This window comes from Galenea microaerophila, from assembly GCF_054657255.1.
On sequence record NZ_BAAHWZ010000001.1, the window covers coordinates 691256 to 748926 of the forward strand.

Consider the following 57671-nt stretch of genomic DNA (forward strand, 5'->3'; position numbering starts at 1 on the left):
TACACTTCATCAAAGCCTTTGGACAATAAAATTTGTTGTGCTATATGGGAACGTTGTCCTGAACGACAAAAAACAATCACAGGACGACTGTCGTCCAACTCAGCATCAGCGACCGCATCAATATCTTGCAAAGGAATATTGACCGCGCCAGGCAATTTGCTCATGGCGTACTCTTCTGGGGTGCGCACATCCACTAACTGCGCATTTTTTGTTTTGATTAAATTTTTTGCTTCTTCGCAAGAGATAAACATCCAAAACTCCTAGTTATTGAAAATGTTATTGAAAATAATAGGTCATTTTACCCGATTTCACTCAAATAAAAAAAATAGATGACACAACCCAAATAATGCCTATGGAATAGAGCGCAGCCAAAAGGTCATCTAGCATAATTCCAAAGCCTCCGTCGACTTTGGCATCCACCTGTTTAATCGGCCAAGGTTTCCAAATATCAAACAGACGAAATAACCCAAAGGCCAACAGCCAATAGAGTAAATTTTGCTGAGGAAGAAAAAGTAACACCCACCAAATGGCAACAAATTCATCCCAAACAATGCCGCCATGATCATGCACGCCAACCATTTCCGCCGAACGACCACAGATCCAACTGCCAAACACCGTCCCTAAAATGGCAAGTCCCCAAGCTAAGGTAGGGGCGGTTAACAGTACCGGTAGAAACAGCAATCCGCCGACTAAAGTACCCCAGGTTCCTGGTCCTTTTGGCAGAAGACCTGATCCCAGACCAAAGCCAAAAAACAGCACCGGATAATGAAAAAGCGCCCGAAATGTGGGCGCTTGTTTAGACGTTAAGGCTTCAGCGGGCAGCTCCGGCTTCACTTCAGGTCACGCCCTTTTTTCGCTTCAATGCGTAAACGCAGGGCGTTCAATTTAATAAAGCCTTCCGCATCTTTATGGTTATAGGCGCCATTGTCTTCTTCAAAAGTAGCAATCGCTTCATCGAACAAACTGTAATCTGACCAACGACCCACCACCATCACGGTGCCTTTATACAATTTCACACGCACGGTACCCGTGACAAATTTTTGTGACTCATCGATTAACGCCTGCAGCATTTTACGTTCTGGTGAGAACCAAAAACCGTTATAGATCATTTCTGCATAACGCGGCATTAAATCATCTTTAAGGTGAGCGGCATTGCGATCTAAGGTGAGCGACTCCATTGCACGGTGCGCTTTTAACATAATGGTCCCGGCTGGTGTCTCATAACAGCCGCGCGCTTTCATACCGACAAAACGGTTTTCAACGATATCATCGCGTCCAATGCCATTTTCCCCTCCCACTTTGTTGAGATATTCCATAACCGTTGCGGGCGACATAGTCTCACCATTAATCGCGACAATATCCCCTTGCTTATATTCAATCTCCAAATAAGTAGGTTCATCAGGTGCTTCTTCGGGGGAAACGGTCCACAGCCACATATCTTCTTCTGGTTCATTGGCCGGATCTTCGATAATGCCGCCTTCATAAGAGATATGCAACAGATTCGCATCCATCGAATAAGGCGATTTTTTTCCTTTTGTTTTTTCAATTTGGATGCCATGTTTTTCGGCATAGGCCATTAACTTTTCACGTGACGTCAAATCCCATTCCCGCCATGGAGCGATCACCTTAACATCCGGCATCAACGCATAGGCGTTCAGCTCAAAACGTACCTGATCATTCCCCTTACCGGTCGCACCATGCGCAATGGCATCAGCACCGGTCTCTTGCGCAATTTCAACCAATCTTTTAGATATCAGTGGACGAGCAATAGAGGTTCCTAAACGGTATTCACCTTCATAAATCGCATTGGCTCGCATCATCGGAAAGACAAAGTCGCGCGCAAACTCTTCACGCAAATCTTCAATATAAATCTCTTTAATGCCCATCGCTTGTGCTTTGGCACGCGCAGGTTCTACCTCTTCTCCTTGTCCAATATCCGCGGTAAAGGTCACCACTTCACATTGATATTCTTCTTGCAACCATTTGGCAATGATCGAAGTATCTAAACCACCTGAGTACGCCAACACCACTTTATTGATTTTTGACATCCGCTTTCCTTTTAAAAATTGCTATAAATTAGCGGGATTATACCGTAAAATCATGTGTATTTCTTCTCTGATAAGGCTACGCAGAATGAATTTACTCGATTTTATTAAGGTTGCACCCCAATACATCCTCCCACAACATCTGCTTTCTACATGGATGCATGCATTTATGCAAATTCGCATCTCTTGGATTAAAAACACTCAAATTAAGCTGCTCACCAAACTTTATGGCATTGATCTTTCAGAAGCCGCCTTGGAAGAGGTGACCGACTACCCCACTTTTAATGATTTCTTTACGCGCAGTCTAAAACCCGGTGTGCGTCCCATTGATTTTAGTCAAAATGCCCTGGTTAGTCCCGCAGATGGGGTGATCGTCCAATCTCAACATATCCACAATCATACTTTGATTCAAGCCAAATGCCATGATTACACCCTAGAAGCGCTGCTGGGCGGAGACATTAGTTATGCAAAACAATTTTATAATGGCGATTCAGCTGTCATTTATCTTTCCCCTAAAGACTATCACCGCGTGCATATGCCTTATGAAGGCAAGCTTCTTTCCATGACCTATGTGCCAGGTGACCTCTTTTCTGTCAACCCTGCAACAGTGCGTCAAGTGGAGGGCTTGTTTGCCCGCAATGAACGCTTGGTTATCCGTTTTGAAGGCGAAAAAGGACCCTTCTGCTTGATTATGGTCGGCGCAATTTTTGTCGGGAGCATGGAAACCGTCTGGGAAGGCAAAATCACGCCGCCCTATCAACCCACAGTGCAACATTGGGAATATGCCGAACAACCCACCTATCAAAAAGGTGATGAAATTGGCCGTTTTAATATGGGATCAACCGTCATTTTACTGACGCCAGAAAACCAAATTCCTGAATTGGGGATGATTCAGAATGGCACCGCTGTTAAAATGGGCGAAAAAATTGCCACCTTTCCCACTTCCGAAGAAGCTGAACAGTCAATAAGCGCTGATTCAGCTGAAGTGGACAATGAATTTCGTATTTCAGAAATTGAGGAATAACACCTATGAAAATGATTACCGCGATTATCAAACCGTTTAAACTCGATGATGTACGTGATGCCCTGCATGAGCTGCAAATCGATGGGTTAACTGTCACCGAAGTCAAAGGCTATGGTCGTCAAAAAGGGCATACCGAAATGTACAGAGGTGCAGAGTATGTTGTCGACTTTTTGCCGAAATTGAAACTTGAAATTGCCATTCCTGAAGAAAAAGTTGAACCCGCCATCGAAGCCATTGTCAATGCTGCGCAAACTGGCAAAATTGGGGATGGCAAAATCTTTGTCACTCCAATTGAAGAAACCATCCGTATCCGTACAGGTGAAACCGGGCAAGAAGCACTTTAAGCTGCTTTAATTTTTATCATTAATGGAGAATTGAATGGGAAGAGCTTTCCAAAACCGTAAAGAGTCTATGGCCAAAACGGCGGCTCAAAAAACCAAACTTTATAGTAAATACAGTAAAGAGATCTACATGTGCGCCAAAAATGGCAGCCCTGAAGTGGAAGCCAATCCAGCACTGGCACACTTGATTGAGCGTGCAAAAAAAGCGCAAGTGCCTGCACATGTGATTGATAAAGCCATTGAAAAGGCGCGCGGCGGCGGCGGTGAAGACTATGCGGTCGCTCGCTATGAAGGCTATGCGCCTGGCAATACGATGGTCATTGTTGAATGCCTCACCGATAACCCAAATCGAACTTTTGGCGATGTCCGCAGCTGTTTTACCAAAACCAAAAGTAAAATCGGCACCCAAGGCTCAGTTGCCCACATGTTCGACCATGTGGCCGTTTTTGTTTTTGAAGGGGACGATGAAGATGCCGTGCTTGAAGCCTTGATGGAAGCGGATATTGATGTGGTCGATATTGAATCCGAAGATGGGAAAATCACTGTTTTCGCACCGCAAAATGAATATGGCGCCACCCGCAACGACCTTACACAAGCCTTCCCAAATATTGATTTTGAAGTCGATGAGATTCAGTTTGTCCCCAAAATGACGCATCCTGTAGAAGGGGAAGATTTAGAGATGTTGCATAAGTTTTTAGACATGTTGGACGAAGTTGACGATGTGCAAAATGTCTATCATGATGCAGAGCTTTAAAACACATTCCGTCAAAGCATGCCATCACGGCATGCTCATGCTTTAATATCACTTTCAACAAATTAAACAGTGGGTCTTAAAAACAGTTGATACCCTAAGTTATGGTTTTCATTTGTAAAAGGATAACCTAGGTTTTGTAGATACATTTCAAAATCTTCAAACTGTTCAGGCGGCACTTGTACCCCTACCAATACGCGACCAAAGGCTGCGCCGTGGTTTCGATAGTGAAACAGACTGATATTCCACTCTTCACTCATGTGGGTCAAAAACTGCAATAAAGCACCAGGGCGTTCCGGGAATTCAAAACGATAAACCAACTCATGCGCGACACCTTTTGCATGGCCTCCCACCATATGCCGAAGGTGTAATTTTGCCATCTCATTATCTGACATATCCACCACTGCATATTGATGTTGTGCAAGCATTTCCAACACTTCCGTCTTTTCTGCAGCGCCCCCTTCAGTGCGAATGCCGACAAAAACCACTGCGTTTTTAGGATCGGCAAAGCGGTAATTGAATTCTGTTATCTGCCGTCGACCTAATAGCTGACAAAACCGCTTAAAACTGCCTGGTTGCTCATCAATGGTCACCGCAAAAATGGCTTCTCGTTTTTCGCCCAACTCTGTGCGCTCAGAAATATGACGCAAGCGATCAAAATTCATATTGGCGCCACTGACAATGGCACAAAACTTTTGTGCGCCCTTTTCAGCTTGACGATCATTCAAAGCTTCTGCATATTTTTTCATCCCCGCGATCGCTACAGCTCCTGCTGGCTCAGCAATCGCACGCGTGTCTTCAAAAATATCCTTTACTGCCGCACAGATCTCATCCGTATTCACCGTAATCATCTCATCCACACATTTCTGAGCAATACGAAACGGAATTTCACCTACCTGAGCCACAGCGACGCCATCCGCAAAAATGCCCACATGATCCAAAACCACTCGCTCACCCGCTTTTAGTGCAGCGGTTAAACAGGCCGCATCCTCTGGTTCTACTCCAATCACTTTGGTTTGGGGAGAGACTTGCTTAATGACAGAAGCGATCCCGGAAATTAAACCACCGCCGCCTACCGCAACAAAAACGGCATCAAAGCCATCACTTTTTTGACGCAGCAGCTCTAGAGCAATCGTGCCTTGTCCGGCAATTACATCCAGATCATCATAAGGGTGGATAAAGGTATAGCCATTATCTTCTGCCAACTGCTTTGCATGTGCGGCCGCCTCATCATAGGTGTCGCCATACAACACCACACTCCCGCCTAATCTTTTCACATTATTCACCTTAATAGGCGGCGTGGTGCGCGGCATCACAATAATTGCTTGCAGACCCATTTTTTGACTGGCCAGCGCCACCCCCTGCGCGTGATTCCCCGCAGAGGCTGCAATGACCCCAGCAGCTTTTTGTGCCTCCGTCAAGGTGACTAATTTGCTGTAGGCGCCTCGCAGTTTAAAAGAAAAGATAGGCTGTAAATCTTCGCGCTTAAGCCACACTTGATGTTTAAGTCTCTGAGAGAGCAAAGGCGCTTGATCTAAGGGCGTCTCTTCTGCAACATCATAAACAGGCACTTTTAAAACTTGGCGTAATATCTCTTGGGGCATAAAAGCTCTCTTAAATCAAAGTGAATCATAATCTCGGTCTATTATAGTCAAATTCCCCCTCTTTCGGGCTTCAAGATAGACCATTCTTGACGAAAGCCTCTCTTCACACTGCTTCAAATCTTTCTTCACCCTTTTTTAATTAGAATAGGCCAAACTTTAATTGATTAACCCCATAAAAAAAAGGGCTTTTAAATGGCAGCTTTTAAACTGAACCCCTTGACCACACTTATCCTCTCTAGCTATTTCGTTTCGATCCCAGTCTGGGCTGAAGAGGTTACCGATGGCACGACGCTTCCAGAAGTGACCGTACAAGCTCAAGATCTAGAACAAACGCCCCCTTCTATTCAAACACAACCCTCTGAAAGCCTACTTAATCAGGGTAACACTGAAACAGGCGCACTGTTAAAACAGATAAATGGTGTCGATGCCATTCGTAAAGGCGGACATGGCTTGGATCCTGTGATTCACGGACAATCGGCCTCTCGTTTAAATGTACTGTTAGATGGCGCGAAAATCCAAGGGGGCTGTCCCAACCGCATGGATCCACCGACCTCTTATACGGAAGTGAGCAGTTATGATCAAGTCACCGTGATCCAAGGCGTCCAATCTTTACAATATGGTCCTGGCGGCAGTGGCGGAACCTTGATTTTTAAACGCACCCCTCCGGCTTATGACCCTGATCAAGCCATTCATAGCAAAATCTCTCTTCTCACCTCCTCAAATGTTATGAAATATGATGCTAACGCCGATGTTTCAGCCGTGGGGAAACAGGGGTATGTGGTATTACAAGGCAATAAAAAAGAAGCCAACAACTATAAAGATGGGAATGGTGACACCATCCGCTCCAGCTATCGCTCTACACAAGGACATATCGATCTAGGCTACCGACCTGATCACAACCGTTTATTTAAACTCTCTTTGGAACGCTCTCGTACAGAAGATGCGCTCTATCCCGGTGCCAAAATGGATGCTCCAAAAACAGAAGGCAATATGGTGCGTTTGGGGTATGAACAGAAACAAGTGGCCTCCAATATCAATCAACTCAAAGTGGAAGCCTATCGCACAACCGTTGACCATTTAATGGACAATTACAGCTTGCGCACCAATACTGGGATGAAAATGAAAACCCCGACCAGCTCAGAAACCAAAGGAGCAAGAATTCAGGCACAAAGTCAATGGCAATCCACTCAAATCACCTATGGCGTGCAACTCCAATCCATTGAAAAAGAAGCGATTATGCAAACGGCCACGGGTCAGAATAAAGCAGCGATCTGGCCCGATGTTTTGACCAGCACACAAAGCGCTTTTGCAGAAGGGCTCACCCCTCTAAGCGGCCAACTGACCCTTAAAACCGGCATCCGCTATGATGCCATTTATGCCAAAGCCAAACGTGCTAATGAATTATTTGGGAACAGTACGCCTAAGCAAAACTATCAAAACACTTATAAGTCCTACAGTGGTAAAACCCAGCAAGATGAAGCCAATTTTAACTTTTTAATTCGCCTGAATGGCAAACTGCCCATTCAGCAAGCTCAATGGTTTGCTGGCTTGAGTCAAACCTATCGAACAGCAGACGCGACAGAGCGCTTTGCAGCGAAATCCAATTGGGTGGGCAATCCAGATCTCAAACCAGAACAGCATAACCAATTTGATTTAGGCATCAAAGGCACACTTATCCAATGGGAATACCAAGCCAATCTATGGTATGACCGAGTGAATGACTATATTTTGCAAGACAATGCGAAAAATCAAGCTGACCTGACAACAAGCGCGGCTCAAACCAATGAAGCTCAAATCTATACCAATGTCGATGTCACCCTCTATGGTGCCAACGCCTCTGCGACTTATTTCTTAAATGAAGATTGGGATTTGACTGGCAAACTCAGTTTAACCAAAGGTTACAATGACACCGATCACCGTAATCTAGCCATGATGCCCCCTGTTTCAGGTCAACTGAATGCCCACTATATGCATGCAAAATGGGAAGGTGGCGCACGATTCAATTTTGCTTTAGAACAGAGTGAGGTTGACTCTAAAAATACTCAAGATCAAAAAACCCCTGCTTGGAGCACAGTAGATCTATTTGTGGCCTATCAAGTCAACCGTACCTTTAAAATTTCAACTGGGGTAGATAATTTATTTAATCACGCTTACTATAGCCATTTAAGCTATGACCCTGTGGATGGGAGCAATATCATCCATACCAATGAACCCGGTCAAAATTTTTGGCTCAAAGTTTCAGCACAATTTTAAGGAATCTTTCTATTGATGAAAAAGCAAACCTTCATTACCATCGCAGTTGTCAGCCTTTTGGCAATTGCTTTTTATCTGATATGGCAAAATCATCACGCAAACCAAAATCAGCCAGAGACGATAAAGTTGGCGGAAAAACCTAAGGGGGGGGACTTTACCCTCACCTCAGTCAATGGGCCCGTCTCTTTGCATGATTTTAAAGGCAAGCTCGTTTTGCTTTACTTTGGGTACACCTACTGTCCAGATATTTGCCCAACCAATTTAAGCAATCTATCCATCGCTTATAACCGATTGCCTAAACCGCTCCAAGAGCAGGTGCAAATTATCTTTGTTTCGGTCGATCCTGAACGTGATCCACCCAAACGTCTACAACAGTACAGTGATTTTTATCACGCCAATATTCTGGGACTCACTGGCACTCGGGCGGAAATTGACAAAGTCGCCAAACAGTATGGTGTGATTTATAAGATTCATAAGGAAGGCAATGATCCAAACTACAGTGTTGACCACTCTGCATTTACCTATGTCATCGATCCTGAAGGTCATTGGGTCACCCAACTGCCTCATGCCTCAGCCCCAGATCAGTTTATCCAAATCATCCAACAACAATTAGGAGAAAAAACGCATGATCAGTAAACAAAGCAAAATATTAGCAGCGGCTTTCTCATTCAGCTGCCTGATCCTCCCCTTTTCTGTTCAGGCCAGCAGTGATGCAGAAGAAATTGAAGTCAAAGCGCCTTTTGTCAGAGAAGCGCCTCCCATGGCGAGGGCAACAGCCGCTTTTATGACGCTGAAAAATCACAGTGATCATGACATCTACTTAACGCAGGCCAATAGCCCTGCTGCTAAAATCGTACAACTGCACACCCATATCCACGATCACGGGGTGATGAGAATGCGACAGGTTCCTAATATCAAAGTACCTGCTCATGGTGAAACGCACTTACAACCAGGCGGCTATCATATTATGCTGATTAAACCGGTAAAACCGATTAAACAAGGGGAAAAGGTCAAACTGACTTTAACCTTTAAAGATGGCAGTCACAAAACCATTACTGCCCCAGTAAAATCCATGATGGGTCGTATGATGCATCCATAAATGACCGACAATAAAAAAGCCCTGTTCTGATTCAGGGCTTTTATCATTAAAATCTAAAAATTGGATAGTGATTATTTTTCAGCGTCTTTTAAAGTGCCATAAATGACCAAACTGTGACCAGATAACTCATAACCTTTCTCTTCTGCAATCTGTCTAATCCGATCCTCAATCACGGGATCTACAAACTCTTTCACCTTGTTGGTTCTTAAACAAACCAAATGGTCATGATTATCCCCTGTATCCAATTCAAAAATGGAGACATTATTTTCAAAATTCAATCGACGAACAATACCCGCTTCCTCAAATTGAGTCAGCACTCGATAAACTGTCGCTAATCCAACCTCTTCTCCTTGCGACAACATAATATTGTAAATATCTTCCGCTGTCAGATGATGATCCTCTCCTGCATCCTCTAAAATTCTTAGAATCTTCAACCTTGGCAGAGTGACCTTAAGCCCAACTTTTTTTAACTCTTCTCCACTCATAATCAGCTTTGTCCTTTATAATAAGCACCATTATAACAATCTACAAAATGATCATCTATGAAAAGCTTACTTTTGCTTGCTGCACTCTCTACGCTCTTATCCTTAACCGGCTGTAGCTGGCTCAAACCCTATCAATCACCGATCACACAAGGCAACGTCATGCCGATCTCGGTGTTAAATGAGTTGCAACCTGGACTGACTCGAGACCAAGTAGAAGCACTGCTTGGCCCTGAAATGGGAAAGGATCTTTTTGATCCCAAACACAGTGAATATATTTTTTATACCACTCATCCTGACTTTGATAAAAAAGTTGCGCATCACATAATTGTGGACTATGACCAAGAGGGCTACCTAGTCAAATGGCGTGAGGGGGAGCCCGTCACCCTCAAAAACAGACACTTCTTGTTCTGGTAACGCTTAATTTCGACGCTTTGTTTTTGCCGCCTGTTGGCGGCGACGCGCTTTGGGATCTGCAATCAGTGGTCGATAAATCTCCACACGATCTCCCGCCTTTAAAACCGTATCCAACTTAACCGGCTTATAAAAGATCCCCACCTTCTCATAATTTAAATCGGGGATTTCCTCTAAAATCCCCGATTGCTGAATGGCTTGCTCAACCGTTGTCCCTTCAGGCACCTCCATTTCATAAAGATACTGCTTATCAGGCAACGCATAAACCACTTCCACCGGGATCTTTTTTGTTTCACTCATACATTTTCACCATACACTTGTTTGGCTCTTTGACAAAAAGCCTCTACCAGCGTTGACGCAATCTGTTCAAAAACAGCCCCTATCGCCTTACTCAGCAAGCCACTTTTCATCTCAAAAGAAATGTCCAACAACACCTTGCAGGCTTGCTCATCCAAAGCCTTAAACTCCCATTCACCCAGCAAACTTTGGAAAGGCCCTTCTATCAACTGCATCTCAATCCGTTGATTGGGCACTAAATGATTACGCGTCACAAACGTTTGCTGAATACCCGCTTTGGCAATTGTCACACTGGCCACCATAAAGCTTTCTCCCTGCTCAATCACCTTTGCGCCCCCACACCAGGGCAAAAACTCCGGATAAGCTTCCACATCATTGACTAATCGATACATCTGCTCAGCAGAATAAGGCAACAGTGCACTTCGAGAGATTTTTTTCATCCAATTTCCTTAAACACTATATAATTTGCATATTATGGCAAAGAAACCTAAAAAACAAAACAAATCCAACCTCATCGCCCAAAATAAACGGGCGCGTCACGAGTACTTTATTGAAGAGACACACGAAGCAGGTCTAGCGCTTGAAGGCTGGGAAGTGAAAAGCTTGCGTGCGGGTAAAGTACAAATTAATGAAAGCTACGTCCTAATCAAAGACAATGAAGCATGGCTGTTTGGCGCCTTAATCACCCCTTTGATTACCGCTTCCAGTCACAGCCAACACGACCCGCTGAGATTGCGTAAGCTCCTCATGCATCGGCGTGAAATCGATCGTCTGATAGGCAAAATCGAACAGCAAGGCTACACATTGATTCCTCTAGACCTCCACTGGAGTAAAGGAAAGGTCAAAGCGACCATCGGGCTCGCTAAAGGGAAAAAACTGCACGATAAACGCGCTGCTCAAAAAGAGCGTGATTGGCAAAGAGACAAACAGCGGATTATGAAACTCACACGCTAATCCCAAAAGGTCTTGAAAAATGCAGTTCTGTCACCATAAACATTCAACAACGGCATTTTCAATGCTATAATCCCCAGTCCTGCAGGGAAAAATGCAGGAAATCGTTTTAAACTTTTCCCAAACAACCGTTTGAAGCTTTGTTTTTGACATTTCAGATCACTATTGAATGATCTGTAGTCAATAACGGATACGAAAGCTTATTTCAACCCATAATGGGGCTGTACTGGTTTCGACGGGATGTACAAAGTTTAAAATGCATGCCGAGCCTGAACGATGCTCGTAAATCTTAGTTCATTTGTTATAGTTGCAAACGACGATAACTACGCTCTAGCGGCTTAATTCCCGCTAGTGCAGACTAGGCCAGTTGTCCGTGGCCCCTAGTCTGTATCGACTTACACGGAATCGTTCTCTCTGCGTGCTTGGGCAGAAGAGAACTAAACCTAACAAGCTCGCCAACCGTGATCCCTGTCAGTCGGGCAGCGGTTTGGTTAAATGAATAGACTGACTAAGCATGTAGATTTTTAAATGGAGGCATTCCGGACGGGGGTTCGACTCCCCCCAGCTCCACCACATCACTCATTAAATGATGACAAATAAAGAAAATACACATAATATTCAAAACATAGCCGGCTATCCAGCATTTAAAACGGCGATGGACTCTTCAATGATGTATATCGCACTGGGCGATTTAAATGAAGTGGAATCTAACCGCTTGCTTGAGACCTATAAAACCGTTTTACGTTTTTTTAGTACGGGTCAATTACCGAAACATGATCTGATGCTGCAAGAGGTTTATCTTTTCAGCCTTTATCCTGAACGCTTTATGGCATTGGGCATTCCTCAAGATCAACGCGAACGTGTTGTTTATGATCAAAAGATTATTAAACATTTTATTGAGAAATTTTATGAAATCGGTGTCATGGTCGCCTCTCCTGAAGAAGGTGTGATTGCGCCACTTCAGCTAAAAAGGTCTTTTTTAGCCTAAAAGAGACCTTTGCACGAGATGGTTCTACGGCTAAAAATGGCTAAAATTTTCCCTATCGTTGTTTGAAAACTTAGCAATAGCTAGCTATTACCTGCGTTTCTCGCCTAGATATGGAAAATTTTTTCTCATTTTTAGCTCGCATCCCACTCGTGCAAAGGTCTCTAAAAAAAAAAGCCCAATAGAGAACACTCTACTGGGCTTAAGTTGCTCTTAGATTGAGCAGAGGAGATTAAACCATGTCACTGATCAGTTTATTCATGCGTTTAATAAATTCCGCAGGTTTTTCCGGTAGATCCCCTTCTGCCAATTTGGCTTGGTCAAGTAAGAAATGAGCCCACTCTTTTAATTGTGACTCATCTTCCACCTTCTCAAGTTTTTTCACGACTGGATGCTCAGGATTCAACTCCAATACTTGTTTAGGCTTGGGCGCTTCTTGTCCCATCTGTGCCATAATTTTCGCCAAATGAGAAGAAATTTCTCCTTCAGCATCCACCACGCAAGCAGGCGAATCGGTGAGTCGATGGGTGATTTTGACATCCGCCACCTCTTCCCCTAATGCTTTTTTCACTTTTTCTACCAGAGCTTCACGCTCTTTTTTCTCTTCTTCAGAAACTTCTTTTTCAGCCTCTTCCTCAAACTCTTTTAAGTCGGCTGAAGTCACTGATTTTAAAGGCTTACCGTCAAATTCGGTCAGATGAGTCACCAACCATTCATCAATTCGATCGGTTAACAATAAGACTTCAATACCTTTTTTGCGGAACATTTCTAGGTGCGGGCTGCCGACTGCCGCATCATAGGAATCAGCGATAATATAGTAAATCGCTTCTTGCCCTTCCTGCATCCGGTCTACATAGTCTTCTAATGAAACCCGTTGTTCAGCAGAGTCAGTTTGAGTCGATGCAAATCGCAGGAGTTTGGCAATTTTTTCCTTATTGGCGTAATCCTCAACAATGCCTTCTTTGAGCACTTGGCCAAAAGTGTCCCAGAAAGTATTGTAGTCACTCTGATCCTCCGCTTTCGCCATCTGTGCCAACTTATCTAATACCCGTTTTACAGAGGCTTTACGGATCGTATCCACGACCTTATTGCTTTGTAAGATTTCACGCGACACATTCAATGGCAAGTCATCTGAATCGATAATGCCGCGTACAAAACGTAAATAAGAAGGCATTAGATTTTCAGCATCATCCATAATAAAGACGCGCTTAACATAGAGTTTCAAGCCATAACGACGCTCGCGATCGTACAAGTCAAACGGCGCATGGCGAGGAATATAGAGCAGTGAAGTGTACTCTAGGGTACCTTCTACTTTATTATGGATATAAGCCAAAGGTGGCTCAAAATCATGGAAAGTTGAAATATAAAAATTGTTGTAATCTTCTTCGGTTAGCTCCGATTTTGGCAAAGTCCAGATCGCTTTAGCTTCATTAATCTGCTGAAGTTCTTTCTCACCAGTGGGTTTCCCTTCTTCATCTAACTTCTCTGCATTCAAATAAATTGGGAAGCTAATGTGATCTGAATAGGTTTTAATGATATGTCGAATTCGACTCTCATCTAAGAACTCGTCCATATCTTCTTTAAGGTGCAAAGTTATTGAAGTCCCTTTTTCCGCTTTTTCAATCGTTTCGAGGGTATATTCTCCTTCTCCATTTGACACCCAGCGAGTTCCATTTTTTGGGTCATCTCCAGCCCGACGGGTTTCTAGCGTCACTTCATCCGACACAATAAAGGCAGAATAGAAGCCCACACCAAATTGCCCAATTAAGTTACTATCTTTGGCTTGATCTCCGGTTAGATTTTCTAAGAATTTTTTAGTGCCGGAGTTGGCAATGGTCCCGATATTGTTGATGACTTCATCTCGCGTCATCCCGATACCATTGTCTGTAATGGAAAGCTTGCGATTTTCTTTATCAATGTCGATTACAATCTTAAGATCTTTATCCCCTTCATAAAGGGCATCATTAGAGATGGCTTCAAAACGCAGCTTATCCAATGCATCCGATGCATTAGAAACCAATTCACGTAGAAAAATTTCCTTATTACTGTACAGTGCATGAATCATCAGCTTGAGCAACTGATTCACTTCCGTTTGAAACGCATGTGTTTCCTTTTGAGACATTGTCTATTCTCTCCCTTTCCATTGAAATTAAAAAAGTACCCTGTAAATGGGGATCGATCTTATTTTTTCAAGCCCATTTAATACAAAAGCCCGCTATAAAGCGGGCACATAACTTAAATAACAGAAGATTTCGATTATTTTTCTGCGACAGCTTCCAAGGCTTCTTTAATCTCATCGGGTGCATTGGCAATCGACATAAAACTGTTGGATCCCATCATAGACAGACTTGTCCAACTGATGGCAATGCGAAATTTTCCATTTAATGCGATCGCTTTATCTCCCACCACTAAAATTTCATAAGGTAGATGCGCCGCATGACTGTATTCGGCCACATCAATCGATTTGAGTACATTTTCATCTGCACCCTCGCCTTTAGTCATCTGTACCCCAAATACCGTCATATTGCTTTCAGGAAGATCAATTCGATAAACTTTAGACACCCCTGCTTTTTGTGCTGCCAAATGATTTTCAATGGTTCTAACCCCTTCTTCATGACTCTCATAATAGGCCAAATCATCCACATCATCAAAGTATGGCATCATAAATTTATAATGGTATTCGCGTAAAGCCTCAGCGGAAAGCGGTTGATCCGCACCAAACGCTTTTTGCTTGCCTAATGCGGTTTCCAAAGCCGTTTGAACGGGGGTAATATCCCCTTTCATGCGATAGACATTCCACCAATAAGCAGGATTGGTATAGGAAACTTGGACAGTACCCTTGCGATTGACAATGGCAATGCGCTCCATCGCACCAAAGCCACCATTTTGAGATTGTGCAGCAATATTTTTTAACACATCGTTTGTCACCACAATAATTTTCACACCTGTCATCGGCTGATAACTGCCAACCACTTCAAAACCGTTATTTTTCACTGACTGTTCAACCTTCGCTGAAGCATCCGCAACTGATTCACCTGTGGTATCCGCCAAGATAAAAGGCATATAGCCTGCTGCATACACCCATTGGCTCATCACCATTAAAACCAGAGAAATAAATATAGATTTTAAACCCTTCATGAATCCTTCCTTAATTGTTTATGAATAATAAATTAAGCATGACTATTGTCATAAAAAAAAAACTAAAAAGGAAACTCAATTATTTTTATCCATAGATTAACAAAGACTTCATATTTTGCTCACATGATGATCAGTCAGTTTCTTGTTTTAACTTCTTTTCTAATTTCTTTTCTGCTCGTCGTCGCCTAAAAAAGGCTTGCAACTGCTCACGGCATTCCGTTTCTAGCACCCCCCCGATCACGAACACCTGATGATTCAGCCGATGGTCATTTAACAAACCAAATACTGAATCCACTGCGCCAGTTTTTAAATCTGGAGCGCCATACACCAATTGTTTTACTCGAGCATGTACCATCGCGCCAGCACACATCGGACAAGGCTCCAGGGTGACATATAGGGTCACTTGTGGTTGTCGATAGTTCTGTAAATGTTGACCTGCCTCTCTTAAAGCCATCACCTCGGCATGTGCGGTGGGATCATGGGTAGAAATGGAGGCATTCCAACCAACTGATACCAAACGGTCTTTCACAACCGCCACTGCGCCAACAGGTACTTCACCCAACTGCTCACTATAATCTGCGACTTTTAAGGCTTGCTGCATCCAAAAGGTATGTTTCTGATGCTCTGGCCACTGTTCAGGACAAGCGACTTCTATATCCACCATTCTCTGAAGAGATTCGACAAGATGCGGCATAATAAACCTTTTTTATTTGATAGAGAGACCTTTGCATGAGTGGGATGCAAGCTAAAAAGCAAAACTACTGATGAATTTGCTTAGGGCTTCCTAGCGCCTTTAAGGCTTGATTGATCTGCTGTTTTAGGTAAAAGGCATAGTAATCATACGCCCCTGATAATAAGGGTTCTGCAATCTGTTCACCATCAGCATTCACAAAAATCACCACCGGCAAACTGGTCAAATTATAGAGCTGTTGAAAGGCTTTACTGGATGTAGGTTCACCATAAAAATCGATAATTTTACGATTATCATTCACCACAATTTCTCGAAAAAAAGCAAATCCATCCAGTTCTCCACTGCGCAATTCTGGTAATAAAGCCTCTTCTTTTAGCTGCTCCCCAGAACGAATCCCTTGAAAGGTAAATACAAGCACTATCGGAATGTGGGCTTTGCGCGCTTGTTCCCCAAGCTGTTGCAAATTTATAGCCAGTGGCAGATCTGCAGCAAAACTTTTCCCCATTAATAAACCTAATATCAAACTCCAAAGCAACCGTTTCATGACACATCCACTTTACAAACACAAAAAAACCTGCCGAAGCAGGTTTTTATTATGACGCATATTGCAAGCCATTAGGCAACTTTTAACTCTGATTCTGGCGTTGCTTCCAGTTTGGCAATCCGTTCTTCAATGGGCGGATGCGATGCAAAGAGCTCTCCTAAACGGCTGGGTTTGTCACTGATACCGAATGCTGCTAATTGATCAGGCAATTCACCAGGTTCCATGCTGCCTAAACGGCGCAAGGCGGCAATCATATTCTCTTTACCTGCCAAATAGGCGCCCCCCTTGTCTGCACGGAATTCACGATGGCGCGAGAACCACATGACTATAATGCTGGCGAGGATGCCAAATAGAATTTCAAAAATAAATGACGCCACGTAGTATCCAATGCCATAGCCTTCTTCATTTTTAAGAATTATTCTATCAACAAAGTGCCCTGCGATGCGCGCAAAGAAAATCACAAAAGTGTTCACCACCCCTTGTAACAGCGCCATGGTCACCATATCGCCATTGGCTATATGAGCGACTTCATGCCCTAAAACAGCGGCAATTTCATTTTTGGTCATATTGCGCAATAATCCTGTGGAAACCGCCACCATTGCATTGTTTTTATTCATTCCTGTAGCAAATGCATTTGGATCGGGCGAGTCATAAATTGCGACTTCAGGTCGACCAATGCCTGCTTTATCTGCCAAAGCATAAACCGTTTCCACTAACCACGTCTCATCTGCATTACGTGGTTCAGTGATCACTTGCGCCCCAGTGAGTTGCTTGGCCATAAATTTGGACAGCGCCAAAGAGACAAAAGAACCGGCAAAACCAAAAATCATGGCAAACATAAACAGGTTGTCATAATTTAGATCCACGCCATTGGCTTGCAAAATTGAACCTACACCGAACACGCTCATGGCAATGGAAGCCACTGCAATCACGGCGATGTTGGTTAATAAAAATAAACCGATGGTTTTTAACATTGAAATACTCCTATTTCATTTAAGTTCTTCAACAACTATAAGGATTTTTTATAAAGTTTCAACCCCTATTAATCATTCTCATTTTTTAACCAAAAAAAATCCCCTGTATTTGGGGCATTATGCATCATAGGTAAAAAATTCTGAAAGGCTCGTTTCTTAAACTTTATATTTAATCACTTGACTCACTAGAGCCTGCGCATCTTTTTTCACCTCTTCAAAACATTCAAGGGTCACACTGGCTCTCCTTGTCACATTCTCTGTTTTTTCAGCAATCTCTGCAATACGCTTTTGAACTTCATCAGAAGCATGATCTTGCGTTTGTGCTCGCTCTTTAATCACACCAATCTCTTTAACGACTTCATGCATATGGTCAATAATCTCACTCAACTTTGCTTGTAAAGCTGTTGTTTCTTTAGACATCGCCACGGCCTCTTCTGAAACACTCTCCATCTCTTTCCCGGAAGAAACGGTTTTCTCTTTTACTTTGCCAATAATCTGATAAACCTCATCCACGGTGCTATCGGTTTTCGAAGCCAATGCACGTACCTCATCCGCTACCACTGCAAATCCACGGCCATGTTCTCCTGCACGTGCGGCTTCAATGGCGGCATTGAGCGCCAAAAGATTGGTTTGTTCAGAAATATCTTTAATATTCTCTAAAACGGCATCAATGGTATTCAGTTCATCCACCAACTCTACCACCTCTTTCGCAGAGACTTCGATTTCTTTAGATAAGTTTTGTACCTTATTCGCAGTTTCGCCAATCTCTTCGACAGTGGTTTGAATAGTGGATGAAGCATTGTCCCCAATCTCTTCCCCTTTTTTCGAAGCTTGAACAACTTGATTAGAAAGCTCTTGCAAATGCGTCATCGTTTGATTGACTCGTGACACATCTTGCTCTTCATCTTTGAGCAAATTACACATTTCAATCACATTACTATAGGTATCAGAGGACCGTTTTGATAAAACTTCAGCGTTATCCCGCACCGCTTGGACAATGTTTTGCCAAGTTTGGCGCATACTCTCTAAAGACTGCATAAAATCACGCATATCTGAACTATGAATATCCTGGGTAGAGATAGAATTCCGTAAATTCCCCTGTTCTATTTGCATCACTGCTTCAGAGGCTTGACGAACAGGTTTAACGGCATCTCGGTAAATAGTTAACAAGACAATGAGATTCACCAAAATATCTATTATGACTACTACAATCACATCAATCACAACTTCTTTTGTTCTCTGAGCAACCGCTTTAAGGTAGCTTTGAGCACTTTGAACCAATACCAGCTTTAAATTTTGGACGCCTGCAATAGGATAGTTCATCGCAAGCTTATCACCAATTAAGTGAACATTATGATTATCTTCGTCTTTAAAATATGTATAGGCCAAATGCTCGGCTGTTTGATTATGCGAAGCTAACGCTAAAGGCTTCCACATCCCATTTTCTTTAACCATTAAAATACCATCTATCTCTAATTTTTTTAAATTATCTACCAGCTCACTTAGCCCTACAAAAACTTCTAAAATATAAGTTTGTCCATTTTCTTGATGCTGTTTTATAAATAGTTGCGCATGGTCAAATGGGCTAATTTGTGTCACCACGTTTTCAGAGGTTAGCGCTTGATTCAGTAATGCTTGATGATAAATCGTGCGAGGACCGGACCAAGAAGCCGCGAGTAAGTTCGTATGTTCATCATAAATCGCAAATTGTACATGTTGTATTTGAGCAACCTGTTGCACCGCTAGCTTCATTTTTTTTAACGCCAAACTCGGATCCTTATCAGGATTAGCACTCGTCAAGAATTGCAACGCTTTAGAGTTTTCTAAGGCAGCCAATAGACCTTTACCTGCTTTCTGATTTTGGGCTAACACTGTGTCCACACTTTTTATAGTTGTTTGTTGTGTCTCCTCTAACAACTCATGCTTCAAATTTTTAATGTTGTTCACATAAAAAAATCCAGCAATAAAGACAACGCCTAAAAAAGTACCTATAACAAAAATCGTCACTAGCCGTTGCAAAATGGTGAGATTTCGAAAAAATGTGAACATTGTTGCTCCTATACCTCTAAAAATGAATACCTATTAAAAATATTAAGCAACTCTGATGCCAAATATCCTTTTTTACAATCATAACCAAGCCGCCCCTCTCACACCGCTGGCATCTCCATATTTAGGTTTCACCAGTTGCGTCTCCACGGCATCCGAAAAAATCCACTGCTGCCATAGGGTGGGAACCGTTTGATAAAGCCGATCAATATTCCCCAAGCCGCCGCCTAAGACAATGACCTCTGGATCAAAAATATTAATCACACTCGCTAGCCCTTTGGCTAACCAAACACAATATTGATTTAACACCATTTCTGCCTCTTTATCCCCTTGCTCAGCCAGCTCGGCAATGGACTTAGCGGATAAGTGACGACCGGTTTGTTGAGCAAAATGTCGTTCCAGTCCACTGCCTGATAAAAAGGTCTCATTACACCCTTTTTTGCCACAATAGCAGGGCAAAGGCTTGTCGGTTTCACTCATCCAAGGTAGTGGATTATGTCCCCATTCGCCGGCTATGCTATTGACCCCATTGATAATCTGTCCATTGACCACCAAACCACCGCCACAACCAGTGCCAATAATCACTCCAAATACAGATTCTGCGCCCGCTGCCGCACCATCAGTGGCTTCAGATAGCGCAAAACAGTTCGCATCATTTGCCAGCTTAACCTCTCCTTGATAGAGGTGGGTAATCGCTTGACTCACATCCGCTTGCAAGTCTTCGCCAATCAACCAAGTGGAATTGGCATTTTTAATGCGCCCGGTTTTTTTAGACACCGCACCTGGGATACCAATCCCAACACTTTGCGGCGCCTCCGTTGCTGTCGCAGCCTGCTCAATGAGGTGGGCAATGGCGGCAACAGTTGCCGCATAATCCCCTTTAGGCGTTGCCACCCGTTTTTGAAACAGTGGCTGTGCTTTGCCCTCTGCCAAGACTATAATTTCTATTTTGGTGCCCCCTAAATCAATTCCAAACCGCATCTTATCTCCTATAGTCGATCAAAAACCGAGCCTTGTTGTGGCGTAAAAAACTTAGCATACAGTTTTGAGGCATACACATTCGTCATCCCCGCAATATAATCGCAAATCACACGTTGTTGCGCCTGTTCACTCTCTGCATGCAAATAACGGCGATAAGTATTGCGTGGCAATAACGCTTTGGGATTGGCTCTTAAGGATTTAAACAGCTCCATCACTATTAACTGTCCCTTGTATTCCATCCCTTTCACTTCCGGAATTGTAATCACCTCATCAAACACAAACTGTTTCAGCAAATTCAATACCGCTTGCTCAGCTTCTGGCAGTTGCGCTTGATAACGCAATAATGGATGTTCAAACGCTTCATTCTCTACCACTTGCACGGCTTCTACCATAATGCCCACCATTTTACTAATGGCATGTTTACGTCCTTTAGATGATTGGCTAAACAGCCGTTCGGTCATCTGTTCATCCCACAACGGATAGGTTTTAAACACTTCGCTGTTCATCACCTTCTCTTGCCACAACGCCTTATCGACCATTTTCATCGCCACCGCATCTTCTAAATCATGAATGCCATAGGCAATGTCATCTGCCAACTCCATAATGGTGGTATCCAATGCTTTATGCTGAGTCACACAGAACACACCGTCTTGACCACAACTTAACTCAGTAAAGCGCTGCTTATCTTTTTTACTAAAAGGTGATAGCACCCAATCAATAACCGCTTTTTCTTCTGTATAAAGCCCCTTAGGCGGAATCCATCGGCTCATGTCGAGCGTACGAAAATCCTGCACTTCAGGTTCAGACAGTTGCTGTAAATACCTGGGGTTTTTAGCAATAATATTTTGATAAAGCGCTGGATATTTCATCACCCCAAGTGTTGTACGGCGCGACAGATCAATCCCATTTTCCGGCGTGTATTCGCCCAATTTGGCTAAAATGCGTAAGGTTTGCGCATTGCCTTCAAAACCGCCAAAATGACGCATCATATAGTTCAAGGCCACTTCACCGCCATGACCAAAAGGCGGATGACCCAAATCGTGCGCAAGGCAAATGGCTTCTATTAAGTAAAAGGAAGGCAGCCAATCGAGATATTCTTGACCCTCTCCCACTGTAATCAGCTGTTCGACCAGCCCGGAACCAATCTGAGCCACCTCCATCGAATGGGTCAAACGGGTTCGATAAAAGTCACTCTCGAGCAGACCAAAAATCTGAGTTTTGGATTGCAGACGGCGGAATGAGGCAGAATGAATCACACGGGCGCGATCGCGTTGATAGACAATACGCGCAGGCCGAGCAGGTACGCCCTTTAAAAACTCTGAATAGCGTTGCGTCCAAATGCGTTCCTGATTTTCCACTGCCTTCCCCTTAAAATTGTTAAAATATATAGATTATTTAATGGACAAGCAGATGGCGACACACAGCTGTGGTGACGCCGCTCGCCCTTAATCAAAAAACGTTTGTACTTCATCATTTGTACTTCATTTTAGTGAAAAGGTCATAAAACACAATGAAAACGACGCAATTCCTCCTCTCTACCACCCGAGAAACCCCAGCTGATGCAGAAATTATCAGTCACCAACTGATGCTGCGCACGGGCATGATTCGCCGCCTCGCCTCTGGTCTCTATAATTGGCTCCCCTTAGGCCTGCGCGTATTGCGTAAAGTGGAAAAGATTGTGCGTGAAGAGATGGATAAATCTGCTCAAGAAGTTTTAATGCCTGTGGTACAGCCCATTGAACTCTGGGAAGAATCTGGGCGAGCAGAAGACTATGGACCTGAGCTATTGCGTTTCAAAGACCGCCATCAAAGAACATTTGTATTAGGCCCAACGCATGAAGAGATCATCACGGATTTAGTGCGTAAGGAAATTCGCAGTTATAAACAGTTACCGGTCAATTTTTATCAAATTCAAACCAAATTCCGAGATGAGATTCGTCCACGTTTTGGCGTCATGCGTTCGCGTGAATTTATTATGAAAGACGCCTACTCTTTTCATTTAGATAAAGCCTCTTTACAAGAGACCTATCAAGTGATGTTTGACACCTATAACCGCATCTTTAGCCGCTTGGGACTGGATTTCCGTCCAGTATTGGCTGACACCGGTTCCATTGGGGGGGAAGCCTCTCATGAATTTCATGTATTGGCCGAATCTGGAGAAGATGCGATTGCCTTCTCCACAGAGAGTGACTATGCCGCCAATGTGGAATTGGCTGAAGCGGTTGCACCAGCGATAGAGCGACCCGCCCCTTCTGCACCGCTTACCAAAGTGGAAACGCCGAATGTGCATACCATAGAAGAGGTGTGCGCCTTCTTTAACACCACCGCCGATCAAGTTGCTAAAACCTTATTGGTACAAGGCACGACTGAAGAAGCTCCCGTGGTGGCCCTAGTTTTACGCGGTGACCATGAACTGAATGAGTTAAAAGCTGAAAAACACCCTTTAATTGCCAGCCCACTGACTTTTGCCACTGACACCCAAATTCAAGCAACAGCAGGCTGTGATGCTGGCTCCATTGGGCCCGTTGGCTTTGAGGTTCCCGTGATTGTGGATCGCTCTGCCGCCGTCATGGCGGACTTTATCTGTGGTGCCAATGAAACCGGCTACCATTACACAGGCGCCAACTGGGAACGCGATGCACAAATTACCGAAATTTTTGATTTACGTAATGTCGTTGAAGGCGACCCCAGCCCAGATGGTCAAGGCGTGCTCAAAATTCGTCGTGGCATTGAAGTCGGCCATATCTTCCAACTGGGCAATAAATACTCTAAAGCCCTTAATGCGACCGTATTGGATGAAAACAGTCGAGCACAAATTTTAGAAATGGGCTGTTACGGCATTGGAATTACCCGCGTGGTCGCTGCGGCCATTGAACAAAATTATGATGACAAAGGGATTATCTGGCCAGATAGCATTGCCCCTTTCCAAGTCTGCATTGTTCCGATGCAGATGCACAAATCACCACGTGTCGAAGCGAAAACCCTTGAAATTTATCAACAGCTTCAAGCAGCCGGCATTGAAGTTTTACTGGATGACCGCAAAGAGCGACCAGGCGTGATGTTTAATGATATGGAATTGATCGGAATCCCACACCGCATTGTCATTGGAGAACGTGGCTTGGATAAAGGGATGATTGAGTATAAATACCGTCGCGATGAAAAGCCACAAGATATTCCAGAATCTGAATTTATGGATTTTTTAATGCAAAAATTGAAGACCCAGCCGTCATATGAGTCATAAAATCCAATGGTTTCCAGGGCACATGCACAAAGCACAAAAAGAGGTGCGTGCCCTACTGCCTCAAATAGATCTAATTATTGAGGTCTTGGATGCGCGCATTCCTTACTCCAGCGAGAACCCAATGATTGCGGAACTTCGCGGAGATAAACCGACACTCAAGATTTTCAATAAATCTGATTTGGCTGACCCTGAGCGAACCCAGCAGTGGCAACACTTTTTTCAACCGGCGCCACACATTCAAACCTTGGTTCTCAATCAACAAACCCCTGACCGACGCCAACAAGTGTTGCAGAAAATCCGGCAGATGGTTCCCCATAAAGGGGAGGCCACCAAAATCATACATGCGATGATTTTGGGCATTCCCAATGTTGGCAAATCCACCCTAATTAATGCCATTGCCGGCCGTACCATTGCCAAAACGGGCAATGAACCTGCTGTCACTAAAATGCAGCAGCGGATAAAACTTGAAGAAGGCATTTTACTGATTGATACCCCAGGCATGCTGTGGCCCAATATTGAAAACCCACAAAGTGGTTATCGACTGGCGGCAACTGGTGGCATCAAAGAGACCGCTTTTGAATTGGCGGATATCGGTTATTTCACTGCAGAATATCTATTGCACGCCTATCCTGAACGTTTACAAGATCGATTTAACTTAGAGACGCTGCCAGATACGGATACATATGATCCCCCTCTAGCCTTATTGGAACTGATGGGGCAACAGCGCGGCTGCTTAGGTAAAGGGGGGCAGGTTGATTTGGACAAAATCTCTCGCATCCTGCTCAATGAACTCCGCAGTGGACAATTAGGCCCCATGACCCTTGAAACCCCTAAGATGATGCAAGCTGAACTGATCGAAGTGGAAAAGGCGCGCCAGATCAAAGCGCAAAAAGCCGCTGAACGTGAGGCCCAAAAACACGCTAAACGCCGTCAACGCAAAAAACGCTGAGGCAAAATACCGTGACCAAACGCCAACCACTTTCTCAAATTGCCAAATTGGTCAAAGTGCCTGAAGAGAAACTGCTAAAAGAACTGGTTGAAGCTGAATTACTCTTTTGGGATGAACAGGGGCAATTACAACCCACGCCTTTAGGCCATGAACTTGAAATTGAAGTCTTGCATGCCCCTACGCGCAGAATTATCCTTTTACCTACAGACTGTTCCAATCTCATTGCTTATCTAGAAAAAAAGGGATAGAATTTAACCATAAAAATTTTGCATCTACTCTATCATGTCTCCTTCTATCGAACTCCCCATTACCTATCCCCAAATTGAGAACGCTTTTCGTGATTTTTACGCCCATATGCGCCGTTCTGCACATTTAAAGCAATTTTTTGAATCTGATGCGCAAATGGATCAGCTGATTGTACGACAAGCCCAAAACTTCTATGACAGCCTAAGCATGGATGAACAAGCTTTCAGACAAAATTATGAAAATCTGGGGCAGATGCATGCAGAAATTCACTTACCCTTTGAGAAGATGTTCGAGAGCTTAACCTTGATACGAAACCACCTATTAAAGCGATTACCTGCTGAATATCATCAAAATTTCTATCGACGAATCGCCTTAATGGCAAAGTGGCTTGCCAAAGGTTACTTCAACTTCCAAATCAAAAAAACATTCAAAGAAATAGAAATTTCAGTTAATAATATCGAAAAAACGGTACAGAAAAAACACCAATACCATACTTTAAGGCCACTTAAGTGGCTGACTGAATTACTGACACACTATAAAGACCCTGACTTTTCAGCGGACACTGTGAATAATTGCCCATTAACCCCAATTATTCAAACACTCAAGATCGATGAAGCAGAACGCAAAGAAATAGAAATTGCCCACCGTGAGCAGCATATTTTGGCAGACTGCTTTCTCTATTTCTACCGTAAACAAAAATACACATTTCTCGAATTTATCCTCTCAAAACTCAGCGCGACTTCTATGATGTTGAGCATTAAAATGTCTTATGCCGTCAGTCAAGAAATCATTGAAAAACTACAACATGATCCCTTAACAGGTCTGCTACTGCGCCACTCTTTAAATGATCAGTATGAATTAATCAAGAGTGAAGCTCATCTGCGTGGCGAAGGGTTTGGTATCTTGATTATAGACCTAGACTTTTTTAAAAAAATCAATGATACCTATGGACACCAAGCGGGAGATGAGGTTTTAAAAACTTTAGGAAAGTTGATTACTCAGCAGTGCCGAGACCATGATCGAGCCTTTCGCTATGGTGGGGAAGAGTTTATTCTATTTGTCACCCAGTTAACAGAAGAAACCTTAGCAAAAATTGCAGAACGCATTCGCCAAAAGGCAGAGCAATTAAAAATAGAGTGGAAAGGGACCGTGATCCCCATCACCTTAAGTATTGGCTGCCATTGGGTGGAACCGGATGAAATGCAGAAACCCCTTGAAAAGCTGATCGAAAAAGCGGATAAAAACCTCTATCAAGCAAAAGAAAGCGGCCGCAACCGTGTCGTGTGCACTTAGTACATGCACTGAGAAAAAGGAGACTTTTTATAAAAAGGCCTCAGTTTTACTAAATATCTAATTCAAAGGCTTCATGGAGGGCTTGCACCGCTTCTTCTAACCGTTCTTCCTCAATGACCACAGAGATTTTAATCTCAGTGGTGCCAATCATTTGAATATTGATGCCGCGATCCGCCAAGGTTTTAAACATGGTACTGGCAATGCCTGAATGGGATTTCATGCCGACGCCTACCATGGAGAGCTTGGCAATGGTATCATCTGCTAATACTTCTCGAGCGCCTAATTTGACAGCTGTCTGCTCCAAGATCTTTAAGGCCTGTTGACAATCATTACGATGCACTGTGAAAGTAAAATCTGTCGTACCATCTACGCCTTGATTCTGAATAATCAAATCAACATCAATATTTGCGTCTGAAATTGGCGCTAAAATCTGAAAGGCCACGCCTGGCTTATCGGGCACCCCTAAAATCATTAATTTTGCTTCATCACGGCTGAAAGCAATGCCGGAAATCAGTGGTTTTTCCATTTTGGATTCCTTTACTAAATGCTCTTCTGCGGTAATTAAGGTGCCGCCCCCTTCTTGAAGCGAGGACAACACTCTTAATGGCACTTTGTATTTACTGGCAAATTCCACAGAGCGAATCTGTAAGACTTTTGCACCTAAGCTGGCGAGCTCTAACATCTCATCATAGGTGATCACATCCAATCTTTTCGCTTTGGGTTCCACCCGTGGATCTGTGGTATAGACACCATCCACATCCGTATAGATTTGACACTCATCCGCATTCAAAGCTGCGGCCAAAGCGACCGCTGTGGTGTCAGAACCACCGCGACCCAAAGTAGTAATATCTCCCGATTCAGTTACGCCTTGGAAGCCAGCGACCACCACCACTTTGCCTTGATCTAACTGCTGTTGAATTTTTTCGCCATTTATATGCGTAATGCGTGCTTTGCTGTGCACATCATTGGTTTGAATGGGGACCTGCCAGCCGGTATAAGAGATGGCCTCCAGCCCTTTTTGCTGCAACGCCATGCTTAACAACGCAATTGTCACCTGCTCGCCAGTGGACAGCAAGGTATCCATTTCACGCTTATTGGGCTGCTCCTGCATCTCTTCCGCTAAAGCAATTAAACGGTTGGTTTCACCACTCATCGCGGAAACGGTGACCACGACTTGATCCCCCGCTTCTACCGCTTTGGCGACCTTATTCGCCACATTTTGAATACGCTCCACATTCCCTACGGAAGTGCCGCCGTATTTTTGAACAATTAATGCCATTTCAGCACTCCCTAACTTTTATTCTGATTTTTAACCCAATCGACCACTGAGGCGAGGGCGGCATCCAACTGACTGGGGTCTTTACCACCGGCTTGTGCCATATCTGGACGACCGCCGCCTTTTCCACCCACCTGTTGGGCAACGTGATTCACCACTTCACCCGCTTTAAAGGTGTCGGTGATCGCTTTACTTACGCCTGCCACCAGGTTGACTTTATCGTCCCCTGCGGTCCCCAAGACAATCACGGCAGGTTTCAGTTTTGAGCGCAATTTATCCAGCGTATCGCGCAGGACATTCATATCTGCCCCTTCTAATTTCGCTGCTAGGACATTCACGTCACCCACTTTTACCGCTTGATTGACCAGTTCATCCCCTTGAGAAGACGCTAATTTGGCTTGTAAGGACTTCAGTTGTTTTTCAATTGTTTTTTGCTGTTCAAGCATTTGAGAAACTTTTCTCACCACTTGCTGACGGTCTGATTTGACCTGCTCTGCAATCGCATGCAAATCATCTTCCGTTTGGTAAATGGCTTGCCAAGCGTGCTCTCCTGTCACCGCTTCAATACGGCGTACCCCTGAAGCGATACCGGTTTCATGCAAAATTTTAAAGGGGCCAATATCCCCCGTGGCGTTCACATGGGTGCCCCCACACAGCTCAACGGAAAATTCCCCCATATCGACTACACGTACAACATCGCCATATTTTTCACCAAACAGAGCCATCGCCCCCATCTCTTTGGCGGCTTCAATCTCCATCTCTTGGGTGCCAACCGGTGAATTCAATAGGATATTTTTATTCACCAACTGCTCAATTTCCCTTAACTTTTCTTCTGCAATCGGTTCAAAATGCTGGAAATCGAAACGTAAACGCTCAGGCGTAACCAAGGACCCCTTCTGCTGAACATGATCACCCAGCAAGGTGCGTAAGGCCGCGTGCAAAAGGTGTGTCGCCGAGTGGTTGCGTTCTGAATTGCGCCGTTTCGCCACATCAATTTGCGCATGGATTTTTTGCCCAGTTTGCAGCGTGCCCGCAGTCACTTCTCCATGATGTAAAAACAGCTGATTCTGTTTTTGCGTATCCGCAACATGAAAGCTGTTCATCCCTTCAGTCAAGCTGCCAGTATCCCCGACTTGCCCACCGGACTCCGCATAGAAAGGGGTTTTATCCAAAATGACAATCCCGCTTTCCCCTTGCTGTAAGCGTTCAACTTGTTGGCCGTCCTTAAACAAGGCCAAGATTTGCGCATCGACTTCATCTTCAGCATAACCGACAAATTCGGTTTCCCCTTCAAAGTCCACTTCGCCCTGCGTGGTGGAGGCAAAATTGCTGGCCGCACGCGCCCGTTCTCTTTGCGCTTCCATCGCTTTAGCAAAACCGGCTTCATCCACTGTCAACCCACGTTCCCGTGCGACATCGGCGGTTAAATCCAATGGGAAACCATAGGTATCATAGAGTTTAAAGGCCAGTTCACCGTCAATAACGTGCCCTTTTAGGTTGGCAATCGCCTCTTCTAATAGCTTCATGCCGTGTTCAAGCGTTTCGGCAAAACGTTCTTCTTCTAACTTCAAAGCGCGTTCTACTTCCGCTTGCGCTTTAGGCAGTTCAGGATAAGCGTCTCCCATCTGATCCACCAAAGTCGGGACCAGCTTGTGGAAGAAAGGTTGATTGACCCCTAGTTTATACCCATGACGAATGGCACGGCGAATAATGCGACGCAGCACATAACCACGCCCTTCATTCGCAGGCAGCACTCCGTCTACAATCATAAAGGCACAAGAGCGAATATGGTCGGCAATCACTCTTAAAGAGCTATGGGTTAAATCTTTTTCACCGGTCAACTCAGAGGCTTTTTTCACAATGGCTTGGAAAAGGTCAATATCATAGTTATTGTGAACACCTTGCATCACTGCAGCCAAACGCTCCAATCCCATGCCCGTATCGACAGAAGGTTTGGGAAGTGGCGTTAGGGTACCATCCGCATCCCGGTTAAACTGCATAAACACCAGATTCCAAATCTCAATATAGCGATCACCGTCTTCATCAGGCGAGCCTGGAGGGCCACCGGCCACTTCTGGACCATGGTCGTAGAAAATCTCTGAACAGGGGCCGCAAGGACCGACATCGCCCATTGACCAGAAATTATCTTTGGCACCACAACGCGAGAAGCGCTCGGGACTCACCCCCACCTCTTGCAACCAAATCGCTTCCGCTTCCTGATCCTCTTCAAAGACGGTCACCCAGAGTTTCTCTTCTGGCAATCCCAACTCTTTCGTCAAGAATTCCCAAGCATATTGAATGGCTTCACGCTTAAAATAATCTCCAAAGCTGAAGTTCCCCAACATCTCAAAAAAGGTGTGGTGACGTGCGGTATAGCCAACATTTTCCAAATCATTGTGCTTACCACCCGCCCGAATACAGCGTTGCACGCTGGTCGCACGCGTATAATCGCGTTTCTCTTTGCCAAGAAACACATCCTTAAACTGCACCATGCCTGCATTGGTAAACAGCAAAGTCGGATCATTAGCAGGCACCACTGGGCTCGAGTGAACAGCGGTATGGCCATTTTTAACAAAAAAGTCTATAAACGCTTTTCTGAGTTCTGCACTGGTCATAAAGGGTAACCTTCAACTTTTAAAAATAAATTTGTTAAGAGACCTTTGCATGAGATGGTTTTACGGCTAAAAATGAGAAAAAATTTTCCATATCTAGGCGGGAAACGCAGGCAATAGCCAACTATTGCCAAGTTTTCCAACAACGATAAGGGAAATTTTAGCCATTTTTAGCCGTAAAACCATCTCATGCAAAGGTCTCTGATAATATCTTATTGAAAACTTTTCCAAATCTGTTCACTGGTAAAGCCCCGGCTCTGCAAAAAACGCATGCGCTTGGCCTGCTCATTACGCTGGTTCGGTTTTTGCGCATCGCCATATTTTTTAATGAGCACCTGTTGTGCCAAGCCTATCCAATCCGCATCCTCCAACGCCAAATAGGCTTCAATCAAGTCTGATCGTGAAGTGCGTTGCTGCAAGGTTTGTCGGATTTTATTGGGGCCTTGTCCTTTTTGCAGCGCTTGATGCACATAGGCTTCCACATAACGTTCATCCGACTGCCAATTCTCTGCTTGCGCCTGTTCTAAAAACCATGGCCACCAGCTTTGCCAATCCTGCCAAGCCCCCGAGGCTAAAATCGATTCAGCCATCTTTGAGTTTTCAGGCGAAGCTTTTTGCCAATTTTCCCAGTCCTGCAGGGTCAGATGGGCTATTTTTTCAGCAAAGCTGTGTTGAAACTTCTGTTTTAACTCTAAGTCCCCATGCTCTCGCACCGCCAACCAACTCAACAGCTTTCTCTGCATCTGCTGAATCAGCTGAGGAATTTCCGTTTCTGCACTCGCTAGCATCTACTGTTCAGCTTCAATCTGCTCAACTTTTTGCGGCAGCAATTTTTCACGCAGTTGTTGTTCAATCGTCTCTTTAATCTCGGGATTTTCTTTTAAGAAATTACGCACATTATCCTTACCTTGGCCAATTTTTTGACCTTGATAAGCATACCAAGAGCCTGATTTCTCAATGAGTTTCTCTTTTACCCCTAAATCAATAATTTCACCTTCACGCGAAATGCCTTCACCATAGAGGATTTCAAATTCGGTTTGCTTAAAAGGCGGCGCCACTTTGTTTTTCACCACCTTCACTCGGGTCTCATTCCCAAGGATCTCTTCGCCCTTTTTAATGGCGCCAATTCGACGGATATCCAAACGAACTGAAGCATAGAATTTCAAGGCATTCCCACCGGTGGTGGTTTCTGGGCTTCCAAACATGACCCCAATCTTCATACGAATTTGGTTAATAAAGATGACCAATGTATTGGTGCGCTTAATATTCGCAGTCAATTTACGCAAAGCCTGCGACATCAAACGCGCTTGCAAGCCCATATGCGAATCACCCATATCGCCTTCAATTTCTGCTTTTGGGGTCAAGGCAGCGACTGAGTCAATGACCACAATATCGACTGCCCCCGAACGTACCAATGCATCGGCAATTTCAAGCGCTTGTTCACCCGTATCCGGTTGTGACACCAGTAGATTGTCAATATCAACCCCCAGTTTTTCTGCATAAATCGGATCGAGTGCATGCTCTGCGTCCACAAAGGCCGCTGTGCCACCCAACTTTTGCATTTCCGCAATGGCATGCAAGGTCAAGGTGGTTTTACCAGAAGACTCTGGACCATAAATTTCTACAATACGCCCTCGAGGAAGTCCGCCTATTCCTAAAGCGATGTCTAAGCCTAAAGAACCGGTTGAAACGGCATCAATATCACGCTGGGCATTTTTATCTCCCATGCGCATAATGGAACCTTTCCCAAACTGTTTTTCAATCTGTCCCAAAGCAGCATCCAGCGCTTTTTTCTTATTTTCGTCCATGACTTCCTTCCTTATCGGCTTCTTCAATCGAGCGGCAAAAAATGACGGAATATTATCCCATAAATATCGAGCTATTTCACTGCTTTTACACCAACAGTTTTTTCACCCCCATTAAGGCAGCTAAAGTGGATTGCTGGCGTACCGCGGTGCGATCCCCTTTAAATAAAAAGCGTTCACTTTTCACAACCACCTCGCCACTTGCGCTCTGCCGCGCCCAAGCCATCCAAACGGTGCCCACTGGCTTTGCATCCGTCCCCCCTGTAGGTCCAGCAATACCACTGACCGCTACAGCAACTTGTGCATGGGCTTGCTTTAAAGCACCTTGTGCCATCTGCTCAACACAGGCTTGGCTCACTGCCCCATCAGTCAAAAAGACCTCGGCTTTCACACCCAACATCTCCTGCTTAGCCTCATTGGTATAGGTCACAAAACCGCGATCAAACCAGGCGGTACTCCCCGGTAGCCGCGTTAAGGCTTCGGCAATCATGCCCCCGGTACAAGATTCTGCGGTAACGATTTTTAAGCCTTCCCGTTTTAACTGTGCTGTTAATGGCACCAATGTCTTCATCAGTTGATTCATTTCACCCCTTCCTTCAGATTCACCTTCCACGCCCACTTAACTTTGCTGAGCGTTTAAGTTAGCATACCCTTTTTATTTAGAATTTTGCAATCCGATGCCCAAAAAAGAGACCACTGCACAACACACGCCCATGATGCAACAGTATCTAAAGGTAAAGGCCGAACATCCGGATCACCTGCTGTTTTATCGCATGGGGGATTTTTATGAACTGTTTTATGAAGATGCGGTTAAGGCGTCGCAACTGCTCGACATCACCCTCACTGCGCGCGGCAAATCTGCTGGACAACCGATTCCCATGGCGGGCATCCCCCACCATTCGGCGGAAAGCTATTTGGCCAAACTGGTCAAGTTAGGGGAATCGGTCGCGATTTGTGAACAGATTGGGGATCCAGCTACTTCAAAAGGGCCAGTGGAACGTAAAGTGGTCCGCATTATCACCCCTGGCACTTTAGTTGAAGAAGCGCTTCTTGAAGAGCGTAGCGAAAACTTATTGGCCGCCATAGCCGTGGTTAATCAGACCTTTGGACTGGCGATTTTAGAAGTCTCCAGCGGTCGTTTTGAAGCCACAGCCTTAGAGGATTTTCAAGCGCTTCAAGCAGAAATAGAACGGCTCAAACCGGCCGAAATTTTAATCCCCGATGAAACGGATGAACGTCTAGCGCAACTAAGCTCTGAATATGCCAGCACGCGCTGGGTGCGTTATCCTGCTTGGCATTTTGAACCGCAAGCGGGTCGTCAACGCTTGATTCAGCATTTCCAAACGCAAGACCTCACCGCTTTTGGCTGTGAGCAAAGTTTACCCATTCAGGCGGCAGCAGGTGCCATTCTGCACTATGCCAATGCCATGTTGCAAAATCAGCTTAGCCACATCACCAGTTTGCACAGCTATGAAGCCACCGACGCCTTGGTATTGGATGCCACCAGTCGCCGCAATCTAGAGCTGGACCAAAATTTACAAGGGGGACAAGCGCATACCCTATTTGCCATTCTGGACCAATGTCAAACCGCTATGGGGTCTCGTTTACTGCGTCGCTGGCTCAACCAACCTTTGCGCCACCTTCCAACCTTGCAGCAACGACAACAGGCGATTGGAGAGCTGCTTGAAAATTTAAATTATGAAACTGTGCAAAGCCAGCTGAAACCGATCGGTGACTTACAACGCATTTTAAGCCGCGTCGCGCTTTACAATGCACGACCTCGTGATCTGTTGCAATTGGGGATCGCCTTAAAGGCGTTACCAGCGCTCTATCAAACCCTCACCCCTCTTGCAAGTGAAAAGTTAAAAGCCCTGCAACACGCCTTAACTCCCCAGCCAGAGCTGGCCGATGAACTCGATCGTGCCATTATTGATAACCCACCGATGTTGATTCGAGATGGCGGCGTGATTAAACACAGCTATGATACAGAACTGGACGAACTGCGCGCCTTGAAATCGCAAGCCGGCGACTATCTCATTGCACTTGAACAACGGGAAAAAGAACGCACCGGCATTCCCACGCTTAAGGTTGGCTATAACCGTGTACATGGCTACTATATTGAGGTCAGCAAACAGTACAGCGAGCAGGTACCGGCTGAATATGTGCGCCGTCAAACGCTAAAAGCGCAAGAACGATACATTACGCCAGAATTAAAAACCTTTGAAGATAAGGTGTTAAGCGCGGGTGAAAAAGCGCTCGCACGAGAAAAATGGCTCTATCAGCAACTACTCGAAATGCTGAATCGACATCTGGAGCCCTTACAAAATTTGGCGGATGCGATCGCTGAGCTGGATGTCCTCTCTAATCTCGCTTATCAAGCACAAGCGCTCGACCTCAATTGCCCTCAATTTAGCAATGCCCCTGTCCTTCAAATCGAACAAGGTCGCCATTTAACGGTGGAAGCGCTCTCTTCAGAGCCTTTTATCCCCAATGACACCCTTTTTAGCGAACAAAAAAGACTGCAAATTATTACCGGTCCCAATATGGGGGGCAAATCGACCTATATGCGGCAAACGGCTTTAATTGTGATTTTGGCCTATATGGGCAGCTATGTGCCCGCTGCTGGCGCAACCATTGGGCCTGTGGACCGCATTTTTACCCGCATTGGTGCTTCAGATGATCTGACCTCAGGGCGTTCTACCTTTATGGTAGAAATGACAGAAACGGCCAATATTTTGCACCATGCCACGGAGCATTCCTTGATTCTAATGGATGAAGTCGGCCGTGGGACTTCGACCTTTGATGGTTTGGCGCTGGCTTGGGCGATTGCAGAGCAGATGGCCAGTGAAATCAAAGGCTACTGTCTCTTTGCCACACACTATTTTGAACTGACCCAACTGGCTGAGTCCTTTACCACCGTCAGTAATGTGCATCTGACCGCAATGGAGCATCAGGATAAAATTGTGTTCTTGCACCAAGTGCAGCCGGGGCCCGCTTCACAAAGCTATGGACTACAAGTCGCCGCACTGGCAGGCGTTCCTAAACCGGTCATTCAACGCGCCAAAACCTTGCTCAACATGCTGGAAAAACAGAGTGCACAGCAAGCGCAAGCGCCCAGTCCACAATTTGATCTCTTTGCTGAAATAGACGCTCCACCTCCTCCCTCTGCCGAGGCGCTTGCACTTGAAAAACTGAAAAAAGCCCTTATGGAAATAAATCCAGATGAGATGACCCCTAAACAAGCATTAGAGACTTTATACGACTTAAAAAAAACCGTTAATGGAGAAGATGAATGTCACAAGCAATGATTGTCGAAATTACCCCTGAAAATTTTCAACAAATGGTGATTGAAAACTCCATGCACTTGCCGGTCTTAGTTGACTTCTGGGCGCCTTGGTGTGGTCCCTGCAAACAAGTGATGCCCCTCTTAGAACAGCTGGCGCAAGAGTGGGCAGGGCGTTTTATTTTGGCGAAAGTCAATACTGAAGAGCAACAGGAACTGGCGGCTCAATTCCAGATTCGGGGCATTCCTCATTTCAAAATTTTCCATAAAGGAGAAGTGGTCAAAGAGCTGCAAGGCGCCTTGCCAATTACTGAATTTAAAGCAGCCTTAGAACCTTACCTAAAACCTGATGAGTCCGAAGAGCTTCGCTTGCAAGCGCAACAAGCCTTTGCTGAAGGCCGCTATGAAGAAGCGACCGAATTGCTGGGCAAAGCCTCTCAAGCTAACCCCAATAATTACAAGGTTCATTTAGACCTGGTGAAGATGTATCTGCAGACCGGTCATATGGATAAGGCGCAAGCTCTGTTTAATAAACTGCCTGATGAAGCGAAAAAATCCCCTGAAGGGAAAGAACTTGGGTTGATTTTACGCTTCTCCAGCATTGTGGCTGAAGCTGGCGATATTGAACAGATTCAACAAACTTTAGAAAAAGACCCCAATAATGCGGAGGCACTCTATGATCTGGCTGGCTATCTCATGCTACATAATAAGATCGAGGAAGCCATGCAAACCTTACTCAAACTGTTTATGGTCAATCGCGACTATAAAGATGGCATTGCCCGTCAAACCCTACTCGAGCTATTTGACGCCTTGCAAGCCTCTCAACCTGAGTTGGTCAACACCTATCGGCGCAAGTTACAAAACCTGCTTTTTTAAAGTGACAATAGGGCATTGGCAGAGAGCCAATGCCTGCAAACTATAAACAAGAAACTTGATTAATTTTCCCTGGGAACTTTTAAGCAATCAGCTTAATTCCCCTGAGACCTTTGCATGAGTGGGATGCGAGCTAAAAATGAGAAAAAATTTTCCATATCTAGGCGGGAAACGCTGGCAATAGCCATCTATTGCCAAGTTTTCCAACAACGATAGGGGAAATTTTAGCCATTTTTAGCCGTAGAACCATCTCGTGCAAAGGTCTCTATTTATAAGGTATTAACCATCATTATGACGACCCCGCTCAATGCACAAATTGAAACCAGTTTTAAAGGCGAAAACTTAACCCTCAAAGGGACGCTGGATCTCGATCATTTACATTATGATCCGGAAAACCCCATTCCAGTTTACCACCATATTGCGACGCAAAATAACATTGACCAATACAGCTATCTCTATGAAATTCTTGAGGTTGAACCAGTACATTTCAGCAGTGAGGATCCTGTTGTAGCGCAATTTATCTCTGAAGATGGCACGCATTTTGACTGGGAAGGCTTCGAAAAGGCGCGAAAAACGCAACAGGCTGCACAAGCCACTGAAAAGCTATTGGCAAAATATAAAAATCAGTTAACGTCTGAAGACGCCTTAAAACAGGCACTGATCGAGGCTTATCTTTTAGGAAGCAAACAGGGTGACTGATTTTTCAGCAAAGCAAGCAGGTCAATATGACCTTTTAGTCACCCAGCCGGATACGCTGTTAAATGTACTGACTCAGCTGACACAGCATCAACTTAGCCAGCAAACCCTAAAACAGCTGCTCAAGAATGGCAGTGTTTGGCTACAATCGCCAAAGCGCAAACCTGAAAGAGTCCGGCGTGCCAAAAAGCAACTCAATCCAGGACAGCAACTCTTTTTATATTATCAACCGGAACTGCTGCACACCCAAGCGCCCACCCCCACGTGTTTAGCCGACTATGACGACTATTCCGTTTGGTATAAGCCCAAAGGGATGGCATCACAGGGCAGTAAATGGAGCGATGCGCATGCACTTTATCGTTGGGTAGAAATGCATGATGCGCAACAGCGGCCAGCATTTATTATTCATCGATTAGACCGTCACACCGATGGCATTCTATTACTCGGCCACGGAAAAAAAATCGCGGCGCAGTTAAGCCAACTGTTCGAAAGTCGACAAACCGAAAAGCGTTATCTGGCTTGGGTTGAAGGCGAATTTATGCCGCAAAACCAGCTATGCGATCTGCCTATTGACGGCAAGCCTGCCAAAAGCTGGCTGCAAGGACTCACCACTGAAACAGATGCGCAAGGGCGCAGAAGTTTGCTAGAGATTCAAATTGAAACCGGCCGCAAACATCAAATTCGCCGCCACTGTGCCGCCTTAGGGCACCCCATAGTTGGCGACCGGCTTTATGGACACACTCAAACAGAGCCTAAAGTAGATATGCAGCTCAGCAACTTCTTTTTAAGCTTTCCCTGCCCGATCACTCAGCAGCAACAGACCTTTAATTTGCTCTGTAAACCCGAGTGGCAAGCCTTAATAAACTTGGCTTGGGAACCTGAAAAGGCACTGCTAAAAGCTAAAAATAGCTAACCCCCACGAGATTTTTTTGCCCTTTATTGCGGTCATACTCACCCAATGGCATTAACACCCACTCCCACTGCCTTTCAGGTTCAGGCAGGGACACTTCCCAAGTGGGATCCCAGCGGTCGAGCACTTTTCCCGCTCGGTTAAATTCAATGTCTTCTCGATCTGCAATCAAACAGACTGGGCAGGACTGCTGCTGTAAAAAATCCAAATGCTGCTTGACGATCAGAGTGCCAACTTCACCGGCTAAAGTCTCTGGAAGCTGCTGTTGTTCGATCAACCAGCGCACTGGAATTAAAGGAATTTGGGTAATCAAGTTTAAGGAAACCACCGCAGAAACCGAGTTTTCTGCCCAAATAGACGCCAACTGCTTGGCAGGACTGGGGAATTTGGCGTTTTCCGCAGCCGCCGCCCTGTTTTTGCCCAGGTGTTGCTCAATCTGTACCAAGGTAGCTTTAATTCTCGAGGGTTTGGTCAGTTCTTTGCGATAGATCGGCGCCACCCAACCGGTGATTTCAATTTCATGCAGCTCGACATTCGCATAACGTTGAGCATAGTCTCGACTCTCTTTTAAAAAGACAATGTCCACTAAGATCACTTTTTGAAATTGGCTCGCTAAACGAGGCAACGGTATATCTTGCAGAGAACCTGCTCCCAAAATGACCATACACGTTTTGTCTTCACACGCTTTGGCCAACTTTAAAATGGCGCGCTGACAATTCTGATAATGGCTCTGCCAGGTGGAAAAACAGCGCTCTCTTCGCGCGGCCATCGCAATGGTTTCATGCAAAAAACCCATTTTTTTTACTTCTGGACTTTGCACAGGGGTGGTCAAGGATTGCCATAACTCTTTCAGCATCAGTCTTTATCCAATCCCAGTGCTTGCATCTTGCGCGTCAAGGTATTGCGCCCCCAGCCAAGCAAAACGGCCGCTTTCTGCCGATGATTCAGGCTCGCCTTCATAGCCGCTTCTATTAACACCTTCTCCATTTTTGGTTCTGCCGCTGTATACAACCCTTCTTTACCCTCAGCTAAAAAGTTTTCCGCCCAGTGATACAACGGACGCTCCCAATCCGTTTCCTGCTCACTGACCGTCAATGGCAGGTGTCCCTGCTGCAATTCCAAAGGGAGATCCTCCATCTGCACCACCTTGTCTGGTGCCATAATGGTCAGCCAGGTGCATAGACTCCGCAGTTGACGCACATTGCCTGGCCAGGGGAGGCTTGAGAGATATTTTTCAACCGATTTACTGAGCTGCTTCTCTTCCAATCCGTAGGTTTTCGCCTCTTCTTCTAAGTAGAATTGCAACAGTAAGGGAATATCCTCTCGCCGCTCTCTTAAAGCGGGCACCTTAATCCGAATCACATTCAGACGATAGAGCAAATCTTCCCGAAATCGACCTTCTCGTACCAACTGCTCCATATTTTGGTGCGTTGCGGCAATGATGCGGACATCACTGCGAATCGGCGAACGCCCACCAACCCGATAAAAACTGCCATCATTTAACACCCGCAGCAACCGGGTCTGCAAATCCACCGGCATATCCCCAATTTCATCTAAAAACAGCGTGCCACCATTGGCCTCTTCAAAGCGGCCAATGCGTTGGCTGTTCGCCCCCGTAAAAGCCCCCTTTTCATGACCAAAGAGTTCGGACTCTAAAAGATCTCGTGGAATGGCAGCCGTATTCAGCGCGACAAAAGGCTGATGCGCTCGTGGACTCAGTTCATGCAGCGCTTTGGCCACCAGCTCTTTACCGGTCCCGGTCTCGCCATTGATGAGCACGGTCACATCTAGCTGGGAAACCCGTCCCAAAATACGGAACACCTCCTGCATCGCCGGTGCGCCCCCAATAATATTGAGGGGCTGTTTATCGGCTGTTTTCTTGCTTGAGATTTTACGACCCGAAAACTGCTTTTTAATCGCCCGCTCAATAAAACTGATGGCATCATCCACCTCAAACGGTTTCGGTAGATATTCAAAAGCTTTGCTCTGATAACTTTTCACCGCCGTACTTAAGTCTGCATGCGCGGTCATAATAATGACGGGCAAATCTGGATTTTGCTCGTGCAGGGCTTCCATAAAGGTCAGGCCATCCATCTCAGGCATCCGCACATCGGAAATGACCACGGTGGGCGGTGCTTGCTCATAATGTTGCAACGCTTGTAGCGGACTGTCAAATGCATACACCTCATAGGGTTTGTCTTCTAAAGCCGCCTCCAGCACCCAACGCACCGAAGCATCATCATCCACGATCCATACCACCGGTACTTGTGCTTTTCTTTTCATTTTGTCACACCTAAAGGTAAATAAATTTTAAAACAGGTTTCCCCCGGCTCACTACTGGCCACAATCAGCCCATCATGAGCGCGTACAATATTTTGCGAGACAGGCAGTCCCAAGCCAGTACCGGCTTTTTTGCTGGTCACCATCGGATAAAAAATTGAATCAAACATCTCTGGCGGAATCCCTTCGCCTTCGTCCGTAATCGAAATGACTGCCACCAGAGGGTGCGTGGCATTTCCAAGGGTAAATTTTCGTTCAACACGCGTTTGAATGGTCAAAATGCCGCCATGTTTCTCCATCGCTTGATAAGCATTCAGAATAATATTCATTAAAGCTTGCACCATCGGTTCAAACGCTATTTCAATTTCTGGAATACTGGCATCATAATCCAATTTAATCGCCACATTTTTCGGTTTACTGCTTTCTAACACCTCCAACACATAGCGAATAAGGTAATGAATATTTTCCGGCTGTTTTTCCATATTGAGTTCAGGCCCCAGCATGCGGTTCACTAGGTTCTCTAATCGCTGCACTTCCTTCAGAATCACCTGTGTAAAACGCACCGTTTTCTCTGCCTGCGGCTGTGACTGCTTCTGTAACTGTTTTTCTAATAGTTGCGCCGCGCCATAGATACCAGCCAGCGGATTTTTGACTTCATGTGCCAAGGTCTTCACCAACATATTACCCGCCTCATATTGATGCCAGCGCTCATCCTCTTCGGTAATCTGCTGATGACGTTCAATATTAAACAGTTCCAATAGCCAGCCTGGTTGATCCTCCAATTCACACGGTACGATGGTGGCACTGATGCGCAATTTACTCGCATCCGGTCGCTGCAAGGTATATTCATGCACGGTCAGTTTTTCATCTCGAATCGACTCAATTTCTGGAAATAGGTTCGGCACGACGGAACGCCAAAGCACACCTTGCGCTTGGCGACTTGAGATCTGCAGCAATTCTGAGGCAGCAATATTGAGATAGCGAATGCGGGTCTGCTGGTCCAACCAAATCACCGCGCCATTGAGACTTTCTAATAACTCCAACTGCTGTTTTGTCGTCAAAGCCGTACTTTTATGTGGCATGCGGCTTGACTCCAATGGTTTCTGCTAAGCGGGTATCCACCACCTGTGCTTTCCCGTCAACCTGTAAGGTGATGGGTCCCTTCAGTGGCGCTTTACTGATCACCTTAACCACCTGCCCAGTCATCAAACCTAAAGATTGTAAATAGCGTAACGCTTCTGGCGAGCCATTGCGAATCCGTTGAATTTCCACCAGCGCCCCCTCTTCTGCTTCACTTAAAGGAAACCAAGGTTCATCTGGAACTTCAAAATCGGCCGACGGAATGGGGGAACCATGAGGATCATGCGTGGGTTTGCCCAAAGCCAGCCACATCTGATGTGTCAGCTTATCGGAAATCGTATGCTCCAACACTTCCGCTTCTGCATCCACTTCATCCCAACCATAGTTCAGCTTTTCCACCAGATAGAGTTCTAAAATCCGATGCTTACGAATCAACCCCACTGCCACCCGACGCCCGGCTTCCGTGAGATGTGCACCATAATAGGGCGCGTGCTCAACCAGCCCGCGTTCTGCCAGCTTTTTTAAGGTCATGGAAACATTTGCTTTAGACACCCCCAAGCGCTCTGCCAAAAGTGTCGTCGACACCCCTTGTTTTTCATCTTCTTGGGTTTCCGACAATTTATAGATTGCTTTTAAAATGTCCTCAATGGCTCGACTGAGCTGCTGTTCACCCATCTCAACACCTACTGATTTGTCTTCATCATTTCAATCACTACATCGGCTGGCGGAAAGCCCATCACATAGACCACCGCAAATAATATCGCCAAAATAATCCGCGTATGCAGTTTAAACAGCAAATTTGGTAAAAAAACAAACGCAAAGCCTAAGGCTGCAATGGCACTGCCCCAAGCTGAAAGCGTCAATGCCAATAATGCCATTAAGACACCTAAAGCCATCAAATAATAATGCCAGGTAAAAGGCGCTCTTTTCGGTTGATGAGACATGCGGTAAACTTTCCTTAAATGATTTAATTCACGATGCGACCTTTGCAATAAGTGCTGTGCGCGCTAAAATTTTAGCCATTTTTAGCCGTGGCGTCATCCCGTGTAAAGGTCTCCATTATAGTGCAGACAAAATGAAAATGATTGAAAAGGAATTAAGAATGAAAACATTAGCAAATCCAATTGTTGTGGTCGGCTTAGGGGAACTGGGCAGCGTTTTTGCGCGTGGCTTTTTAAAATCAGGCTATCCTGTCATCCCCGTGACTCGACAAATGTCTATGGAGAGCGTCGCGCAAGAGGTGACAGCGCCAACAGCGGTCTTAATTGCGGTTGGGGAAAATGACCTCCATCCTGTGCTCGAACAACTGCCTGAAGTATGGAAAGATCGCACCATTTTGATTCAAAATGAACTGCTGCCTAGAGACTGGCAACAACATCAAATTGAAACGCCCACTGTCATTTCCGTTTGGTTTGAAAAGAAAAAAGGGATGGACAGCAAAGTGGTGCTGCCCTCTCCAATATGGGGACCGCACGCGCGTTTAGTCTTTGATGCTTTAGCCACCTTAGATTTACCCAGTTATCTGGTGGATAGCCTTGAAGAGATGACCTATGAATTGGTGCGCAAAAATCTCTATATCTTGACCACCAATATCGCCGGACTTGAACTGCCTGAGGGCTGTACTGTGCAACAGCTGCGCGATGAACACGCTGAATTGATGGAAGCGGTCGCGGAAGATGTCCTGAAAATCCAGTCAGCACTGACCGGTATTCAATGGGAGAAAGAAAGTCTCATCGACGGCATGTTAGAAGCCTTTGATGGCGACCCAGAGCACAAATGTATGGGTCGCTCTGCACCTGCTCGTTTAGCAAGAGCTTTAAAGATGGCTCAGACGCATCACCTTTCGGTGCCGACTTTAGAAACCATTGCACGAGATGTTTCTACGGCTAAAAATGCGTAAGACCTTTGTATGCGTAAATAACAACTCTTTTATTCAAAAATCTCTATTTTAACCACATCATAGGCGGGCGTTTCATAGGGATGCGCCTGCTTTAAGGCTATAATGACCTGCTGGATTTTATCGGTTTCACAGACCATTTCAACTCGATATTCCTCTAGGGTTTCAACCTTTCCAACTTCTCCAATAAAGGCATGGCTACCTGGCATTGGCTTAAACTGTCCCAGCCCTTTCACTTGCCAACTGCACTGCTCATAGTGTCCAATTTTACCAGCGCCGGCTACAAACATCGCTTGCTTCACCTGCTCCAAATGGCTTTCAGGCACATAAAATCCGATTTTATACATTCCAACCTCCTAATCTATTAAAATAACAGTCACAAAAATCTAAGGAGCGCCCCATGCGAAATTTACTGATTGTTTTTATCATTATTCTAGCTCTTGGGTTAACTTCCGCCTTCACGGGAAGTGTGGTCTTTGCCAACATTGCAGGCCTCATCTCAGCACTTGGCTTTATGTATATTTACTTTAAAGATCGTCCCGATGAAGAGAGCCAGATAGAAAAACTGCGTCACCGAAACTGGTATATCGTCTTCTTAATCGGATTACTCTTTGCACTCATCTACGGCAGCCTTTGGAACGATAAAATCGGTGGCATGTAAATCCGTAGAGGGCACACAATACAAGGGCTTATAAACTGCCCCACTCGGTTTCAGCTCGCTTTTAAATAAGCAAACCTGTTGCACCTTTATGGCAGACATCGACTTTATTGCCCTCTGAGCTTCAGTCAATAACACACCTTTTTTTAAATGCGCGACGGTAATATGCGGGATAAACGCCTGTCTGGGCTTTGGAAAACCTAAGGCTTCCACACCTTTTAGCACTCGTTGATATAAAGCTTGTAAAGGGGGCACATTCTCTACGCGCACCACCCAATGCCGAGGCCGTTGAACAGAAGGGAAAGCTTCTAACCTAATAGGCTCGACCTCAAAACTTGTCCACCCTGCCTGCAACCACGTTTTCATTCCTTGTTGAATACGCTGAATCCGTGCTTCAGAAAAACCATTGCCTAAAAAGTAGAGCGTCATATGATAATTTTCAGGTGGCACCCAGCGCACCTGTTGCTGTTCATCAGCTGACAGTTGTTTCTTGATTTGAGTCACCGCCAACTGGAGTTGTTGGCGATCTGCCTCAGTTAAAGGGATGGCGATAAATCCTCGCATCTGTCTATTTTGATTCATTTGAAAACAGGATACAATACCTGATTTTTTAATCATTATAAACTCATGAAAAAACCACAACCGCTCACACCCGAAGGCTATCAAAAACTTAAAGATGAACTAGATCATCTTTGGCGTAAAGAGCGGCCTGAAGTTACCAAAATTGTCAGCTGGGCAGCCAGTCTTGGAGATCGTTCTGAAAATGCCGACTATCAATATAATAAAAGACGCTTGCGCGAAATTGACCGACGTGTTCGTTTTTTACGCAAAACACTTGAAAATGCACAAGTGGTTGAGTTTCATCCCAGACAAGCAGGCAAGGTCTATTTTGGTGCTTGGGTCACCCTAGAAGATGAAGCGGGTGAACAACTTAAATTTCGCATTGTCGGTGCAGAAGAAATCTATGGAGAAGAGGGCTACGTATCATTTAAAGCCCCTATTGCACGTGCCTGTCTTGGCAAAGCCATAGAAGATGAAGTTGTTGTACACACGCCAGAAGGAAAAAAACATTGGGTCATTACCGACATTCATTATCCTCAAGAGCGCGCTTAAGAAGCGCTCATGGGAATTTTACAATAAGCCCCGTTTTTGGGCGAAATAACCCAGAAGATAAAAGGCAAAAATAATCAGAAGCGGACGCCAAGCTTCCGCCACCGCATAAAGGCCACCCTGGATAAACGGCACGCCATAATTGATTAACAACGAAAACCCAAAAGCACTGATCAACACAAAAAGCGTCAATCGCCAGAACAGCCCCAAATTTGCGAGTTGTTTTTTCAGCCATTTGAGTAAGTCATTCCCAAAAATGACCAAGAGCGTTGCAACCCAAGCAAAGGCCAATAGTTCAAAATAAGGTTCTAATAGTTGACTGAACCAAACCATCAGTTGCAAGAGGTTTGATTCAATCTGTTGCCATACATCTGCCATTAGGATAACTCGATCGCTTTTATTTCTTGCTTGGCGCTCTCAACCGGCTCAGCCCAAAGATCATATTCATCTGCATCGGTAATTCTGACGGTCACAAACTCTCCTGGATTGAGCTCATACGCATCCGGGATAAACACCAATCCATCAATCTCTGGCGCATCGGCCATAGAACGTGCGACCGCGCCTTCGTCGTCAATCTCATCCACCAACACCTGCATGACTTGCCCAACTTTCGCTTGCATCTTTTCGGCACTGATACGCTGCTGGGTCAACATAAAACGTTCATAGCGAGCCTGTTTAATCTCATCAGGGACCTGCTCCGCAATCTCATTGGCCACCGCCCCTTCAACCGGGGAATACTGAAAACACCCCACTCGATCCAGTTTGGCCTCTTGCAAAAAATCGAGCAACGTTTGAAACTCTTCTTCCGTTTCCCCCGGAAACCCGACAATAAAAGTAGAGCGAATGGTCAGATTCGGCACTTGTTCACGCCAACGTTGAATGCGTTCAAGCGTTTTCTCAATATTACCAGGACGCTTCATCGCTTTAAGTACACGCGGATGCGCATGTTGTAAGGGCATATCTAAATAAGGCAAAATTTTGCCTTCAGCCATCAGCGGAATGACCTCTTCCACATTGGGATAGGGATAGACATAATGCAGCCGTACCCAAAATTCATCCACCCCACCGAGTTCGCCTAAGGCTTCAGCCAAACCATGCATGGAGGTTTTGGTGGGACGCCCCTCTGCAAAATCCGTTCGGTAATTAAAATCGACGCCATAAGCTGCCGTATCTTGAGAAACGACTAAAAGCTCTTTGACGCCCGCCTCTTTAAGTCGTTTCGCTTCTGATAACACTTCTCCGACTGGACGACTGACCAAATCGCCACGCATTGAGGGAATAATACAAAAGGTACAACGATGATTACACCCTTCAGATATTTTGAGATAAGCATAATGCTTAGGTGTCAACTTAATGCCTTGAGGTGGCATCAAATCAATGTAAGGATTGTGCGCTGGTGGCGCAACCACTTCATGAACCGCATTCAACACTTCCTCATATGCCGCTGGCCCTGAAACCGCCATCACTTTAGGATGGGCTTCAGTAATCACGTCAGATTTCGCGCCTAAACAGCCGGTGACAATCACTTTGCCGTTTTCTTCAAGGGCTTCACCTATGGTATCCAGCGACTCTTGTACCGCCGAATCAATAAATCCACAGGTGTTAACAATCACGGCATCCGCCTCTTCATAATCATTCGTCAACTGGTAGCCTTCTGCTCTCAGTTGCGTCAGAATGCGTTCCGAATCTACAGTGGCTTTGGGACAGCCTAAACTCACAATCCCAATCGTTGGTTGCGCTTTTGACACCAGATTTCCTCGAATTAATGACAGTGGCACTATTTTATCAACTTATCCATATTTCAGTGAATGAATCCTCAACAAAACCTTGGATAAATAGATTCTCAAATGTAAATAATTACTATTTACATGAATACAGCTTGCCATTATAATGGCTCACGATTGTTTAATTCTCTATAACCTTAAATAACCTTAAAGGAACTTTGAAAGATGACTCTAAACAAAATTAGACTGGCGATCGCAATGGCTTTGGCCACCACTTCGGCTGCACAAGCAGAACCCCCCCCTTTTAGTTATGAAGGCGGCATCACGGCCGTTGCCCAGAAGAGTGACCTCAAAAAATTAGAGGCTGGGTTCTCTGCCTCTGCAGATCTAGTCGTCCATTATCAAAAACAAGATTGGCAAATCAATTTACATCTAGAAGGTAATGCCACACCAGATGATAAGAGCATTACCGCACAGTTTTCGGATGTCAATGCAGATGCCTTTTCTGCCGTAGACAAAAATAATAATGGCCGCATACAAATTTCTGAACTCAACATAGATTATGCTGTTAAACACGCAGCCATAGATCAAATCAGTTTCGGCTTAATGGATGCCACCGCTTTTTTTGATGGCAATGAGATCATGAATGATGAGAATACACAATTTCTCGCTGCACCATTCACCAACAATCCAACCATCGAGTTCCCAGACTATACAGTCGGTGTGGTCACCGGCTTAAATATCGGTTTAAAACCTTATTTAAAAACCACTCTCGGTGCCTTCTCAGGAAAAGGAATAGGTGACAAAGAAGGTAAATACAGTTTCGCGCCGGATAAAGATGGTGGTTTTTTTATTGCTGAAACGCAACTCATGGAAACACCTATTCATAAACTCTCTGGTGGCGCTTGGTTACACACAGGGAAACACACCCACCTCAAAAAAACCACACAAGATGACCTGAATAACTACGGTTTTTATTTAACCGGTTCACATCAAATGGGTCAAAACACCTTTGCTTTTCGCTTAGGCTATAGTCGTCCAGAAGTCAATGAATTGAATAAGGTGTTAAGCTTAAGTATTCAACATCAATACAATACGCAATGGACCGGTGGTGCTGCCGGCAGCTATCAATCCGCTTCCTATGGCAATATCGATGATACACAAGCTTATGAAATCTATGCGCGCTACCAACCTTTGAAGGCGGATTTTTATATCACACCTTCCGTGCAATATTTCCGTAACACTTCAATTGCCAAAAATATTACCACTGCCAGTTTGCGGTTAAGTTATCAATTTTAAGAGACCTTAAGCATGCTTTTGAGGGGAAGACTCCCCTCGGCACTCATATCTAGAACGGTTTAAACACGACCAATACCAAGATTCCAAACAGAAGAAAAAGTGGAATTTCATTCATCCAACGGTAAAAAACACCCGTGTGATTGAGTTGATGATTCTCTGCCATGCGCTTAACTTGTACCTTACACCATAAATGATAGGCCAACAATAAAAGCACCAACGTCACTTTAACATGCAGCCAACCGGCTGTCGCAGGGAAATAAAGCACCCAAAGCGCAATCCCCGTGCCAATCGCAAACATCATGATTAAGGTCATAAACTTATAAAGTTTTTGCGCCATCACTACCAATCGATCCACACCTTCCCCATTTTCTTGCCCTTCTACATAATGGACAAAAATTCTGGGTAAATAAAAAAGACCAGCCATCCACGACATGACAAATAAAATGTGAAAAACGATGAGCCATAACAATAAATTTTGCATTTTTCCCCCTATTAAATTGTTACAATTTATTTCAATCTTTGATCTTCGTAAGAAGATAGATTATAACTTTAAACCAACAAGGAAAAATTAAAAATGAAAATTGAACAAGATAAGGTTGTTGAGATCAACTATACGCTGAAAGACAAAGAAGGGAACGTTCTTGACGCTTCTAATGGACAGCCTTTGGCCTATTTACATGGTCACGGCAACCTTATTCCAGGCTTAGAAAAGGAGCTAGAAGGAAAAGAACCGGGCGATAAATTTACGGTGACCGTTCCTGCAGCAGAAGCCTATGGTGAACGCCATGATGCCCTCGTGCAAAAAGGCATTCCAAAAGAGATGTTTCAAGGCGTTGAAAACCTAGAAGTGGGCATGCGTTTTGAAGCACAGACTGAACAAGGCCCTCAATCTGTTGAAATCACTGAAGTCACTGACGAAGGTGTGACCGTTGATGGTAACCATCCACTGGCAGGTCAGGATTTAACTTTTGATATCGAAGTCGTGGCCGTCCGCGATGCAACAGAAGAAGAACTTGAGCATGGTCATGCCCATGCGGGTGAACAGCAACAGTAAAAGCTAGCCTATAAATTCAAAGATCACGCTCTAAATAAAGCGTGATTGTCTGTTAAGGCAAACTTAAAAAAAGCCCTGCATTACGCAGGGCTTTTTTACAAGCGTCTATTTCTTTTTCTTTGGCGGCATCAAATCGGTAATGGTGCCTTCTGCCATCTCTGCCGCAAAGCAGAAGGTTTCGCTTAAGGTTGGGTGCGGATGAATGGTCAAGCCGATATCTTGCATATCAGCCCCCATTTCTATGGCCAACATCGCCTCAGCAATCAACTCACCTGCATTCGGCCCCACCATACCGCAGCCTAATAGTCGATGGGTTTTCGCATCAAACAGCGCTTTGGTCACCCCTTCATCTCGACCTAAACTCAAGCTACGGCCTGAAGCAGCCCATGGGAAAGCACCTTTTTCATATTCAACGCCTTCCGCCTTAAGTTGATCTTCCGTTTTACCTGCCCAAGCCACTTCTGGATCGGTATAGGCCACTGAAGGAATCCCCATTGGGGTAAAGGCACTGGGTAGCCCTGCAATCACTTCTGCGGCCACTTTTCCTTCATGCACCGCTTTGTGCGCCAACATCGGTTGCCCCACAATATCTCCAATGGCATAAATATGATCCACATTGGTTTTTTGACGCGCATCCACCTCAATAAAGCCCTGTTCATTGACCTGAACACCCGCTTTTTCGGCATCTATCAACTTGCCGTTAGGCGCACGACCGACTGCAACCAAAATACGATCAAAGGTATCGGTTTCTGGACAATCCTTGCCTTCAAACGAGACCACCAACCCTTTTTCAGTCGCTTCAACATGGGTGACCTTTGAATTTAGATAGATGTTCTCATACTGTTTTTTGATCTTCTTCAGCAGTGGACGAGTAATATCCTTATCTGCACCTGGAATAATGGTATCCCCTAGCTCGACAACCGTGATGTTCGCTCCTAAGCTGTCATAAACTTGTGCCATCTCTAAGCCAATAATGCCGCCACCAATCACCAACATGCGTTCTGGAATCTCTTCTAACTCTAAAGCATCGGTGGAATCCATCACTCTTGGATCCTCATGCGGAATAAAGGGCAATTTCACCACACGGGAGCCGGCAGCAATAATGGCATTTTCAAAGGCGATGGTTTGTGTCATGCCATCTGCCATTTCAACGGTGACCGTATGATCTGAACTGAACTTCCCATAGCCTTGCACCACTTCCACTTTGCGGGCTTTCGCTAGGCCAGATAAGCCACCGGTGAGCTTATTGATCACCGAATTCTTAAAATCTCGTATTTTATTCAGATCAATTTCAGGCTCTGCAAAAGTAATCCCGTGCTGGCTCATCTCACGTGTCTCATTCAACACCACAGACATATGCAACAAGGCTTTAGAAGGGATACAGCCCACATTTAAGCAAACGCCACCAATTTGACTGTAGCGTTCAACCATAATCACTTTTTTACCAAGATCTGCTGCACGGAAGGCAGCAGTGTAGCCACCCGGGCCGGAGCCCAGCACCAGCACTTCGCACTGCTTATCCGCTTCGGGTAACTCAGCTGCACTCACCGCTTGCGGCGCTGTTGAGCTTTCTTGAGCCGCTGAAGCGTCTGTCTCTGCTTTTGGCGCCTCTTGAGTAGAGGTATTCACCTCAGGTGCTGACGCTTCGCCATCTGCAATCTCAATCGTACCAATTAGAGAGCCTTCTTTGACCTTATCTCCGACAGCGATATTAACGCTTTCAATTTTGCCGGCATAGGGTGAAGGAATTTCCATCGTCGCTTTATCGGACTCCAAGGTAATTAAGGAATCATCTTGTACCACTTCATCTCCCGGTGCCACCAAAACTTCGATCACATCCACTTCGGCAAAGTCACCAATGTCAGGGACACGAATTTCTGTAATTTTGCTCATGAGTCCCTCCTACAACAATAGCTGACGAATATCGGTTAAATATTGACCGACGGTGGTGGTAAAACGCACACCTTCGGCGCCATCAATCACCCGGTGATCATAAGAGACACTAAATGGCATAATCAAACGCGGTTCAAACTCAGAGCCATTCCAAACAGGTTGCATTTTGGCTTTAGACAGTCCCATAATTGCCACTTCAGGCGCATTCACAATTGGGGTAAACTGCGTACCGCCAATGCCGCCCAGGCTGGAAATAGAGAAAGTGCCGCCTGACATATCTTTTGGTGTTAGCTTGCCTGCGCGAGCGCGTTGGCTCACTTCCATCAGCTCTTGTGAAAGCTCAAAAATCGATTTCTGATCCACATCACGAATAACGGGTACCACCAAGCCATTAGGCGTGTCCACCGCTATACCGATATTGTAGTATTTCTTCAAAATTAAAGACTGTGTGTCTGGCGACAGAGAGCTGTTGAAATTGGGGAACAGTTTCAATGCCTGCACCACTGCCTTCATAACAAAAACCAAAGGTGTCAATTTGACACCGGCCTGTTCCGCTTTCGCCTTCATTGCCTTACGGAAAGCATCTGTCTCCGTAATATCGCACTCATCAAATTGCGTGACATGCGGACTGTTTAGCCAACTGGCGTGCAAATGTTTCCCTGAAATCTTCTTAATCCGCCCCAACTCAACTGTTTCTGTTTCCCCAAATTGGGAGAAATCAATTTGCGGTAAGGGTGGAATGCCCGCACCGGTTGTCGCTGCTGGTGCTGATTGCGATCCTTGCATAACAGACTTAATAAAGCCTTCAACATCCGCTTGCGTGATCCGTCCTTTAGGACCTGTGCCTGCCACTTGAGCGAGATCGACGCCTAATTTACGCGCAAAGGCGCGCACGGATGGGGAGGCATGAAAAACAGCCCCTGCAGGTTGTGAATTGATCGGCTTTTCTGCGGCGGGCGCAGGCGCGTTTCCAACGGCAGGTGCAGCCTTAGGCGCAGGTTCAGCTGCGGCAGCAACTTCTGTCTGAGCGGAAGTTGTCGCTTCAGGTTCCGCTTCTACCGGCGCAGCCGTTTCTTCGGCTTGTGCTGTGGGTGATACGCTCGCTTGATCTTCATCCACTTCAATTTCCAGAATAGGCGTACCTTCGCTCACCTTATCTCCAACATTGATCAGCACTTTTTTGACCGTGCCGGAAACGGTGGAAGGAATTTCCATGGTGGCTTTATCAGATTCTAAAGTGATCAGTGAATCATCAACATCCACATGATCTCCTTCATTCACCAAAATTTCAATCACATCGACCTGATCAAAATCACCAATATCAGGTACCGTCACTTTCATAATTGACATAATGTCTCCTCAACAAAAAGCCGCTCAACAGAGCGGCTTGAATGGGTTTAAGCTTTTACAGGAATGGTTTTGTCGGCCTCAATACCATATTTTTCCATGGCTTGTTTGACCACTTCAGGCTTGACTTTGTTTTGATCTGCCAACGCTTTCAGTGCCGTCACCACTACATAATATTTGTTCACTTCAAAGAATTCGCGTAACTTTTCACGCGTATCTGAACGGCCAAACCCATCCGTTCCCAATACATAATAGTCATTTGGCACATAGGCACGAATGCGCTCTGCATAATCGCGCATATAGTCCGTCGCTGCGATAACAGGCCCTTCAGCCCCCGACAATTGTTGCGTCACATAAGGGGTTTTAGGCTCTGCATCTGGATGCAATTGATTCCAACGGGTGGTTTCAATCCCGTCTCGACGCAGCAGATTAAAGCTTGGCGCAGCCCAAAGATCTGCTGCCACATTCCACTCGTTTTCCAAAATTTCTGCCGCGGCAATCACTTCACGGAAAATGGTTCCTGAACCCATCAATTGCACGCGATTTTCATGGGGCGCTTCGGATTTTTTAAAGGCGTAAAGGCCTTTCAAAATCCCTTCTTCAGCCCCTTCCGGCATCGCAGGATGGCTGTAATTTTCATTCATGGAAGTGAGATAATAGAAGACATCTTCTTTATTGTGCATCATACGACGGATACCATCACGAATGATCACCGCCATCTCATAGGCAAATGTTGGGTCATAACTGATGCAATTTGGCACCATATCAAACATAATCAAGTTATGCCCATCTTGGTGCTGCAAACCTTCCCCTTCCAGGGTTGTCCGACCTGCAGTGGCTCCGACAATAAAGCCACGAGCACGAGAATCCCCTGAGGCCCAAACCAAGTCCCCAACACGTTGATAGCCAAACATAGAGTAATAGATATAGAATGGAATCATGCTTTCGCCATAGTTGGCATAAGCAGTCGCAGCCGCAATCCAGTTTGCCATGGCGCCCGCTTCATTGATCCCTTCTTCAAAAACCTGACCATTGGCGGATTCTTTGTACCACATCAACTGATCTGAATCCATTGGCTCATACAATTGACCGGCTGGATCATAGATACCGACTTGTCGGAACAATCCTTCCATGCCAAAAGTGCGCGCTTCATCTGGGACAATCGGCACACAACGAGGACCGAGCGTTTTGTCACGCAATAAAATTGATAGGATGCGCACAAATGCCATCGTTGTCGACATCTCACGATCGCCTGTGCCTTCCAACATCATTTTAAAACTGCTCAACTCAGGCACCGGCAGTGGTTTAGCCTCATCACGTCGTTGAGGCAAGCTGCCACCCAACTTCTCACGTTGTGCCTTCATATACTGCATAATTTCAGAATTTTCATCCGGCTTATAGAAAGGCACATCTTTTTCCAACACTTCATCTGGAATGGGAATGGCAAAGCGGTCACGGAAATATTTCAACCCTTCTACATCGAGTTTTTTCTGTTGGTGAGCCGTATTCGCCGCTTCCCCATAAGGCCCCATACCGTAACCTTTAATGGTCTTCGCTAAAATAACCGTCGGCTGGTCTTTGGTTTCTGTGGCCTTGAGATACGCATTATAAATTTTACGCGGTGAGTGGCCGCCGCGGGTGAGTCGGAAGATCTCTTCATCGCTCATATCTGCAACCAAGGCTGCAGTCTCTGGATACTTGCCGAAGAAGTGCTTACGCACATAGGCACCATCTTTCGCTTTATAGGATTGATACTCACCATCGACGACTTCGCCCATGCGTTGGATCAACTTGCCGGATTTATCTTTTTGCAACAAGATATCCCAACCAGATCCCCAGATCACTTTAATCACATTCCAACCGGCACCACGGAAGAAGGCTTCAAGCTCTTGAATAATTTTGCCATTACCCCGTACTGGACCATCTAAACGCTGTAGGTTACAGTTGACCACAAAAATCAGATTGTCCAATTTTTCTCGGGTTGCCAACTGAATCGCGCCTCGAGATTCTGGCTCATCCATCTCACCATCACCCAAGAAAGCCCAAACTTTACGCCCTTCCGTCTCAGACAGTTTACGCGCTTGCATATATTTCATAAAACGCGCTTGATAGATCGCCATTAAAGGCCCAAGTCCCATGGAAACGGTTGGGAACTGCCAGAAATCAGGCATCAGCCATGGGTGCGGATAAGAAGCCAGGCCTTTGCCATCCACTTCCTGACGGAAATTTTTCAAATCTTCTTCAGTTAAACGTCCTTCTAAAAAGGCGCGTGCATACATGCCAGGCGCCGTATGCCCTTGGAAGAAAATCATATCTGCGCCCTGTTTATGATCCGGACCCTTAAAGAAATGGTTCATCCCCACTTCATATAAGGTGCAACTTGAGGCATAAGAAGCAATGTGTCCACCCACACTGGTATTTTTATTGGCGCGCACGACCATAGCCATGGCATTCCAACGCAAAATCGCGCGTAACTTCTGCTCAATTTTCGCATTCCCTTTATAAGGCACCTGCTGCTCAACAGGGATGGTATTAATATAAGGGGTGTTGGCCGAATAGGGCGTATCAATCCCATGCTGGCGGGCTTTTTCAATCAAAGCTGAAATTAAATGCTTAGCTTTTTCTGAACTCTCAAAAGCCACAACGGCCTCAAAGGCTTCAATCCACTCTTGAGTTTCTTGTGGATCCGGATCAATGAACTGTTCGCTCATAAAACTTCCTCATGGTTTGGACAGGTCTTGTCACTACGGTTAAGGCCATCAATAATTTTTATAGAGACCAAAAATTAGCGGAATCATAACATTTTTACCGACAATTTTACAGCTCAGCACAGATTTACGAAACCGCGTCCTGTTGTGAATCTGTTTGCGGCTCAGCACGCTGTTCTGCAGAAGTGAGCCAAAATTTATGCATGGCCCCTTCGAGCTCAGTGAGGGCTTTTTGGTAAACGCCACGTTTAAAATCCACCACATCTTGCACCGGCAGCCAATAATCCACCCAGCGCCAATCCTCAAATTCAGGGATTGTATGGGTTTCTAATTGAATGGCTTTATCATCCGCGACCAAGCCAAACATAAACCAAATTTGTTTCTGACCCACACAAACGGGATGACTATGATGGCGGATTAAATGACTGGGCAGATCATAATAGAGCCAATCTTCCGTTTTGCCGATCACACGCACATCTGAAGGAGATAAGCCCACTTCTTCTTTCAACTCTCGAAAGGCAGCTTGCTGCGGAGTTTCATGAGGACGAATGCCCCCTTGGGGAAACTGCCACGCATCTTGATGCACCCGTTTTCCCCAAAAAAGCTTTCCCTCTTTATTAACAATTATAATGCCGACATTAGATCGGTAACCTTGATCATCTATCACAGGAATTCTCTATTAAAATTTTATTACGTTAATAGTGCCTAATTTTCGCCCATTTTTCAATCATTGAATTAAATTTCAAGACAAACTCTGCTAGAATTCAGCATATTCAATTTAAGGAAAACAGCATGACATTAGCCATTTTTGATCTTGATAATACCCTCATTGCGGGAGACAGTGATTACCTGTGGGGACAATTTTTAGTCGAAAAAGGGGCGGTCGACGGAGATTTTTTTGAAGCTGAAAATGAGCGCTTTTATTCCGACTATCAAAAAGGCACTTTAGACATTATGGCTTACCAGAAATTCTCTTTAGCGCCGCTGACCAAACAGCGTATGGCAACTCTGCGTCACTGGCATGAACTCTATATGGAAAAATATATTAAACCGATCTATCTGCCAAAAGCACAAGCACTGGTTGACCAACACCGTGAACAAGGCCATACCCTTTTGGTCATTACCGCCACCAATACCTTTGTGACCAAACCCATCGCCAAACTTTATGGCATTAACAATATTATTGGAACAGATCCAGAAATCATCGATTGTCGATTTACCGGCAATGTAAAAGGCGTGCCTTCTTTTCAAGAAGGTAAAGTGATTCGTTTAAAAGAGTGGCTGAAGGTGCATCATGAAACTTTGGAAGGGAGCTATTTTTATTCCGATTCGCATAATGATATCCCCCTTTTAGAAAAAGTGGATCACCCTGTCGCTGTGGATCCTGACCCCACACTGAAAAACTATGCACTACAGCATCAGTGGCCAATAATCTCTTTACGCTAAGAAGACCCTCTCTCGTTTCTATCTTTTTAGACCTTTAAATGTCAAAATCCCCAGTCCTGTGCTTAAGGCAGGACTGGGGATTTTGACAAAAATTTAGACCTTTAGAGAAAAAAGTCTTTAGGTTTGTTTAAAATCAATAATTCCAGACATATTGCGCACTAAAGATATTGACTGATGGCGTATAGCGACCAATTAAGTACTCCACATCATTGGTCGTATAGTTAGAATCCACCTTTTCACTCCAAAGATAACTATAGCCTACATCAATATGAGAAGCTTTAGAGACTTGATAACCGAAACCAGCCGAAATCCACTTACGATCCGCATCTGGCGTTCTGGGGGAGCGATGCTTACTATTTGAAACCGGTGATTGATCAAAAGCAATCCCTGTTCTTAAGGTGAGCTTAGCAGAATAAGGGTATTGCACCCCCGCAGAGACGCGCCAACTGTCTTTAAAGTCTTGGCGGGTATTCGTTAGAACAGAACCATCATCCTTTTTGATTTCCAGCTCTTTATAGTCTGACCATTTTGTCCAAATGGCACCTAATAAAACTTCTAGCTTGTCATATTGATGGGTCACGCCTAAATTCAAACTGGCAGGTAAGGTGACTGTGGATTTTATGCCACTGTCTTTCACAAAATTGGACAAATCTGCGTCTAAGGTATACTTCACATTTCCTGTTGCAAAATGCGTAATGGCTGAACGATACCCTAAACCCAATTTTGTTTTGTCTGAAGCTTGATATAAAAAGCCAATGTTATAGCCAAAGGCCCAACTATCAGCATTAATCTTTGCATCACCATCACTATTTCGATTAATAGAAAGCGAAGTATTATAATTATTGTTAATCTTATAAGCCAATAACCCTTGGTTGACTTTCTGCGTCATAACCAGATCGACTCTCTGTGCATTCAACCCAAGACCGACAGAAAATTTAGGGGTCAATTTTCGCGCGATGGTAGGATTAATATTGACCGTTTTCAAATCTGTTTTAACAGCAAAATAACGTCCTACCCAGTCACTGTCATAGGTAATATCATTCCCAAAAGGCACATTAATGCCTAGCCCTAAATCATAGTCACCCGCCTGACCTTTCCAGTAAAAATTAGGCACTAATGCAGGCTTGGAGCCATTGCCTTTGCCTTCATCTGAAGTACCAAAGGGAGATTTATAGACCCCCTTAAACTCTACATCAGGCACAATGTAATGCCCAGTTAAGATCAATTGATGTCCATCAACCTCTGAAATACCCGCGGCATTAAACCACATGACACTGCTATTATCGGTATTGGCGGCTGCCCCCGCATAAGAGAGACCTTGACCATTCGCCGACTGCTCAATTAAGGCGAAGCCCGATGCCATGGCGGCAT

58 protein-coding genes and 1 other RNA gene (2 of these 59 running past the window's edge) are annotated in these 57671 nt (G+C 45.0%); 24 read left to right on the forward strand and 35 right to left on the reverse strand.

Annotated features, from left to right (window positions below; genetic code table 11):
- The 3 genes from ACYQ05_RS03355 to ACYQ05_RS03365 form a co-directional block, all read right to left on the reverse strand.
- Positions 1-251, reverse strand: the 5' portion of a protein-coding gene (locus ACYQ05_RS03355) for a rhodanese-like domain-containing protein (protein ID WP_459818324.1). 46 nt of this gene lie to the left of the window's left edge; only the first 251 of its 297 coding nucleotides appear in the window; its start codon is at positions 249-251; its stop codon lies off the left edge, out of view.
- 61 nt (positions 252-312) lie between these two features.
- A complete protein-coding gene (locus ACYQ05_RS03360; RefSeq protein WP_459818325.1) occupies positions 313-834 on the reverse strand; it encodes a phosphatidylglycerophosphatase A family protein in 522 nt (173 codons plus the stop codon).
- Positions 831-2048: an argininosuccinate synthase gene (locus ACYQ05_RS03365; RefSeq protein WP_459818326.1), complete on the reverse strand. Its 1218-nt coding sequence runs from the start codon at positions 2046-2048 to the stop codon at positions 831-833. The genes ACYQ05_RS03360 and ACYQ05_RS03365 overlap by 4 nt, the downstream gene beginning before the upstream one ends.
- A gap of 85 nt (positions 2049-2133) precedes the next feature.
- Here ACYQ05_RS03365 and asd point away from each other — a divergent pair, with 85 nt between their 5' ends.
- The 3 genes from asd to ACYQ05_RS03380 are packed head-to-tail and all read left to right on the forward strand — an operon-like array spanning position 2134 to position 4164.
- On the forward strand, positions 2134-3069 hold the full coding sequence (asd, locus tag ACYQ05_RS03370) for an archaetidylserine decarboxylase (protein WP_459818327.1): 936 nt from the start codon (positions 2134-2136) through the stop codon (positions 3067-3069).
- Positions 3070-3074: 5 nt separating this feature from the next.
- On the forward strand, positions 3075-3413 hold the full coding sequence (locus ACYQ05_RS03375; protein ID WP_459818329.1) for a P-II family nitrogen regulator: 339 nt from the start codon (positions 3075-3077) through the stop codon (positions 3411-3413).
- Positions 3414-3447: 34 nt separating this feature from the next.
- Positions 3448-4164 carry a YebC/PmpR family DNA-binding transcriptional regulator gene (locus ACYQ05_RS03380; protein ID WP_459818331.1) on the forward strand — a complete coding sequence of 239 codons (717 nt, stop codon included), beginning with the start codon at positions 3448-3450 and terminating at the stop codon, positions 4162-4164.
- A gap of 62 nt (positions 4165-4226) precedes the next feature.
- Here ACYQ05_RS03380 and ilvA read toward each other — a convergent pair whose 3' ends face one another.
- Positions 4227-5765: a threonine ammonia-lyase, biosynthetic gene (gene ilvA / locus ACYQ05_RS03385; RefSeq protein ID WP_459818333.1), complete on the reverse strand. Its 1539-nt coding sequence runs from the start codon at positions 5763-5765 to the stop codon at positions 4227-4229.
- A 192-nt stretch (positions 5766-5957) separates the two neighbouring features.
- Between ilvA and ACYQ05_RS03390 the strand changes: the two genes are divergently transcribed.
- The 3 genes from ACYQ05_RS03390 to ACYQ05_RS03400 are packed head-to-tail and all read left to right on the forward strand — an operon-like array spanning position 5958 to position 9117.
- Positions 5958-8018: a TonB-dependent receptor domain-containing protein gene (locus ACYQ05_RS03390; protein ID WP_459818335.1), complete on the forward strand. Its 2061-nt coding sequence runs from the start codon at positions 5958-5960 to the stop codon at positions 8016-8018.
- Positions 8019-8033: 15 nt separating this feature from the next.
- Positions 8034-8654 carry an SCO family protein gene (locus tag ACYQ05_RS03395; RefSeq protein ID WP_459818337.1) on the forward strand — a complete coding sequence of 207 codons (621 nt, stop codon included), beginning with the start codon at positions 8034-8036 and terminating at the stop codon, positions 8652-8654.
- Positions 8644-9117, forward strand: a complete 474-nt coding sequence (locus tag ACYQ05_RS03400; protein WP_459818339.1) for a copper chaperone PCu(A)C — start codon at positions 8644-8646, stop codon at positions 9115-9117. The genes ACYQ05_RS03395 and ACYQ05_RS03400 overlap by 11 nt, the downstream gene beginning before the upstream one ends.
- 71 nt (positions 9118-9188) lie before the next feature.
- On the opposite strand, the gene fur is transcribed toward ACYQ05_RS03400, so the two are convergent.
- Positions 9189-9602: a ferric iron uptake transcriptional regulator gene (gene fur, locus ACYQ05_RS03405; RefSeq protein ID WP_459818340.1), complete on the reverse strand. Its 414-nt coding sequence runs from the start codon at positions 9600-9602 to the stop codon at positions 9189-9191.
- A gap of 57 nt (positions 9603-9659) precedes the next feature.
- Between fur and ACYQ05_RS03410 the strand changes: the two genes are divergently transcribed.
- Positions 9660-10016 (forward strand): outer membrane protein assembly factor BamE, encoded by a 357-nt coding sequence (locus ACYQ05_RS03410; RefSeq protein WP_459818342.1) that lies wholly within the window; start codon positions 9660-9662, stop codon positions 10014-10016.
- 3 nt (positions 10017-10019) lie between these two features.
- Here ACYQ05_RS03410 and ACYQ05_RS03415 read toward each other — a convergent pair whose 3' ends face one another.
- Together ACYQ05_RS03415 and ACYQ05_RS03420 are read right to left on the reverse strand one after the other, a co-directional pair.
- A complete protein-coding gene (locus tag ACYQ05_RS03415; RefSeq protein ID WP_459818344.1) occupies positions 10020-10313 on the reverse strand; it encodes an RnfH family protein in 294 nt (97 codons plus the stop codon).
- Positions 10310-10750: a type II toxin-antitoxin system RatA family toxin gene (locus ACYQ05_RS03420; protein WP_459818346.1), complete on the reverse strand. Its 441-nt coding sequence runs from the start codon at positions 10748-10750 to the stop codon at positions 10310-10312. The genes ACYQ05_RS03415 and ACYQ05_RS03420 overlap by 4 nt, the downstream gene beginning before the upstream one ends.
- A gap of 34 nt (positions 10751-10784) precedes the next feature.
- Here ACYQ05_RS03420 and smpB point away from each other — a divergent pair, with 34 nt between their 5' ends.
- The 3 genes from smpB to ACYQ05_RS03435 all read left to right on the forward strand — a co-directional run bounded on the left by smpB (position 10785) and on the right by ACYQ05_RS03435 (position 12249).
- Positions 10785-11264, forward strand: coding sequence for an SsrA-binding protein SmpB (gene smpB, locus ACYQ05_RS03425; protein ID WP_459818348.1), 480 nt, complete (start codon positions 10785-10787; stop codon positions 11262-11264).
- Positions 11265-11478: 214 nt separating this feature from the next.
- Positions 11479-11834, forward strand: a transfer-messenger RNA (tmRNA) gene (gene ssrA / locus ACYQ05_RS03430).
- 13 nt (positions 11835-11847) lie between these two features.
- Complete coding sequence (locus ACYQ05_RS03435) at positions 11848-12249, forward strand: hypothetical protein (RefSeq protein ID WP_459818350.1); 402 nt, start codon at positions 11848-11850, stop codon at positions 12247-12249.
- A 229-nt stretch (positions 12250-12478) separates the two neighbouring features.
- Here ACYQ05_RS03435 and htpG read toward each other — a convergent pair whose 3' ends face one another.
- The 8 genes from htpG to ACYQ05_RS03475 all read right to left on the reverse strand — a co-directional run bounded on the left by htpG (position 12479) and on the right by ACYQ05_RS03475 (position 21903).
- Positions 12479-14368, reverse strand: coding sequence for a molecular chaperone HtpG (gene htpG, locus ACYQ05_RS03440; protein WP_459818352.1), 1890 nt, complete (start codon positions 14366-14368; stop codon positions 12479-12481).
- A 134-nt stretch (positions 14369-14502) separates the two neighbouring features.
- A complete protein-coding gene (locus ACYQ05_RS03445) occupies positions 14503-15384 on the reverse strand; it encodes a hypothetical protein (protein ID WP_459818353.1) in 882 nt (293 codons plus the stop codon).
- Between the two features lie 130 nt (positions 15385-15514).
- On the reverse strand, positions 15515-16078 hold the full coding sequence (gene tadA / locus ACYQ05_RS03450) for a tRNA adenosine(34) deaminase TadA (RefSeq protein ID WP_459818355.1): 564 nt from the start codon (positions 16076-16078) through the stop codon (positions 15515-15517).
- Positions 16079-16142: 64 nt separating this feature from the next.
- Positions 16143-16619 (reverse strand): hypothetical protein, encoded by a 477-nt coding sequence (locus ACYQ05_RS03455; protein WP_459818357.1) that lies wholly within the window; start codon positions 16617-16619, stop codon positions 16143-16145.
- Positions 16620-16690: 71 nt separating this feature from the next.
- Positions 16691-17593 (reverse strand): protease HtpX, encoded by a 903-nt coding sequence (gene htpX, locus ACYQ05_RS03460; RefSeq protein ID WP_459818359.1) that lies wholly within the window; start codon positions 17591-17593, stop codon positions 16691-16693.
- Between the two features lie 156 nt (positions 17594-17749).
- Positions 17750-19642 (reverse strand): methyl-accepting chemotaxis protein, encoded by a 1893-nt coding sequence (locus tag ACYQ05_RS03465; protein ID WP_459818360.1) that lies wholly within the window; start codon positions 19640-19642, stop codon positions 17750-17752.
- A gap of 78 nt (positions 19643-19720) precedes the next feature.
- Positions 19721-20620: an ROK family protein gene (locus ACYQ05_RS03470; RefSeq protein WP_459818362.1), complete on the reverse strand. Its 900-nt coding sequence runs from the start codon at positions 20618-20620 to the stop codon at positions 19721-19723.
- Positions 20621-20628: 8 nt separating this feature from the next.
- A complete protein-coding gene (locus tag ACYQ05_RS03475) occupies positions 20629-21903 on the reverse strand; it encodes an anti-phage deoxyguanosine triphosphatase (RefSeq protein ID WP_459819036.1) in 1275 nt (424 codons plus the stop codon).
- Positions 21904-22130: 227 nt separating this feature from the next.
- Here ACYQ05_RS03475 and ACYQ05_RS03480 point away from each other — a divergent pair, with 227 nt between their 5' ends.
- Genes ACYQ05_RS03480 through ACYQ05_RS03495 form a run of 4 tightly spaced genes read left to right on the forward strand, consistent with a single transcriptional unit; the run spans position 22131 to position 26349 of the window.
- Positions 22131-23861 carry a proline--tRNA ligase gene (locus ACYQ05_RS03480; RefSeq protein WP_459818364.1) on the forward strand — a complete coding sequence of 577 codons (1731 nt, stop codon included), beginning with the start codon at positions 22131-22133 and terminating at the stop codon, positions 23859-23861.
- A complete protein-coding gene (gene ylqF, locus ACYQ05_RS03485; protein WP_459818365.1) occupies positions 23851-24810 on the forward strand; it encodes a ribosome biogenesis GTPase YlqF in 960 nt (319 codons plus the stop codon). The genes ACYQ05_RS03480 and ylqF overlap by 11 nt, the downstream gene beginning before the upstream one ends.
- A gap of 11 nt (positions 24811-24821) precedes the next feature.
- The gene (locus ACYQ05_RS03490) at positions 24822-25058 is read left to right on the forward strand and encodes a hypothetical protein (protein ID WP_459818367.1); all 237 of its coding nucleotides are present in this window, start codon (positions 24822-24824) and stop codon (positions 25056-25058) included.
- A gap of 34 nt (positions 25059-25092) precedes the next feature.
- Positions 25093-26349 carry a GGDEF domain-containing protein gene (locus ACYQ05_RS03495; protein ID WP_459818369.1) on the forward strand — a complete coding sequence of 419 codons (1257 nt, stop codon included), beginning with the start codon at positions 25093-25095 and terminating at the stop codon, positions 26347-26349.
- Between the two features lie 49 nt (positions 26350-26398).
- Here ACYQ05_RS03495 and ACYQ05_RS03500 read toward each other — a convergent pair whose 3' ends face one another.
- The 5 genes from ACYQ05_RS03500 to ACYQ05_RS03520 form a co-directional block, all read right to left on the reverse strand.
- A complete protein-coding gene (locus ACYQ05_RS03500; RefSeq protein WP_459818371.1) occupies positions 26399-27628 on the reverse strand; it encodes an aspartate kinase in 1230 nt (409 codons plus the stop codon).
- Positions 27629-27639: 11 nt separating this feature from the next.
- Entirely contained in the window at positions 27640-30240 is a 2601-nt protein-coding gene (gene alaS, locus ACYQ05_RS03505; protein WP_459818373.1) for an alanine--tRNA ligase, read from the reverse strand.
- 209 nt (positions 30241-30449) lie between these two features.
- Positions 30450-31025 carry a regulatory protein RecX gene (locus tag ACYQ05_RS03510; protein WP_459818375.1) on the reverse strand — a complete coding sequence of 192 codons (576 nt, stop codon included), beginning with the start codon at positions 31023-31025 and terminating at the stop codon, positions 30450-30452.
- The gene (gene recA, locus ACYQ05_RS03515) at positions 31026-32045 is read right to left on the reverse strand and encodes a recombinase RecA (RefSeq protein ID WP_459818377.1); all 1020 of its coding nucleotides are present in this window, start codon (positions 32043-32045) and stop codon (positions 31026-31028) included.
- A gap of 85 nt (positions 32046-32130) precedes the next feature.
- Complete coding sequence (locus ACYQ05_RS03520; RefSeq protein WP_459818379.1) at positions 32131-32625, reverse strand: CinA family protein; 495 nt, start codon at positions 32623-32625, stop codon at positions 32131-32133.
- Between the two features lie 94 nt (positions 32626-32719).
- On the opposite strand from ACYQ05_RS03520, the gene mutS reads away from it, so the two are divergent.
- The 4 genes from mutS to ACYQ05_RS03540 all read left to right on the forward strand — a co-directional run bounded on the left by mutS (position 32720) and on the right by ACYQ05_RS03540 (position 37807).
- Entirely contained in the window at positions 32720-35350 is a 2631-nt protein-coding gene (gene mutS / locus ACYQ05_RS03525) for a DNA mismatch repair protein MutS (protein ID WP_459818381.1), read from the forward strand.
- Positions 35335-36201 carry a tetratricopeptide repeat protein gene (locus ACYQ05_RS03530; RefSeq protein ID WP_459818383.1) on the forward strand — a complete coding sequence of 289 codons (867 nt, stop codon included), beginning with the start codon at positions 35335-35337 and terminating at the stop codon, positions 36199-36201. Before mutS ends, ACYQ05_RS03530 begins: the two co-directional genes overlap by 16 nt.
- 288 nt (positions 36202-36489) lie before the next feature.
- Positions 36490-36897, forward strand: a complete 408-nt coding sequence (locus ACYQ05_RS03535) for a hypothetical protein (protein WP_459818384.1) — start codon at positions 36490-36492, stop codon at positions 36895-36897.
- Positions 36890-37807 carry an RluA family pseudouridine synthase gene (locus ACYQ05_RS03540; RefSeq protein WP_459818386.1) on the forward strand — a complete coding sequence of 306 codons (918 nt, stop codon included), beginning with the start codon at positions 36890-36892 and terminating at the stop codon, positions 37805-37807. Before ACYQ05_RS03535 ends, ACYQ05_RS03540 begins: the two co-directional genes overlap by 8 nt.
- On the opposite strand, the gene ACYQ05_RS03545 is transcribed toward ACYQ05_RS03540, so the two are convergent.
- Genes ACYQ05_RS03545 through ACYQ05_RS03565 form a run of 5 tightly spaced genes read right to left on the reverse strand, consistent with a single transcriptional unit; the run spans position 37794 to position 42108 of the window.
- Entirely contained in the window at positions 37794-38660 is an 867-nt protein-coding gene (locus ACYQ05_RS03545; RefSeq protein WP_459818388.1) for a hypothetical protein, read from the reverse strand. The two genes, ACYQ05_RS03540 and ACYQ05_RS03545, sit on opposite strands and share 14 nt — an antisense overlap.
- Entirely contained in the window at positions 38660-40087 is a 1428-nt protein-coding gene (gene ntrC, locus ACYQ05_RS03550) for a nitrogen regulation protein NR(I) (protein WP_459818390.1), read from the reverse strand. The genes ACYQ05_RS03545 and ntrC overlap by 1 nt, the downstream gene beginning before the upstream one ends.
- Positions 40084-41166: a nitrogen regulation protein NR(II) gene (glnL, locus tag ACYQ05_RS03555; protein WP_459818392.1), complete on the reverse strand. Its 1083-nt coding sequence runs from the start codon at positions 41164-41166 to the stop codon at positions 40084-40086. The genes ntrC and glnL overlap by 4 nt, the downstream gene beginning before the upstream one ends.
- The gene (locus ACYQ05_RS03560) at positions 41156-41839 is read right to left on the reverse strand and encodes a metal-dependent transcriptional regulator (protein WP_459818394.1); all 684 of its coding nucleotides are present in this window, start codon (positions 41837-41839) and stop codon (positions 41156-41158) included. Before ACYQ05_RS03560 ends, glnL begins: the two co-directional genes overlap by 11 nt.
- Before the next feature lie 8 nt (positions 41840-41847).
- The gene (locus ACYQ05_RS03565; RefSeq protein WP_459818396.1) at positions 41848-42108 is read right to left on the reverse strand and encodes a hypothetical protein; all 261 of its coding nucleotides are present in this window, start codon (positions 42106-42108) and stop codon (positions 41848-41850) included.
- A 158-nt stretch (positions 42109-42266) separates the two neighbouring features.
- Here ACYQ05_RS03565 and ACYQ05_RS03570 point away from each other — a divergent pair, with 158 nt between their 5' ends.
- Positions 42267-43064: a hypothetical protein gene (locus ACYQ05_RS03570; RefSeq protein WP_459818398.1), complete on the forward strand. Its 798-nt coding sequence runs from the start codon at positions 42267-42269 to the stop codon at positions 43062-43064.
- 29 nt (positions 43065-43093) lie between these two features.
- Here the strand turns inward: ACYQ05_RS03570 and ACYQ05_RS03575 are convergent, their stop codons facing one another.
- Complete coding sequence (locus ACYQ05_RS03575) at positions 43094-43408, reverse strand: YqfO family protein (protein WP_459818400.1); 315 nt, start codon at positions 43406-43408, stop codon at positions 43094-43096.
- 53 nt (positions 43409-43461) lie between these two features.
- On the opposite strand from ACYQ05_RS03575, the gene ACYQ05_RS03580 reads away from it, so the two are divergent.
- A complete protein-coding gene (locus ACYQ05_RS03580) occupies positions 43462-43722 on the forward strand; it encodes a hypothetical protein (RefSeq protein WP_459818401.1) in 261 nt (86 codons plus the stop codon).
- Here ACYQ05_RS03580 and thpR read toward each other — a convergent pair.
- Positions 43666-44301: an RNA 2',3'-cyclic phosphodiesterase gene (thpR, locus tag ACYQ05_RS03585; RefSeq protein WP_459818403.1), complete on the reverse strand. Its 636-nt coding sequence runs from the start codon at positions 44299-44301 to the stop codon at positions 43666-43668. The genes ACYQ05_RS03580 and thpR overlap by 57 nt on opposite strands.
- Before the next feature lie 45 nt (positions 44302-44346).
- Here thpR and greB point away from each other — a divergent pair, with 45 nt between their 5' ends.
- A complete protein-coding gene (greB, locus tag ACYQ05_RS03590; protein ID WP_459818405.1) occupies positions 44347-44832 on the forward strand; it encodes a transcription elongation factor GreB in 486 nt (161 codons plus the stop codon).
- A gap of 18 nt (positions 44833-44850) precedes the next feature.
- Here the strand turns inward: greB and ACYQ05_RS03595 are convergent, their stop codons facing one another.
- Together ACYQ05_RS03595 and rimO are read right to left on the reverse strand one after the other, a co-directional pair.
- Entirely contained in the window at positions 44851-45207 is a 357-nt protein-coding gene (locus ACYQ05_RS03595; protein ID WP_459818407.1) for a DUF3392 family protein, read from the reverse strand.
- Positions 45207-46577 carry a 30S ribosomal protein S12 methylthiotransferase RimO gene (rimO, locus tag ACYQ05_RS03600; protein ID WP_459818409.1) on the reverse strand — a complete coding sequence of 457 codons (1371 nt, stop codon included), beginning with the start codon at positions 46575-46577 and terminating at the stop codon, positions 45207-45209. Before rimO ends, ACYQ05_RS03595 begins: the two co-directional genes overlap by 1 nt.
- Before the next feature lie 201 nt (positions 46578-46778).
- Here rimO and ACYQ05_RS03605 point away from each other — a divergent pair, with 201 nt between their 5' ends.
- Positions 46779-47852: a hypothetical protein gene (locus ACYQ05_RS03605; RefSeq protein ID WP_459818411.1), complete on the forward strand. Its 1074-nt coding sequence runs from the start codon at positions 46779-46781 to the stop codon at positions 47850-47852.
- Between the two features lie 49 nt (positions 47853-47901).
- Here ACYQ05_RS03605 and ACYQ05_RS03610 read toward each other — a convergent pair whose 3' ends face one another.
- Complete coding sequence (locus ACYQ05_RS03610) at positions 47902-48333, reverse strand: CopD family protein (protein ID WP_459818413.1); 432 nt, start codon at positions 48331-48333, stop codon at positions 47902-47904.
- 93 nt (positions 48334-48426) lie between these two features.
- Here ACYQ05_RS03610 and slyD point away from each other — a divergent pair, with 93 nt between their 5' ends.
- A complete protein-coding gene (slyD, locus tag ACYQ05_RS03615; protein ID WP_459818414.1) occupies positions 48427-48906 on the forward strand; it encodes a peptidylprolyl isomerase in 480 nt (159 codons plus the stop codon).
- A 105-nt stretch (positions 48907-49011) separates the two neighbouring features.
- Here the strand turns inward: slyD and lpdA are convergent, their stop codons facing one another.
- The 4 genes from lpdA to ACYQ05_RS03635 all read right to left on the reverse strand — a co-directional run bounded on the left by lpdA (position 49012) and on the right by ACYQ05_RS03635 (position 55521).
- A complete protein-coding gene (gene lpdA / locus ACYQ05_RS03620) occupies positions 49012-50799 on the reverse strand; it encodes a dihydrolipoyl dehydrogenase (RefSeq protein ID WP_459818416.1) in 1788 nt (595 codons plus the stop codon).
- Positions 50800-50808: 9 nt separating this feature from the next.
- Positions 50809-52149, reverse strand: a complete 1341-nt coding sequence (aceF, locus tag ACYQ05_RS03625) for a dihydrolipoyllysine-residue acetyltransferase (RefSeq protein WP_459818418.1) — start codon at positions 52147-52149, stop codon at positions 50809-50811.
- A gap of 47 nt (positions 52150-52196) precedes the next feature.
- Entirely contained in the window at positions 52197-54857 is a 2661-nt protein-coding gene (gene aceE, locus ACYQ05_RS03630) for a pyruvate dehydrogenase (acetyl-transferring), homodimeric type (protein ID WP_459818420.1), read from the reverse strand.
- Between the two features lie 124 nt (positions 54858-54981).
- Positions 54982-55521: an RNA pyrophosphohydrolase gene (locus tag ACYQ05_RS03635; RefSeq protein WP_459818422.1), complete on the reverse strand. Its 540-nt coding sequence runs from the start codon at positions 55519-55521 to the stop codon at positions 54982-54984.
- Between the two features lie 125 nt (positions 55522-55646).
- Here ACYQ05_RS03635 and ACYQ05_RS03640 point away from each other — a divergent pair, with 125 nt between their 5' ends.
- Positions 55647-56300: a histidinol-phosphatase gene (locus tag ACYQ05_RS03640; protein WP_459818424.1), complete on the forward strand. Its 654-nt coding sequence runs from the start codon at positions 55647-55649 to the stop codon at positions 56298-56300.
- Between the two features lie 133 nt (positions 56301-56433).
- On the opposite strand, the gene ACYQ05_RS03645 is transcribed toward ACYQ05_RS03640, so the two are convergent.
- Positions 56434-57671: the 3' portion of an OmpP1/FadL family transporter gene (locus ACYQ05_RS03645; protein WP_459818426.1), read on the reverse strand. It continues 49 nt past the right edge of the window; 1238 of the gene's 1287 nt are visible here — the last part of the coding sequence; its start codon lies beyond the right edge, outside the window; its stop codon occupies positions 56434-56436.

Bases quoted from the DNA above. Each gene is read 5' to 3' on its own strand.
- ACYQ05_RS03365 (WP_459818326.1), bottom strand. From the start codon at position 2,048: ATGTCAAAAATCAATAAAGTGGTGTTGGCGTACTCAGGTGGTTTAGAT.
- asd (WP_459818327.1), top strand. From the start codon at position 2,134: ATGAATTTACTCGATTTTATTAAGGTTGCACCCCAATACATCCTCCCA.
- ACYQ05_RS03375 (WP_459818329.1), top strand. From the start codon at position 3,075: ATGAAAATGATTACCGCGATTATCAAACCGTTTAAACTCGATGATGTA.
- ACYQ05_RS03380 (WP_459818331.1), top strand. From the start codon at position 3,448: ATGGGAAGAGCTTTCCAAAACCGTAAAGAGTCTATGGCCAAAACGGCG.
- ilvA (WP_459818333.1), bottom strand. From the start codon at position 5,765: ATGCCCCAAGAGATATTACGCCAAGTTTTAAAAGTGCCTGTTTATGAT.
- ACYQ05_RS03390 (WP_459818335.1), top strand. From the start codon at position 5,958: ATGGCAGCTTTTAAACTGAACCCCTTGACCACACTTATCCTCTCTAGC.
- ACYQ05_RS03395 (WP_459818337.1), top strand. From the start codon at position 8,034: ATGAAAAAGCAAACCTTCATTACCATCGCAGTTGTCAGCCTTTTGGCA.
- ACYQ05_RS03400 (WP_459818339.1), top strand. From the start codon at position 8,644: ATGATCAGTAAACAAAGCAAAATATTAGCAGCGGCTTTCTCATTCAGC.
- fur (WP_459818340.1), bottom strand. From the start codon at position 9,602: ATGAGTGGAGAAGAGTTAAAAAAAGTTGGGCTTAAGGTCACTCTGCCA.
- ACYQ05_RS03410 (WP_459818342.1), top strand. From the start codon at position 9,660: ATGAAAAGCTTACTTTTGCTTGCTGCACTCTCTACGCTCTTATCCTTA.
- ACYQ05_RS03415 (WP_459818344.1), bottom strand. From the start codon at position 10,313: ATGAGTGAAACAAAAAAGATCCCGGTGGAAGTGGTTTATGCGTTGCCT.
- ACYQ05_RS03420 (WP_459818346.1), bottom strand. From the start codon at position 10,750: ATGAAAAAAATCTCTCGAAGTGCACTGTTGCCTTATTCTGCTGAGCAG.
- smpB (WP_459818348.1), top strand. From the start codon at position 10,785: ATGGCAAAGAAACCTAAAAAACAAAACAAATCCAACCTCATCGCCCAA.
- ACYQ05_RS03435 (WP_459818350.1), top strand. From the start codon at position 11,848: ATGATGACAAATAAAGAAAATACACATAATATTCAAAACATAGCCGGC.
- htpG (WP_459818352.1), bottom strand. From the start codon at position 14,368: ATGTCTCAAAAGGAAACACATGCGTTTCAAACGGAAGTGAATCAGTTG.
- ACYQ05_RS03445 (WP_459818353.1), bottom strand. From the start codon at position 15,384: ATGAAGGGTTTAAAATCTATATTTATTTCTCTGGTTTTAATGGTGATG.
- tadA (WP_459818355.1), bottom strand. From the start codon at position 16,078: ATGCCGCATCTTGTCGAATCTCTTCAGAGAATGGTGGATATAGAAGTC.
- ACYQ05_RS03455 (WP_459818357.1), bottom strand. From the start codon at position 16,619: ATGAAACGGTTGCTTTGGAGTTTGATATTAGGTTTATTAATGGGGAAA.
- htpX (WP_459818359.1), bottom strand. From the start codon at position 17,593: ATGTTAAAAACCATCGGTTTATTTTTATTAACCAACATCGCCGTGATT.
- ACYQ05_RS03465 (WP_459818360.1), bottom strand. From the start codon at position 19,642: ATGTTCACATTTTTTCGAAATCTCACCATTTTGCAACGGCTAGTGACG.
- ACYQ05_RS03470 (WP_459818362.1), bottom strand. From the start codon at position 20,620: ATGCGGTTTGGAATTGATTTAGGGGGCACCAAAATAGAAATTATAGTC.
- ACYQ05_RS03480 (WP_459818364.1), top strand. From the start codon at position 22,131: ATGAAAACGACGCAATTCCTCCTCTCTACCACCCGAGAAACCCCAGCT.
- ylqF (WP_459818365.1), top strand. From the start codon at position 23,851: ATGAGTCATAAAATCCAATGGTTTCCAGGGCACATGCACAAAGCACAA.
- ACYQ05_RS03495 (WP_459818369.1), top strand. From the start codon at position 25,093: ATGTCTCCTTCTATCGAACTCCCCATTACCTATCCCCAAATTGAGAAC.
- ACYQ05_RS03500 (WP_459818371.1), bottom strand. From the start codon at position 27,628: ATGGCATTAATTGTTCAAAAATACGGCGGCACTTCCGTAGGGAATGTG.
- alaS (WP_459818373.1), bottom strand. From the start codon at position 30,240: ATGACCAGTGCAGAACTCAGAAAAGCGTTTATAGACTTTTTTGTTAAA.
- ACYQ05_RS03510 (WP_459818375.1), bottom strand. From the start codon at position 31,025: ATGCTAGCGAGTGCAGAAACGGAAATTCCTCAGCTGATTCAGCAGATG.
- recA (WP_459818377.1), bottom strand. From the start codon at position 32,045: ATGGACGAAAATAAGAAAAAAGCGCTGGATGCTGCTTTGGGACAGATT.
- ACYQ05_RS03520 (WP_459818379.1), bottom strand. From the start codon at position 32,625: ATGAATCAACTGATGAAGACATTGGTGCCATTAACAGCACAGTTAAAA.
- mutS (WP_459818381.1), top strand. From the start codon at position 32,720: ATGCCCAAAAAAGAGACCACTGCACAACACACGCCCATGATGCAACAG.
- ACYQ05_RS03530 (WP_459818383.1), top strand. From the start codon at position 35,335: ATGTCACAAGCAATGATTGTCGAAATTACCCCTGAAAATTTTCAACAA.
- ACYQ05_RS03535 (WP_459818384.1), top strand. From the start codon at position 36,490: ATGACGACCCCGCTCAATGCACAAATTGAAACCAGTTTTAAAGGCGAA.
- ACYQ05_RS03545 (WP_459818388.1), bottom strand. From the start codon at position 38,660: ATGCTGAAAGAGTTATGGCAATCCTTGACCACCCCTGTGCAAAGTCCA.
- ntrC (WP_459818390.1), bottom strand. From the start codon at position 40,087: ATGAAAAGAAAAGCACAAGTACCGGTGGTATGGATCGTGGATGATGAT.
- glnL (WP_459818392.1), bottom strand. From the start codon at position 41,166: ATGCCACATAAAAGTACGGCTTTGACGACAAAACAGCAGTTGGAGTTA.
- ACYQ05_RS03560 (WP_459818394.1), bottom strand. From the start codon at position 41,839: ATGGGTGAACAGCAGCTCAGTCGAGCCATTGAGGACATTTTAAAAGCA.
- ACYQ05_RS03565 (WP_459818396.1), bottom strand. From the start codon at position 42,108: ATGTCTCATCAACCGAAAAGAGCGCCTTTTACCTGGCATTATTATTTG.
- ACYQ05_RS03570 (WP_459818398.1), top strand. From the start codon at position 42,267: ATGAAAACATTAGCAAATCCAATTGTTGTGGTCGGCTTAGGGGAACTG.
- ACYQ05_RS03575 (WP_459818400.1), bottom strand. From the start codon at position 43,408: ATGTATAAAATCGGATTTTATGTGCCTGAAAGCCATTTGGAGCAGGTG.
- ACYQ05_RS03580 (WP_459818401.1), top strand. From the start codon at position 43,462: ATGCGAAATTTACTGATTGTTTTTATCATTATTCTAGCTCTTGGGTTA.
- thpR (WP_459818403.1), bottom strand. From the start codon at position 44,301: ATGAATCAAAATAGACAGATGCGAGGATTTATCGCCATCCCTTTAACT.
- greB (WP_459818405.1), top strand. From the start codon at position 44,347: ATGAAAAAACCACAACCGCTCACACCCGAAGGCTATCAAAAACTTAAA.
- ACYQ05_RS03595 (WP_459818407.1), bottom strand. From the start codon at position 45,207: ATGGCAGATGTATGGCAACAGATTGAATCAAACCTCTTGCAACTGATG.
- ACYQ05_RS03605 (WP_459818411.1), top strand. From the start codon at position 46,779: ATGACTCTAAACAAAATTAGACTGGCGATCGCAATGGCTTTGGCCACC.
- ACYQ05_RS03610 (WP_459818413.1), bottom strand. From the start codon at position 48,333: ATGCAAAATTTATTGTTATGGCTCATCGTTTTTCACATTTTATTTGTC.
- slyD (WP_459818414.1), top strand. From the start codon at position 48,427: ATGAAAATTGAACAAGATAAGGTTGTTGAGATCAACTATACGCTGAAA.
- lpdA (WP_459818416.1), bottom strand. From the start codon at position 50,799: ATGAGCAAAATTACAGAAATTCGTGTCCCTGACATTGGTGACTTTGCC.
- aceF (WP_459818418.1), bottom strand. From the start codon at position 52,149: ATGTCAATTATGAAAGTGACGGTACCTGATATTGGTGATTTTGATCAG.
- aceE (WP_459818420.1), bottom strand. From the start codon at position 54,857: ATGAGCGAACAGTTCATTGATCCGGATCCACAAGAAACTCAAGAGTGG.
- ACYQ05_RS03640 (WP_459818424.1), top strand. From the start codon at position 55,647: ATGACATTAGCCATTTTTGATCTTGATAATACCCTCATTGCGGGAGAC.